The sequence below is a fragment of the Microbispora bryophytorum genome, from assembly GCF_043197435.1.
GTDB lineage: Bacteria > Actinomycetota > Actinomycetes > Streptosporangiales > Streptosporangiaceae > Microbispora > Microbispora bryophytorum.
Window position 1 is genome coordinate 111,666 of the sequence record NZ_JBICTF010000005.1, and the last position, 57,671, is coordinate 169,336.

General features: G+C 72.4%; 46 protein-coding genes (2 of these 46 cut by a window edge). 27 read left to right on the forward strand and 19 right to left on the reverse strand.

Going from position 1 to position 57,671, the window contains the following annotated elements:
* The 3 genes from ACGFIB_RS17895 to ACGFIB_RS17905 all read right to left on the reverse strand — a co-directional run.
* Window positions 1-2,209, reverse strand: the 5' portion of a protein-coding gene (locus tag ACGFIB_RS17895; protein WP_393373040.1) for a Tex family protein. Its footprint begins 209 nt before the window's first position; only the first 2,209 of its 2,418 coding nucleotides appear in the window; its start codon is at window positions 2,207-2,209; the stop codon falls past the left edge of the window.
* A gap of 143 nt (window positions 2,210-2,352) precedes the next feature.
* Window positions 2,353-2,778 (reverse strand): hypothetical protein, encoded by a 426-nt coding sequence (locus ACGFIB_RS17900; RefSeq protein ID WP_393373043.1) that lies wholly within the window; start codon window positions 2,776-2,778, stop codon window positions 2,353-2,355.
* 125 nt (window positions 2,779-2,903) lie between these two features.
* A complete protein-coding gene (locus ACGFIB_RS17905) occupies window positions 2,904-4,652 on the reverse strand; it encodes a RecQ family ATP-dependent DNA helicase (RefSeq protein WP_393373046.1) in 1,749 nt (582 codons plus the stop codon).
* Window positions 4,653-4,746: 94 nt separating this feature from the next.
* Between ACGFIB_RS17905 and ACGFIB_RS17910 the strand changes: the two genes are divergently transcribed.
* From ACGFIB_RS17910 to ACGFIB_RS17920, 3 genes are all read left to right on the forward strand, one after another.
* Entirely contained in the window at window positions 4,747-5,760 is a 1,014-nt protein-coding gene (locus ACGFIB_RS17910; protein ID WP_393373049.1) for an NADPH:quinone reductase, read from the forward strand.
* A 66-nt stretch (window positions 5,761-5,826) separates the two neighbouring features.
* Window positions 5,827-6,786 (forward strand): Ppx/GppA phosphatase family protein, encoded by a 960-nt coding sequence (locus ACGFIB_RS17915; RefSeq protein WP_357247130.1) that lies wholly within the window; start codon window positions 5,827-5,829, stop codon window positions 6,784-6,786.
* A 119-nt stretch (window positions 6,787-6,905) separates the two neighbouring features.
* Window positions 6,906-7,238, forward strand: coding sequence for a hypothetical protein (locus ACGFIB_RS17920; protein WP_393373052.1), 333 nt, complete (start codon window positions 6,906-6,908; stop codon window positions 7,236-7,238).
* A 91-nt stretch (window positions 7,239-7,329) separates the two neighbouring features.
* On the opposite strand, the gene ACGFIB_RS17925 is transcribed toward ACGFIB_RS17920, so the two are convergent.
* Entirely contained in the window at window positions 7,330-7,470 is a 141-nt protein-coding gene (locus ACGFIB_RS17925) for a hypothetical protein (protein WP_167748385.1), read from the reverse strand.
* Window positions 7,471-7,600: 130 nt separating this feature from the next.
* Here ACGFIB_RS17925 and ACGFIB_RS17930 point away from each other — a divergent pair, with 130 nt between their 5' ends.
* Complete coding sequence (locus tag ACGFIB_RS17930) at window positions 7,601-8,101, forward strand: metallophosphoesterase family protein (protein ID WP_393373055.1); 501 nt, start codon at window positions 7,601-7,603, stop codon at window positions 8,099-8,101.
* Window positions 8,102-8,129: 28 nt separating this feature from the next.
* Window positions 8,130-8,522 (forward strand): DUF5709 domain-containing protein, encoded by a 393-nt coding sequence (locus tag ACGFIB_RS17935; protein WP_393373058.1) that lies wholly within the window; start codon window positions 8,130-8,132, stop codon window positions 8,520-8,522.
* A 306-nt stretch (window positions 8,523-8,828) separates the two neighbouring features.
* Here the strand turns inward: ACGFIB_RS17935 and ACGFIB_RS17940 are convergent, their stop codons facing one another.
* Together ACGFIB_RS17940 and ACGFIB_RS17945 are read right to left on the reverse strand one after the other, a co-directional pair.
* Window positions 8,829-9,488, reverse strand: a complete 660-nt coding sequence (locus tag ACGFIB_RS17940) for a dihydrofolate reductase family protein (RefSeq protein ID WP_357247137.1) — start codon at window positions 9,486-9,488, stop codon at window positions 8,829-8,831.
* A 59-nt stretch (window positions 9,489-9,547) separates the two neighbouring features.
* Entirely contained in the window at window positions 9,548-10,276 is a 729-nt protein-coding gene (locus tag ACGFIB_RS17945; RefSeq protein ID WP_393373062.1) for a helix-turn-helix domain-containing protein, read from the reverse strand.
* Between the two features lie 292 nt (window positions 10,277-10,568).
* On the opposite strand from ACGFIB_RS17945, the gene ACGFIB_RS17950 reads away from it, so the two are divergent.
* Window positions 10,569-10,982, forward strand: coding sequence for a PH domain-containing protein (locus ACGFIB_RS17950; protein ID WP_357247142.1), 414 nt, complete (start codon window positions 10,569-10,571; stop codon window positions 10,980-10,982).
* Between the two features lie 66 nt (window positions 10,983-11,048).
* Window positions 11,049-11,465, forward strand: coding sequence for a DUF3592 domain-containing protein (locus ACGFIB_RS17955; RefSeq protein ID WP_167748386.1), 417 nt, complete (start codon window positions 11,049-11,051; stop codon window positions 11,463-11,465).
* A 37-nt stretch (window positions 11,466-11,502) separates the two neighbouring features.
* Here ACGFIB_RS17955 and ACGFIB_RS17960 read toward each other — a convergent pair whose 3' ends face one another.
* The gene (locus tag ACGFIB_RS17960) at window positions 11,503-13,866 is read right to left on the reverse strand and encodes a glycoside hydrolase family 3 N-terminal domain-containing protein (protein ID WP_393373066.1); all 2,364 of its coding nucleotides are present in this window, start codon (window positions 13,864-13,866) and stop codon (window positions 11,503-11,505) included.
* Window positions 13,867-14,059: 193 nt separating this feature from the next.
* Between ACGFIB_RS17960 and ACGFIB_RS17965 the strand changes: the two genes are divergently transcribed.
* The 5 genes from ACGFIB_RS17965 (at window position 14,060) to ACGFIB_RS17985 (ending at window position 21,698) form a co-directional block, all read left to right on the forward strand.
* Window positions 14,060-14,767: an MBL fold metallo-hydrolase gene (locus ACGFIB_RS17965; protein ID WP_393373069.1), complete on the forward strand. Its 708-nt coding sequence runs from the start codon at window positions 14,060-14,062 to the stop codon at window positions 14,765-14,767.
* Window positions 14,764-14,916, forward strand: coding sequence for a hypothetical protein (locus ACGFIB_RS17970; protein WP_393373072.1), 153 nt, complete (start codon window positions 14,764-14,766; stop codon window positions 14,914-14,916). Before ACGFIB_RS17965 ends, ACGFIB_RS17970 begins: the two co-directional genes overlap by 4 nt.
* An 80-nt stretch (window positions 14,917-14,996) precedes the next feature.
* The gene (locus ACGFIB_RS17975; RefSeq protein ID WP_393373075.1) at window positions 14,997-19,385 is read left to right on the forward strand and encodes a glycoside hydrolase family 38 N-terminal domain-containing protein; all 4,389 of its coding nucleotides are present in this window, start codon (window positions 14,997-14,999) and stop codon (window positions 19,383-19,385) included.
* A 98-nt stretch (window positions 19,386-19,483) separates the two neighbouring features.
* On the forward strand, window positions 19,484-20,263 hold the full coding sequence (locus tag ACGFIB_RS17980; protein WP_393373077.1) for a peptidylprolyl isomerase: 780 nt from the start codon (window positions 19,484-19,486) through the stop codon (window positions 20,261-20,263).
* Window positions 20,264-20,429: 166 nt separating this feature from the next.
* Window positions 20,430-21,698 carry an IS4 family transposase gene (locus ACGFIB_RS17985; RefSeq protein ID WP_393373080.1) on the forward strand — a complete coding sequence of 423 codons (1,269 nt, stop codon included), beginning with the start codon at window positions 20,430-20,432 and terminating at the stop codon, window positions 21,696-21,698.
* 311 nt (window positions 21,699-22,009) lie between these two features.
* Here the strand turns inward: ACGFIB_RS17985 and ACGFIB_RS17990 are convergent, their stop codons facing one another.
* Entirely contained in the window at window positions 22,010-22,540 is a 531-nt protein-coding gene (locus ACGFIB_RS17990) for a hypothetical protein (protein WP_393373083.1), read from the reverse strand.
* Between the two features lie 496 nt (window positions 22,541-23,036).
* Here ACGFIB_RS17990 and ACGFIB_RS17995 point away from each other — a divergent pair, with 496 nt between their 5' ends.
* Window positions 23,037-24,743 carry a WS/DGAT/MGAT family O-acyltransferase gene (locus ACGFIB_RS17995; RefSeq protein WP_393373086.1) on the forward strand — a complete coding sequence of 569 codons (1,707 nt, stop codon included), beginning with the start codon at window positions 23,037-23,039 and terminating at the stop codon, window positions 24,741-24,743.
* A 44-nt stretch (window positions 24,744-24,787) separates the two neighbouring features.
* Here ACGFIB_RS17995 and ACGFIB_RS18000 read toward each other — a convergent pair whose 3' ends face one another.
* A complete protein-coding gene (locus tag ACGFIB_RS18000; RefSeq protein ID WP_393373089.1) occupies window positions 24,788-26,008 on the reverse strand; it encodes a serine/threonine-protein kinase in 1,221 nt (406 codons plus the stop codon).
* Between the two features lie 143 nt (window positions 26,009-26,151).
* Here ACGFIB_RS18000 and ACGFIB_RS18005 point away from each other — a divergent pair, with 143 nt between their 5' ends.
* Both ACGFIB_RS18005 and ACGFIB_RS18010 read left to right on the forward strand, forming a co-directional pair.
* On the forward strand, window positions 26,152-26,796 hold the full coding sequence (locus ACGFIB_RS18005; RefSeq protein WP_393373091.1) for a TetR family transcriptional regulator: 645 nt from the start codon (window positions 26,152-26,154) through the stop codon (window positions 26,794-26,796).
* Between the two features lie 207 nt (window positions 26,797-27,003).
* Entirely contained in the window at window positions 27,004-28,833 is a 1,830-nt protein-coding gene (locus tag ACGFIB_RS18010; RefSeq protein WP_229689597.1) for an MFS transporter, read from the forward strand.
* A gap of 127 nt (window positions 28,834-28,960) precedes the next feature.
* On the opposite strand, the gene ACGFIB_RS18015 is transcribed toward ACGFIB_RS18010, so the two are convergent.
* From ACGFIB_RS18015 to ACGFIB_RS18035, 5 genes are all read right to left on the reverse strand, one after another.
* Complete coding sequence (locus ACGFIB_RS18015) at window positions 28,961-29,608, reverse strand: hemerythrin domain-containing protein (protein ID WP_357247164.1); 648 nt, start codon at window positions 29,606-29,608, stop codon at window positions 28,961-28,963.
* Window positions 29,609-29,722: 114 nt separating this feature from the next.
* A complete protein-coding gene (locus ACGFIB_RS18020; RefSeq protein ID WP_393373095.1) occupies window positions 29,723-33,076 on the reverse strand; it encodes a BTAD domain-containing putative transcriptional regulator in 3,354 nt (1,117 codons plus the stop codon).
* Between the two features lie 237 nt (window positions 33,077-33,313).
* On the reverse strand, window positions 33,314-34,633 hold the full coding sequence (locus tag ACGFIB_RS18025) for an amidohydrolase family protein (RefSeq protein ID WP_393373098.1): 1,320 nt from the start codon (window positions 34,631-34,633) through the stop codon (window positions 33,314-33,316).
* A 116-nt stretch (window positions 34,634-34,749) separates the two neighbouring features.
* Window positions 34,750-36,342, reverse strand: coding sequence for a monocarboxylate uptake permease MctP (gene mctP / locus ACGFIB_RS18030; RefSeq protein ID WP_357026151.1), 1,593 nt, complete (start codon window positions 36,340-36,342; stop codon window positions 34,750-34,752).
* On the reverse strand, window positions 36,339-36,560 hold the full coding sequence (locus ACGFIB_RS18035) for a DUF3311 domain-containing protein (protein ID WP_357026149.1): 222 nt from the start codon (window positions 36,558-36,560) through the stop codon (window positions 36,339-36,341). The genes mctP and ACGFIB_RS18035 overlap by 4 nt, the downstream gene beginning before the upstream one ends.
* A 250-nt stretch (window positions 36,561-36,810) precedes the next feature.
* Here ACGFIB_RS18035 and ACGFIB_RS18040 point away from each other — a divergent pair, with 250 nt between their 5' ends.
* From ACGFIB_RS18040 to ACGFIB_RS18050, 3 genes are all read left to right on the forward strand, one after another.
* Window positions 36,811-37,338, forward strand: coding sequence for a DUF1697 domain-containing protein (locus tag ACGFIB_RS18040; RefSeq protein ID WP_393373101.1), 528 nt, complete (start codon window positions 36,811-36,813; stop codon window positions 37,336-37,338).
* Between the two features lie 41 nt (window positions 37,339-37,379).
* Window positions 37,380-39,008 carry an ABC-F family ATP-binding cassette domain-containing protein gene (locus ACGFIB_RS18045; protein WP_393373103.1) on the forward strand — a complete coding sequence of 543 codons (1,629 nt, stop codon included), beginning with the start codon at window positions 37,380-37,382 and terminating at the stop codon, window positions 39,006-39,008.
* A gap of 65 nt (window positions 39,009-39,073) precedes the next feature.
* Window positions 39,074-41,281, forward strand: coding sequence for an NACHT domain-containing protein (locus tag ACGFIB_RS18050; protein ID WP_393373106.1), 2,208 nt, complete (start codon window positions 39,074-39,076; stop codon window positions 41,279-41,281).
* Window positions 41,282-41,287: 6 nt separating this feature from the next.
* Here the strand turns inward: ACGFIB_RS18050 and ACGFIB_RS18055 are convergent, their stop codons facing one another.
* Window positions 41,288-42,961 (reverse strand): CocE/NonD family hydrolase, encoded by a 1,674-nt coding sequence (locus tag ACGFIB_RS18055; protein ID WP_357247179.1) that lies wholly within the window; start codon window positions 42,959-42,961, stop codon window positions 41,288-41,290.
* Window positions 42,962-43,243: 282 nt separating this feature from the next.
* On the opposite strand from ACGFIB_RS18055, the gene ACGFIB_RS18060 reads away from it, so the two are divergent.
* From ACGFIB_RS18060 to thyX, 3 genes are all read left to right on the forward strand, one after another.
* Window positions 43,244-45,379 carry an anthranilate synthase component I gene (locus tag ACGFIB_RS18060; protein WP_393373110.1) on the forward strand — a complete coding sequence of 712 codons (2,136 nt, stop codon included), beginning with the start codon at window positions 43,244-43,246 and terminating at the stop codon, window positions 45,377-45,379.
* Between the two features lie 58 nt (window positions 45,380-45,437).
* On the forward strand, window positions 45,438-46,649 hold the full coding sequence (locus tag ACGFIB_RS18065) for an amidohydrolase family protein (protein WP_393373113.1): 1,212 nt from the start codon (window positions 45,438-45,440) through the stop codon (window positions 46,647-46,649).
* A gap of 146 nt (window positions 46,650-46,795) precedes the next feature.
* Window positions 46,796-47,578, forward strand: a complete 783-nt coding sequence (gene thyX / locus ACGFIB_RS18070; RefSeq protein WP_357247188.1) for an FAD-dependent thymidylate synthase — start codon at window positions 46,796-46,798, stop codon at window positions 47,576-47,578.
* Window positions 47,579-47,643: 65 nt separating this feature from the next.
* On the opposite strand, the gene ACGFIB_RS18075 is transcribed toward thyX, so the two are convergent.
* Entirely contained in the window at window positions 47,644-48,720 is a 1,077-nt protein-coding gene (locus ACGFIB_RS18075; protein WP_142574239.1) for a WD40/YVTN/BNR-like repeat-containing protein, read from the reverse strand.
* A gap of 24 nt (window positions 48,721-48,744) precedes the next feature.
* Window positions 48,745-49,941 carry a globin domain-containing protein gene (locus tag ACGFIB_RS18080; protein WP_393373117.1) on the reverse strand — a complete coding sequence of 399 codons (1,197 nt, stop codon included), beginning with the start codon at window positions 49,939-49,941 and terminating at the stop codon, window positions 48,745-48,747.
* Between the two features lie 296 nt (window positions 49,942-50,237).
* On the opposite strand from ACGFIB_RS18080, the gene ACGFIB_RS18085 reads away from it, so the two are divergent.
* Both ACGFIB_RS18085 and ACGFIB_RS18090 read left to right on the forward strand, forming a co-directional pair.
* Window positions 50,238-50,936: a gamma-glutamyl-gamma-aminobutyrate hydrolase family protein gene (locus ACGFIB_RS18085; protein ID WP_142574243.1), complete on the forward strand. Its 699-nt coding sequence runs from the start codon at window positions 50,238-50,240 to the stop codon at window positions 50,934-50,936.
* 73 nt (window positions 50,937-51,009) lie between these two features.
* Entirely contained in the window at window positions 51,010-51,939 is a 930-nt protein-coding gene (locus ACGFIB_RS18090) for an alpha/beta hydrolase (RefSeq protein WP_393373121.1), read from the forward strand.
* 43 nt (window positions 51,940-51,982) lie between these two features.
* Here ACGFIB_RS18090 and ACGFIB_RS18095 read toward each other — a convergent pair whose 3' ends face one another.
* Both ACGFIB_RS18095 and ACGFIB_RS18100 read right to left on the reverse strand, forming a co-directional pair.
* Window positions 51,983-53,164 carry an acyl-CoA dehydrogenase family protein gene (locus ACGFIB_RS18095; RefSeq protein ID WP_357247197.1) on the reverse strand — a complete coding sequence of 394 codons (1,182 nt, stop codon included), beginning with the start codon at window positions 53,162-53,164 and terminating at the stop codon, window positions 51,983-51,985.
* A 38-nt stretch (window positions 53,165-53,202) separates the two neighbouring features.
* Window positions 53,203-53,793, reverse strand: a complete 591-nt coding sequence (locus ACGFIB_RS18100) for a class I SAM-dependent methyltransferase (RefSeq protein ID WP_142574249.1) — start codon at window positions 53,791-53,793, stop codon at window positions 53,203-53,205.
* 174 nt (window positions 53,794-53,967) lie between these two features.
* Between ACGFIB_RS18100 and ACGFIB_RS18105 the strand changes: the two genes are divergently transcribed.
* The 4 genes in view from ACGFIB_RS18105 to ACGFIB_RS18120 are tightly spaced (at most 10 nt apart) and all read left to right on the forward strand, a layout consistent with a single transcriptional unit that may run on beyond the window.
* Complete coding sequence (locus ACGFIB_RS18105; RefSeq protein WP_393373125.1) at window positions 53,968-55,662, forward strand: ATP-binding protein; 1,695 nt, start codon at window positions 53,968-53,970, stop codon at window positions 55,660-55,662.
* Window positions 55,659-56,348: a response regulator transcription factor gene (locus ACGFIB_RS18110; RefSeq protein ID WP_357247203.1), complete on the forward strand. Its 690-nt coding sequence runs from the start codon at window positions 55,659-55,661 to the stop codon at window positions 56,346-56,348. The genes ACGFIB_RS18105 and ACGFIB_RS18110 overlap by 4 nt, the downstream gene beginning before the upstream one ends.
* 10 nt (window positions 56,349-56,358) lie before the next feature.
* A complete protein-coding gene (locus ACGFIB_RS18115; RefSeq protein WP_182902288.1) occupies window positions 56,359-56,925 on the forward strand; it encodes a CDP-alcohol phosphatidyltransferase family protein in 567 nt (188 codons plus the stop codon).
* Between the two features lie 3 nt (window positions 56,926-56,928).
* Window positions 56,929-57,671, forward strand: the 5' end (the start) of a protein-coding gene (locus ACGFIB_RS18120; protein WP_142574254.1) for a mannose-1-phosphate guanyltransferase. It continues 1,762 nt past the right edge of the window; 743 of the gene's 2,505 nt are visible here — the first part of the coding sequence; it begins with the start codon at window positions 56,929-56,931; the stop codon falls past the right edge of the window.

Sequence of the window (57,671 nt, forward strand, 5' to 3'; positions counted from 1 at the left end):
CCTGCCGGTCGTCACGGGCCGCGCCGTCCGGCCCGCCCTTGCGGCCGCTGTTGCCCGCCGTCTCGGTGTCCAGACGTAGCGTGAGCGAGATGCGCTTGCGCTGGAGGTCCACGTCGAGCACCTTGACCCGGACGACGTCGCCGGACTTGACCACCTCGCGGGGGTCCTTCACGAAGGAGTTGGACATCGCGGAAACGTGGACCAGGCCGTCCTGGTGCACGCCGACGTCGACGAACGCCCCGAACGCGGCGACGTTGGTGACGACGCCCTCCAGGATCATTCCGGGCGACAGGTCGGACGGCTTCTCGACGCCCTCCTTGAAGGTGGCGGTCTTGAACGCCGGGCGGGGGTCGCGGCCCGGCTTCTCCAGTTCCCCGAGGATGTCGGTGACGGTCGGCAGGCCGAAGGTGTCGTCGACGAACTGCGACGGCTTCAGCGAGCGGAGCGCCGAGGTGTTGCCGATCAGCGTGCGCAGGTCGCCCTTGGTGAAGTCGAGGATGCGGCGCACCACCGGGTAGGCCTCCGGGTGCACGCTGGAGGCGTCGAGCGGGTCGTCGCCGCCCGGGATCCGCAGGAAGCCCGCGCACTGCTCGAACGCCTTCGGGCCGAGCCGCGGCACATCTTTCAGCCCCGTGCGTGAGCGGAACGGGCCGTTGGCGTCGCGGTGCGCGACGATGTTCTCCGCCAGCCCGGCGCTGATGCCGGAGACCCGGGTCAGCAGCGGAGGGGAGGCGGTGTTGACGTCCACACCCACCGCGTTCACGCAGTCCTCCACCACCGCGTCGAGCGAGCGCGACAGCTTCACCTCGGACATGTCGTGCTGGTACTGGCCGACGCCGATGGACTTCGGGTCGATCTTGACCAGTTCGGCCAGCGGGTCCTGCAGGCGCCGGGCGATCGACACCGCGCCGCGCAGCGAGACGTCCAGGCCGGGCAGCTCCTGCGAGGCGTAGGCCGACGCGGAGTACACCGAGGCCCCGGCCTCCGAGACAACGATCTTGGTCAGGTGCGGCATGTGCTTGACCAGCTCACCGGCGAGCTTGTCGGTCTCCCGCGACGCGGTGCCGTTGCCGATGGCGATCAACTCCACGTCGTGCGCGGTCGCCAGCCGGGCCAGCACCGCGAGCGACTGGTCCCACTGCCGCCTGGGCTCGTGCGGATAGATCGTCTCGGTCGCCACGACCTTGCCGGTGCCGTCCACGACCGCGACCTTGACGCCGGTGCGCAGCCCCGGGTCGAGACCCATGGTCGGCCTCGTCCCGGCGGGGGCGGCCAGCAGCAGGTCGCGCAGGTTGGTCGCGAACACGCGCACGGCCTCCTCCTCGGCCGCCTGCCACAACCGGGTGCGCAGGTCGATGCCCAGGTGCACGAGAACGCGGGTCCGCCAGGCCCAGCGGACGGTGTCGAGCAGCCACCTGTCGGCCGGACGGCCGAGGTCGGCGACGCCGAAGCGCCGCGCGATCCGCGCCTCGTAGTCGTTCGGCTCCTCGGCCTCCGGGTCGAGGGTGAGCGTGAGCACCTCCTCCTTCTCGCCCCGGAACATCGCGAGGATGCGGTGCGAGGGCAGGCGGGTGAAGGGCTCGGAGAAGTCGAAGTAGTCGGAGAACTTGGCCCCGGACTCCTGCTTGTCCTCCCGCACCTGGGAGATCAGCCGCCCGCGGGACCACATCCGCTCCCGCAGGTCGCCGATGAGGTCGGCGTCCTCGGCGAAACGCTCGACCAGAATGGCCCTGGCGCCCTCCAGCGCGGCGGCGGCGTCGGCCACGCCCTCGCGCACGTATCCCTCGGCGGTCGCCTGGGGGTCCAGCGACGGGTCGGCGAGCAGCGCGTCCGCCAGCGGCTCCAGCCCCAGCTCCCTGGCGATCTGCGCCTTCGTGCGGCGCTTGGGCTTGAAGGGCAGGTAGATGTCCTCCAGCCGTGCCTTCGAGTCGGCCTCCATGATCCGCGCTTCCAGGGCCTCGTCGAGCTTGCCCTGCGAGCGGATCGAGTCGAGGATGGCGGCCCGCCGCTCCTCCAGCTCGCGCAGGTAGCGCAGCCGCTCCTCCAGCGTGCGCAGCTGGGCGTCGTCGAGCGCGCCCGTGGCCTCCTTGCGGTAGCGGGCGATGAACGGCACCGTCGACCCGCCGTCGAGCAGGTCGACGGCCGCGGTGACCTGACTCTCGCGCACGCCGAGTTCTTCGGCGATCCGCTGCTGAATGGACGTCGTCACGATCCTGATCCGCCTTCTTCCGAGTCCGGCCTCTCCGGGGGCCGCCCTCTCCGGGGGCTCTCATTCTGCCGGATCCGCCGGGCCCCCTCACTCGGCCTGTGGACAACCGGTGCGCGAGCCCGAGGCCGGCCGCCACCGCCATCTCAGCGGACGTGGAGCTGCTCGTACAGGCCGGCGCCGGCCAGCAGCAGGAGCGCGAGGGTGAGCAGCGCGGGTGACGCGAACGGCGCGCCCCGTGCGGGCACCTCGCCGGCCGGGGCGTTCAGCGGGGCGTCGAGCGGGGCGTCGAGCGGTGTGTCGAGCGGTGTGTCCAGCGGGGGCCGGCCCAGCGTGATCTTCGGACGGTGGGCCAGGTAGCCGGTGGAGAACGTGGTCACGGTGCCGCAGCCGCATGCAGGGCAGGTCATCCCGGACCAGGGTGGCTGGACGGCCACGTCGTCCCGGGTCCACATCACGACGTCGACGCCCTGCTCGTCGCGCGCACGGTGGACGACGTACTCCTCCTCCCAGACGCGCAGGCAGTGCAGGCACTCGAACGGCCAGGCCTCCCTGCTGATTGTCTCCCGCACCGATATCACCCCCGAACTCACGACCTCCGCCTATGAGTCTCAACGCGGGATGAAACTACTGCAAGTGGTGCTAAGGACACGATCGGTAATTATTGCCCAGCGGGTCGGGTGCTTCTCATGCTCCGTCAGACCACTTCGAGCAGCTCGCCGACCACGCCGAGCGCCAGCGTCTTGTAGCCCACGGAGTCGAACAGCACCGTGATGCGGTCCTGTTCGCGGCTCATCACGATCCCGTGCCCCCACTCGGTGTGCCGTACGTCCGCGTGCATGGGGAACCGCTCGTCACCGGTCTCCGGCGGGGTCGCCATACCCGAGCGGCAGGTGTCGCAGTCGCCGCACGACCGCTCGTACGGCTCGCCGAAATACTCCAGCAGGAAGCGGCGCCGGCAGCCGGTCGTCTCCGCGTAGCCGCGCATCATCTCCAGCCGGGAGTCCTCTATCCGGTGCCGGAGATCGTCGATCTCCACGGCGCGGGCGGCGGCCTCGTCCGGCGGCGGGCCGTCCGGCGCGTAACGCAGGGCGCCGCCGTGGGTCACCTCGACCGCGCCCGCCCGTTCGAGCAGGTTGACATGCGAGGTCAGCCTGGTGGCGCCGATGTCGAGGAGCTCGCGCAGGTCGGCGGCGGCCACCTCCCCGCCGTGCTCGTGGACCAGCGTCGCGACCCGCCGCATCAGGGCCTCGTCCGCGCGGCCCGCGGCGAAGAACCTGCGCAGCCCCAGATCCTCGGGCCGGTAGAACAGCACGGTGTCGGCAGGGTTGCCGTCCCGGCCCGCCCGGCCGATCTCCTGGTAGTACGCGTCGAGCGACTCGGGGGGCGTGGCGTGCAGCACGTAGCGCACGTCGTGCTTGTCGATGCCCATCCCGAAGGCCGAGGTCGCCACGACGGTGTCGAGGTCGTCGTCCTGGAACCGCTCGTGGATGTGGCGGCGTTCCTTCGCCTTCATCCCCGCGTGGTACGCCTCGGCCCGGCGGCCGCGCTCCTTCAGCAGGCCGGCGTACTCCTCGGCCTGGCGCCGCGTCGCCACGTAGATCAGCCCGACGCCGTCGAGCCCCGCGGCGTGGTCGGCCAGGGCCCTGCGCTTGTCGTCGTCGCTCGTGAACCGGTGGACCTCGAGATGGAGGTTGGGCCGGTCGAATCCCCGCACGATCTGCTGGGCCCCGATCAGGCCGAGCGACTCGACGATCTCCTCGCGCACGGTCGGCGCGGCCGTGGCCGTCATCGCGATCACCGGGGGATGGCCCAGACGCTCGATGACCTTGCCGAGCCGCAGGTACTCCGGCCGGAAGTCGTGACCCCAGGCGGACACGCAGTGCGCCTCGTCCACGGCGATCAGGGAGGGCCGGGCCTGGGCCAGCCGCTCGACCACCTCGGGCTTGGCGAGCTGCTCCGGCGACAGGAACACGTACTCGGCGTCGCCCGCCGTGACCTGGTCGAGCCCCGCCTCGACCGAGCCGGCCGAGTTGACCGCCACCGCGCCTGCGGCCCCCGCCTTCAGCAGGCCCATGACCTGGTCGCGCTGCAGGGCGATGAGCGGCGAGACGACGACCGTCGGGCCCTCCAAGAGCAACCCGGGCACCTGGTAGACGGCCGACTTGCCGCCGCCGGTCGGCATCACCAGCAGCACGTCGCGCCCCGCGAGCAGGAGCTCCATCGCCTCCTGCTGGCCCGGGCGCAGCTGCTGCCAGCCGAAGGCCTCCCTGGCCGTGGCCCGCAGGCGCCTGCCTCTGCGTCCGAAACGCCGGCCGAAACGGCCCCCCGCCCAGCCACTGGCCCAGCTTCCCGACCAGTCCCTCGACCAGCCGCCTCCCGTACCGCCGAGCCTGTCACCGGCCCTTCCGCCGGACAGGCCTCCGTACCTCTGCCTGACGCTCATTCCACCGCACCCCCTCGCCCGATCGGCCTGCAACTACCCGAGCGAAAAGAGCCGAACCGGAATAGTGTCACGGGCCCGGCGGCTTGCAGCCGGTATGAGAGCGATCGTGTATTCCGAGACCGGTGACAGCGGCGTCCTGCGCCTGACCGACCGGCCGGTGCCCGAGCCGGGGCCCGGAGAGGTACGCGTGCGGGTGGTGCGCTCGGGCGTCAACCCGACCGACTGGAAGTCGCGGCGCGGCGCGTTGAGCCATCCGGAGGCCGTGCCCAACCAGGACGGCGCCGGAATCGTGGACGCCGCCGGGCCCGGCGTGACAGGAGTGGCCGCGGGAGACCGGGTGTGGCTGTGGGAGGCCGCCTGGGGGCGGCCGGACGGCACCGCCCAGGAGTATGTCGTCCTGCCCGAGCGGCAGGTCGTGCCGCTGCCGCACGGAGCCTCCCTCGACCTCGGCGCGAGCCTCGGCATCCCCGCGCTGACCGCGCATCGCTGCCTGACCGTGGCCGGGGGCGGGCCGGACCGGCTCGCCCCCGGGGCCCTCGACGGCAGGACCGTCCTGGTCGCGGGCGGCGCCGGGGCCGTGGGCAACGCAGCGATCCAGCTCGCCCGCTGGGCCGGGGCGGCCGTGGTGGCCACGGTCAGCGGGCCGGAGAAGGCGGCGCTGGCCCGGGCCGCGGGGGCGCACCACGTGGTGAACTACCGCACCGGGGATCCGGCGGCGCAGATCCGCGCCGTGGCCCCGGAGGGCGCCGACATCGTGGTGGAGGTCGCGCCGGGGCCCAACGCCGTCCTGGACAGGGCGGTCACCGCGCCGCAGGGAGTCGTCGCGGTGTACGCGAACAACGGGGGAGACGACGTCGCGCTGTCGGTGCGGGAGCTGTTCACCCGCAACATCCGCTACCAATTCGTGCTCGTCTACACGGTTCCCGAGGCCGTGAAGGACGCCGCGGTCGCCGACGTGCGCGCGGCGGTCGCGGCGGGGGCGCTGCGGGTGGGGGAGGAGGCCGGGCTGCCCCTCCACCACTTCCCGCTGGAGCGTACGGCGGACGCCCACGACGCGGTCGAGTCGGGTGCGGTCGGCAAGGTGCTCGTGGACGTCGCACCCGAGTGAGCCCCCTGCGAGTCCGGGGGTCGAGAGACGATGGAACCTTTCCCCGCGGGCGGTAGCGTCGGGGGCATGCGACTCGGAGTCCTGGACGTCGGTTCCAACACGGTGCACCTGCTGGTGATGGACGCGCATCAGGGTGCCCGGCCTCTGCCCGCCTACTCCCACAAGGAGGAGCTGCGGCTGGCCGAGCATCTCGTCGACGGCGACAGGCTCGGCGAGGAGGGCGCGGCCCGGCTCGGCGCCTTCGTGCGCGAAGCGGCCCGCATCGCCGAGGACAAGGGCGTGGAGGACCTGATCGCCTTCGCCACCTCGGCGGTCCGCGACGCGGTCAACGGAGAGGACGTGCTGGCCCAGATCAAGGCCGACACCCGGGTCGACATCCAGGTGCTGTCGGGGGACGACGAGGCCAGGCTGACATTCCTGGCCGTCCGCCGCTGGTTCGGCTGGTCCTCGGGGCGGCTCCTGGTGGCCGACATCGGGGGCGGGTCGCTGGAGATCGCCTCCGGCATCGACGAGGAGCCCGACGTCGCCGTCTCCCTCCCGCTCGGCGCCGGACGGCTCACCCGCGACTGGTTCACCGCCGACCCGCCCGATCCCGAAGAGGTCCGCGCGCTGCGAAGGCACGTACGCACCGAGATCGCGCGGACGGTCGGGACGATCGCCAGGTACGGCAGGCAGGACCACGCGGTCGCCACGTCCAAGACCTTCCGCCAGCTCGCGCGCATCGCGGGGGCGGCGTCGTCCGACGAGGGCCCGTACGTCAGGCGGGTGCTGACGCACGAGGACGTGGTCGAGTGGACGGCCCGGCTGGCCACGATGCCGGCGGCCCGCCGGGCGGAGCTTCCCGGCGTGTCCGCGGGGCGGGCCGCGCAGCTTCTCGCCGGCGCGGTCGTCGCGGACGCCGCGATGGACCTGTTCGAGCTGCCGGTGCTGGAGATCTGCCCGTGGGCGCTGCGGGAGGGCGTGATCCTGCGCAGGCTCGACGGCCTGCCCATGGGTCGGTCCCGCTGGCCAATCAGTAAGGTATGAAGGTCATCCAAACGGGGCAAGGCACCAACAACCGGCAATTTTCGTTCCTCTACGTGGCAGGTGATCTTCCGCCGGCCACCGGAGTGCCGTAATCGGGGTCGACCTCTGGAGGAATCTCAATGGTGGAGCTGCTGGGAGCCGTGGTCTCCCTGGCGGCGGTGGCGGCGCTGGTGCTCGGAGCCGTGGTGGTCATCGCGATCGCCACCCTCATCTGGCTGGGTGCGATGGCGGTGGGCACCGGGCGCGAGTCCTACGGGCGGGTGGCACCCGTCCCGGCGGGCGCGGACGCTTCCGGGAAAGAACCCGTCAGTGCGTCCGGCAGAGCGCCCGTCAGCGGTTCCGGGAGACCGTCCGTCAACGCGTCCGGCAACGGACACGTGAGCGGGCGCACCGCGGGCCGGGGCGTGGACCGGCAGGTCCGGACCATCGCCGCCTCCGCGCGTCGCGCGTAGCGAGGCCCACGCCGCCGTCAGCGTCCCCGTCAGGTCCTTCCTGGCGGGGACACCGTCGGTCCGGGGCGCGTCGCCCCCGGCCGGGCCGCCGTCAGCGGCTCTCCCTGCTCTGGCCGGACAGCGTCTTGACCAGCTCGGTCAGGTGGGCGACCTGAGTCTCCAGCCCGCGTACGCGTGCCTCGAGCTGGGACAGGGTGAGGGCCTGGTAGCCGTCGGCGATCTGCCTGCTCATCGTTCCTCCCGAGCGGGACCGGCCGGGGGAGGCCGGTTAGGGGTGCAGGGCATGGGGGTGGTGCGGGCCCTGAATCCCTATTCCCCGAATATGTGATTTGGCACCTGTCTTTCGCGGGGAAGATGGGACGGTGAAGGTCGTCGTGCTCGCGGACACCCACGCCCCCCGGCGCTGGAAGTCCTGCCCGCCCGCGGTCGCCGAGCACCTGCGGGGGGCGGACCTGATCCTGCACGTCGGCGACGTCTGCACCGCCGACGTGCTGGTGGAGCTGTCCGCGTACGCTCCGGTCCACGCGGTGCTCGGCAACAACGACGGCCCGGACGTCGCGGCCTGGGGCGCCCCCGAGACGCTCGAACTCGACCTCGGCGGGCTCCGGGTGGCGATGATCCACGACAGCGGACAGGCCGCCGGACGGACCGCGCGGATGCGGCGCCGCTTTCCCGAGGCCGGCCTGGTCGTCTTCGGCCACTCGCACATTCCCATGGATCTGACCGGCGACGGGGTGCGGGTGTTCAACCCCGGCTCGCCCACCGACCGCCGCCGCCAGCCGTACGGCACCATCGGAATACTCGACGTCGAGCGCGGCGTGCTGCGGCGAGCCGAGATCGTCCCCGTCACCCGGCCTGCCTAAGGGTCGTGCGGCGGGGCATGGGGCCGGTATGCGACAGAACAGACCAGAGCCCGACCCACGTTCTCGGTTCGAGGACGAGGGCATTCCGGACCTGCAGGAAGGCACGCCCGAGCAGCAGTGGGCCGAGGACCCGCAGGAGATGCCGCTGCCCGGCGACCGGCCCCTGGGCCTCGACGAGTACGGCACCACGCCCAACGAGATGCGCGAGGGCGAGTCCCTCGGCCGTCGCCTGTCCCGCGAGGTCCCCGAGGAGGACGTCCGGTCCGGCACGGAGGCCGACCGGGCCGGCCGGCTCGTCGATCCGGACGGCGGCATGGGCGTGGACACCGAAAAGGACATGATCGCCGAGGATGTGGGGCCGGACCTCGGCGGCTACACGGCGGAAGAGCAGGCGATGCACGTGGAGGACGAGACGCCCTAGGACGACCCCTCTTGATCACGACCACATCAGCTCTATGGCCCATACGGAGTCGAGATCAGAGGGATCCGGCTACACAGTGGTTCCGGTCCTGGTAGGCCATCGCCATGGCCCGCTCAGGGCTCAGCTGTACCACGCGGTCGAGCAGGCGGACGCCGTGCCGCACGGACGGGAAGGTGGTCCAGGACTCTCGCCGACGCCGGATACGGACGGCTCTCCCCGATCCGACCCACCGGGGCTCCGCCGTACGGCGGAGCCCCTTCGCTCTGGCCGGCGATCACCATCCCGAAGCCCGGTCGGACACCGGTGTCAGCCGAGGACCGTCGCCGAGCGCCCCTCGTCCACGGTGTACGCACCCGCGGAGATCGCGCCGAGACTCGCAGGGGTGAGGGTCAGTGAGACGACGCCGCCGGGCAGTACGCGGGAGTTCTCGTCCACGGTCGTGAACGTCGCGGGGGTCGATCCGCCCGGGAACAGGCGCTTGCCCGTCCCGACGACGACTGGGTACTGGAGCAGCCGGTAGAGGTCGACAAGTCCTGCCTGATGCAGTGTCTGCACCAGCTTCCAGCTTCCGTGAACCTGGAGTTCCCTGCCGCGAAGCTCCTTGAGCCGGCGTACCTCGTCGACCAGTTCACCGCGCAGGACGGTCGTCGGGCTCCAGTCGGCTTCCTCGTCGGTCAGCGTGGAGCTGACGACATACTTCGGCAGCGTGTTGAGCTTGGTGGCGATCAGATCGTCTGGTTCGGTGACCTTCGGCCAATACCCACCGAGCAGATTGAAGCTCGTGCGGCCAAAGAGGAAGGCGTCGGCCTCACGGAACCAGCTCTCGACAACCTCGTTCGTGTGCGCCGAGGCGTGCGGAACGAGCCACCCGCCGCGGTCGAAGCCGTCGGAGCGGTCCTCGTCGGGGGCTCCTGGCCCTTGCATGACGCCGTCGAGACTGATGAAGATGTTGACGCTGAGCAGCACGATTCTCCCCCGGAAATCGGGTAGCGGACAGCCGGCCATGGCTGACCGGCAGGCAGACGCTAGCTTCCGGGCCCAGGGTGGGTCTTGTACAGGAACGACATCGAGGCTTGGTCGCCCTCCCGCAGTTCGCGCGCGGTGCGCCCTACGTAGCGACGTAGCGAACGTGCGAGGTGGGCCTGGTCGAAGTAGCCGAGCGCCTCGACGACCGCGCGCCAATCGTGGCCGTCGCGCAGCATCGTGGCCGCGGCGTTCGCGCGGTCGATCTGCGTCACGGCGGTCTGCGACAGTCCAGTGATCGCGCGGTATCGACGCTGAAGGGTACGCGGGGTCGGGCCGGCCTTGGCAGGCCCGGCGACGTGCTCCTCGTCCCGGAGGCGCGATCGCACCAGCAGATCCGCGTCCAGCAGTCGCCGGATGAAGCATTCGACGTTCTCGTACGTCGGCGCCTCCCAGTCCTCGCCGCCGATGACGACTCTGCCCGAGTCCGTCACGGGGAACGGCACGTACCCGTTGACGATCGAGGCTGCCGGATGCGGCCGAAGAGCCGCACCGAGCGTGAATCGGACCCCGAGGAACTCGGTGTACGGCGGGACCGGTGCGGTGGTCGCCCTCGTCTCCGGCCCGCGCAGGCTGGCGAGCAGGCATTCCTGCGTCCGTGAAAGGATCAGCTGCCAGCAGGTACGCGCTGCGGACGTCATCGTGTCATCGGCGCCGCTGCGGGTGCGCCACACGCGGTCGACGATGCTCACGTCGATCTCGGTGTCGCGATGCTCGAACCGCAGGGCCATGGTCTTCTCGGCTTCAGAGTCTGCTCAGGGTGCCGCTCAAGGATAAAGACCCTCGTCAGAGATCTGAATCGAGGGCCCTTCGAGGATCGCCCGGGCCCACAGCACGTGCGGTCGGCGGCAAGGTGGATCTTGCCGGCGGGACGCCACGGGACGGGACGATACGGGACGCGACGCCACTGACGCGACGCCACGGGGAACGGCGGCGGCGGCCGTGCGGCCGGGCCGCCGCCGCCCGGCGTGGGGGGCCGGGAAAGAAGCCGCGAGAGGTCCTCGCATTCGTTACGCTGCCCCGATGGCGGAAGTTGAGGAGCCGCGGCACGAATGGCGGGTGCCGCGCAGGATCGTTGCGCTGAAGGCCGCCGGCACGATGCTGTGCGGTGTGCTGGCGATCGCCGGTGACGGCCCACAGCTCTTCCTCGCCGGCGTGGCCACCGTGGGCTTCGGCCTGCTGACCGGCCGCGACCTGGTCGCGCCGGTGCGGCTCGCGGCGGGGCAGGACGGGCTCGTCGTCACCGGGTTCTCCGGCCGGGAACGCATCTCCTGGAACGACGTGGACCGCATCCGGGTGGACTCCCATCGCCGCTATGGCCTGACGACCGAGCTGCTGGAGATCGACGCCGGCGAGCAGATCCACCTGTTCAGCCGTTTCGACCTCGGCGAGCCGGTCGTCGACGTGGCCGAGATGCTCATGCGGATGCGCCCCTGATCCGTGCGCGTCGCGGTTCGGGAACGATGCAAGCCGATCGCAAGCGCGGGGCCCTAGGGTCCGATCGTGTCACAAACCGCTCTCATCACACTGATCCTCTCGGGTCTCGGGCTGGTCTTCGGCCTCATCGGCGGCGGCATCACCATGAACGCCCGGGAGTTCCGGCGCAGGGCGCAGCGCACCCGCGGCCTGGTCGTCGGGCTGCGGGCGAGCCGGTCCGACGACGGGACCTCTTACTACCCGACCATTCGTTTCACGACCGTGTACGGCCAGCAGGTCGAGGCCGAGACCACCTACGGGAGCAATCCGCCGCCCGCGCGGCCGGGTGAGGAGGTCGCGGTGCTGTACGACCCGGCCAGGCCGACGCGTATCCGCCTCGACAGCGCGGCCGGGAGCGGCGCGCTTCTCGGCGGCATCTTCCTGGCGGTCGGCGTCGCCCTGTTCACCGCGGGGGCGGGGGTGGTGCTGGTCCAGACGTTCTGAGCCCAGACGTTCCGTCCCCGCCCCCTCGGGCGCGCGGTCATCCGGTCGCGCAGGCCGTTCCGTTCAGGGTGAACGCGGTGGGCGCGGCGTTGGCGCCGCTGTAGGACCCCTGGAAGCCGAAGCTCGCCGTGCCGCCGCCCGCGCCGATGGTCGCGTTCCAGGCGGCGTTGGACGCGCTGACCTCCCGGCCCGACTGCGTGATCGCCGAGTTCCAGTAGCCGGTGACCTTCTGGTCGCCGGCGTAGGTCCACTGGAGCCGCCAGCCGTTGACCGGGCTCGACGACCTGTTGGTGATCGTCACGTCGGCGGTGAACCCGCCGCCCCAGTCGTTCACCTTGTACGTCACCGCACACCCTCCGGCCGACGGCGACGGCGACGGCGAAGGCGACGGGCTGGCACTGGGCGATGGGCTGGGGGACGGAGAAGGCGACCGGGAAGGTGACGGAGAAGGTGACGGAGAAGGTGACGGAGACGGGGACGGAGAAGGTGACGGAGACGGGGACGGAGAGGGCGACGGGGACGGAGAGTGCGAGGGGGAAGGCGACGGGGACGGACTGGCGCCCGTGTAGGTCAGCCCGAACCCGTACTCGAACAGCGCCTGCTTGCCGTCCCCGGCGTTGATCGGCTGCTGGTCGGCGCTGCGCATCCAGGTCATCGGCAGCTTCGCCGTCGGAGCGTAGTCGCCGAACAGCACGTCGGCCACGCCGCGCCCCTCGGTTCCCGGCAGCCAGGCCGCCACCAGCGCGTTCCACTGGTCGAGCTGACCGGCGATGTCCAGCGGCCGGCCGGAGACGAGCACCACCACCAGCGGCACGCCGGACGCCTTAAGCCGCTGCAGCGTGGCCAGGTCGGTCGAGTCCAGGCCCATCGACCCGGTCCGGTCGCCCTGGCCCTCCGCGTACGGCGTCTCGCCCACGACGGCGATCGCGGCGCGGTAGGAGGAGTCGATGCCGCTGCCGTCGCGGTTGTAGGTGACCTGGGCACCCGAGCCGACGGCGTCGCGGATGCCCTGCAGGATCGTGGTGCCGGTGGTGATGTTGCCCGACGAGCCCTGCCAGCTGATCGTCCAGCCGCCGCTCTGGTTGCCGATGTCGTCGGCGCTCTTGCCCGCCACGAAGATCTTGCCGCCGCTCTTGCCGAGCGGGAGCACGTTGCCGGCGTTCTTCAGCAGCACCAGCGACTTGCGTACGGCCTCGCGGGCGATGGCGCGGTGCGCCGTGCTGCCCACGGTGGAGGTGTAGGACCGGTCGGTCAGCGGCCTCTCGAACAGTCCCAGCTCGAACTTCTTGGTCAGGATGCGCCGGTTGGCGTCGTCGATCCGCGACGTCGGGATCCGGCCCGCCTGGACCTCCGACTTCAGCAGCGAGATGAACCGCTTGTAGTCGTTCGGCACCATCACCATGTCGACGCCCGCGTTGATCGCCGTGGTGATCTCGCTCGCGGTGAAGCCGCTCTGGCCGTCGAGCTGGTCGATGCCCGCCCAGTCGGTGACCACGAAGCCCGTGAAGCCCAGCTCGCCCTTCAGCACGTCGGTGATCAGGTATTTGTTGCCGTGCATCTTCGCGCCGTTCCAGGAGCTGTAGGACACCATGACGGAACCCACGCCGCGCTGCACGGCGGCCTTGAACGGCGCGAGGTGGATCGCGCGCAGGTCGGCCTCGCTCAGCTCGGTGTTGCCCTGGTCCCTGCCGCCCGTGGTGCCGCCGTCGCCGACATAGTGCTTGGCGGTGGCGAGGATGGAGGCGTTCCCGGCCTTCTGGAAGCCGTCCACGATCGTCGTCATCTGGGAGACGAGTTGCGGGTCCTCGCCGAAGGACTCGTAGGTGCGGCCCCAGCGGTCGTTGCGGGCCACGCACAGGCAGGGCGCGAAGGTCCAGTCGATCCCGGTGCCCGCCACCTCCTCGGCCGTCGCCCGCCCGACGCGCTCCACCAGGTCGGGGTCGCGGGTCGCGCCGAGCCCGATGTTGTGCGGGAAGATCGTGGCGCCGACGACGTTGTTGTGCCCGTGCACCGCGTCGATCCCGTAGATCATCGGAATGCCGAGCGAGGTGGACAGCGCCTGCCGCTGGAAGTTGTCGTACATGTCGGCCCAGGACGACGGAGTGTTCGATGAGGGCGCCGAACCGCCGCCGGACAGGATGGAGCCCAGCCGGTACGTCGCCACGTCGGAGATCGTCGTCAGGGCCGACCGGTCGGCCTGGGTCATCTGCCCGACCTTGTCGTCGAGCGACATCCTGGACAGCAGGTCGTTCACCCGCGTCGCGACCGGAAGGCTCGGATCCTTGTAGGGGGCGTCCGCCGCCCGCGCGACCCCGCGGCCGGTGATGGAGACGGCGCCCAGCGCCACGGCGAGCAGCGCCACGAGCGCCGGTATCCAGACGGGTCTCAGCCGGGATGTCATCACGTCCTCCTAGGGGGTCCCGCCGACCGTAGGAATCGCCGGGAATTCGGGTCAAACGATGTGACTCCCGGACACTCGCCACCAGCCGGGGGAGAGGAAAGTTTCACGCACGCAGCCCGGCTTCCGCCCAGGGCGGATCCGCTGCCGGCGAAGGTCGTGCCGGTGGCCGGCCGGGCGACCCTAACCTCGCCACATGGATCTGGTCGAACTGCTCCCCAGCCTGTATTTCCTGCGGTTTCCCGTGGGGCACGTCTATCTGTGGCGCGACCGCGACGGGCTGACCCTGATCGACTCCGGGGTTCCCGGCTCCGCGCCGCTCATCGCGGACGCCGTCCGTTCGCTTGGGCACACGCCGTCCGACGTGCGGCGCCTGGTGCTGACGCACTTCCACGAGGACCACACCGGCTCGGCCGCCGACATCGCCACCTGGGGCGACGTCACCGTCTACGCCCACCGCGACGACGCGCCCTTCGTCCGTGGCGAGGCGGCCGGACCTCCGCCGGTCCTGTCCGCATGGGAGCAGGAGCTGTGGGACGCGGTCCACGTGGGCATGCCGCACGTGCCCGCGCCGCCCGTGCGGGTGGACCGCGAACTGGGCGACGGCGACACGCTGGACTTCGGCGGCGGGGCGCAGGTGCTGGCCGTGCCCGGTCACACTCCCGGCAGCCTCGCGGTGCACCTGCCCGGGCCGGGCGTGCTGTTCACCGGAGACACCGTCGCCCGCGCCCCCGACGGGCAGGTCATCCTCGGCGTGTTCAACGCCGACCCGGCCGGTGCGGTCGCCTCGCTGGCACGGCAGGCGGCGCTCGACGTCGAGATCGCCTGCTTCGGCCACGGCGAGCCCGTCACCGAAGGCGCCCGCGGCCTCATCAGGGACGCCGCGGCCCGCTTCGCCGGGTGAAGCCGGCCGGCTCCTCCGACCTCGGCCTGGGGCTCGGCGACGGGCGGCCGTCCGAACCGGCCCACGAACCCGAGACGTACGGCGCCGCGAAGCGGGGCTCGCGCACGGCGGTGCCGGAGCGGGACGGCCCGCCGAGATCGCAGGGGTGAGGCCGGCGCGCAGGGGGGATGTCTCGACCGTCACCTGTCCCCCCAGCGGCCGCCGTGGGGAGCCGCAGTTAGGGGTGCGCATGCGCATCACCGCCGTCGAATCCACCGAGCTGTTCGTCCGCACGGCCACCGGCGAGGGCCCGCGCCAGGTGGTCCGCGTCGTCCTCGACGAGGTGCCGGACGACGCGTCCCCGGTGGTCGAGGTCACCGGCCCCGGGGTGCGGGGCGAGCACACGGCCGACGGGCGGCCCTCCGGCACGATGCGGGTGGTGGTCGAGGTGCCCGTGGTCGTCGCGGCGGCGGTGGATGTCGAGACGCCCGTGGTTGTCGAGGTGCCCGTGGTTGTCGAGGTGCCCGTGGACGTCGAGGCGCCCGTGGAGGCGGCCGCGCCCGCCGCGGTCCCGGGCGCGCGCGTCCCGATCACCGTGCGGGCCGCCGCGGGCCGGGAGCGGTGCACGGCCGAGGACGAGCTGCTCGTTGCCGAGCCGGGGTGGACGGTCTGGATGATCCCCCACTTCCACTACGACCCGGTCTGGTGGAACACCCAGGCCGCCTACACCGCCACCTGGGACCACGCGGGAGGGCTGGCGCAGGCGAACCGGCAGGAGTTCCAGCACGCGGGATTCGACCTCGTCCGGCTCCACCTCGACACCGCCAGGAGGGAGCCCGAATACACGTTCGTGCTCGCGGAGGCCGACTACCTCAAGCCGTACTGGAACGCCCACCCCGAGGACCGGGCCTACCTACGCCGCCTGCTCGCCGAGGGCCGCTTGGAGCTCATGGGCGGCACGTACAACGAGCCGAACACCAACCTGACCGGGCCCGAGGCGACGATCCGCAACATCGTCCACGGAATCGGCTTCCAGCGCGACGTGCTCGGCGGCGACCCGGCGACGGCCTGGCAGCTCGACGCGTTCGGGCACGACCCCCAGTTCCCCGGGCTGGCCGCCGAGGCGGGGCTGACCTCCAGCTCGTGGGCGCGCGGGCCCTACCACCAGTGGGGCCCGATGCTCGCCGGCGGCGGCTGGGGCGACCCCTCGGTGATGCAGTTCCCCTCCGAGTTCGAGTGGGTGTCGCCGTCGGGGCGCGGGGTCACGACGCACTACATGCCGGCGCACTACAGCGCCGGATGGTGGATGGACTCCGCGCCCACTCTGGAGCGGGCCGAGGCCGCCGTCTACGAACTGTTCACGCTGCTCAAGAAGGTCGCCGCGACCCGCAACGTGCTGCTGCCCGTCGGCACCGACTACACCCCGCCCAACACGTGGGTCATGGAGATCCAGCGCGACTGGAACCGGCGCTACGTCTCGCCCCGGTTCGTCTGCGGGCTACCGAGGGACTTCTTCGCCGCCGTGCGGGACGAGGGCGTCCGCCTGACGGCGCAGACGCGGGACATGAACCCGATCTACACCGGCAAGGACGTGTCGTACATCGACACCAAACAGGCGCAGCGGCACGCCGAGACGCGGCTCGCCGACGCCGAGAAGTTCGCCGCCGTCGCCACCGCGACCCTCGGCGCGCCCTACCCGCACGCCGCCCTCGACAAGGCCTGGCGGCAGATCGCGTACGGCGCGCACCACGACGGCATCACCGGGTCGGAGTCCGACCAGGTCTACCTCGACCTGATGACGGGCTGGCGGGAGGCGTACGACCTGGGCGGGCGGGTCCTCGACGCGTCGCTGCGCCGCCTCGGCGCGGGCCTGACCGGCGTCGCCGTCTGGAATCCCTCCTCCTGGCCCAGGACCGACCTCGTCCGCGTGCGGCTGACGTTGCCCGAGCCGGGGGCGTACGGCGTCGCGCTCGACCCGCCCGCGCGCGGTCTGCTGCTCGAACATCCCGAGCGGCACCCCGACGGCAGCCTCGCGGCCGTGGACGCGGTCTTCGTCGCCGGCGACGTGCCCGCGCTCGGATACCGCACGTTCCGGGTGGTGCCCACCGCCGAGCCCGCCCCGATCGGCTGGGCCGTACGCGAGGGGAGCAGGATCGAGAACGCCACGCACACGGTGGAGGTCGACCCCGAGCGCGGCGGAACGGTGTCGAGCCTCACCGTCGAGGGCCGCGAGCTGCTGCAGCAGGACCGGGTGGGCAACGAACTGCTCGTCTACGACGAGCACCCGGCGCACCCCCGCTTCGGCGAGGGCCCCTGGCACCTGGTGCCGAGCGGCGGGGTCAGCGGCTCGGCCGGGGCCCCCGCGGAGGTCGCCGTCGCCGAGTGTCCGGCGGGCCGGCGGATCATCGTCGGCGGTCGGATCGGACCGGTCGTCTACACCCAGGAGATCACGCTCTGGGACGGGCTGGCGCGGGTGGACCTCACCACCCACGTGGACGAGTTCCACGGCTCCGATGTGCTGATCCGGCTGCGCTGGCCGGTGCGGGTGCCGGGGGCGCTGCCGGTCAGCGAGGTCGCCGGCGCCGTCGTCGGCCGCGGGTTCGGCCTGATCGACGTGGACGCCGCGGAGCACCCGTGGACGCTGGACAACCCCGCGCACCACTGGTTCGCGCTGTCGTCCACCGCCCGCGTCGCGCTGCGCTCGCCCGCCGGACGGCCCCTCGGCGCGCGGGCCGTCGGCATCGCCGAGATCATCGCGCCCGGGGACGAGGCCGCCGGCGACCTGAGGGACCTCGCGGTGGCGCTCGTACGGCAGGGGGTGACCTCGACGTGCTCCACCGGGTCCGGGCCCCGATACGGCGACCTCGCCGTGGACTCCAACCTCCCCGACGTGCGCATCGCGGTCGGCACGCCCGAGGAGAACCCGTTCGTCGCGGCGCTGCTGGACGACGCGGAGGCCGCGGAGCTGCGCGCGCGTCTCGACGCCGAGGGCCGGGCCCGCCTGTGGGTGCCCGCGGACGAGCCGCTGGAGAAGGTCTGGGTGCCGGGCGCGGATCTCACCGGCCTGCGCGACCTGCCGGTGCTCGTGGTCTGCGGGGAGGGCGCGGTCGGGGAGCTGATCGAGGACCTCGCCGACGCGGTCGTGGAGGTGGTGACGGACGCCGAGCCCGCGGACGCGGTCCTCGACGACTACACGATCGGGCTGGTGAACCGGGGCACCCCGGGCTTCGCGGTCGATCCGTCGGGGGCGCTGCATGTGTCGCTGATGCGGTCGTGCACCGGCTGGCCGTCCGGCGTGTGGATCGACCCGCCGCGCCGCACCGCGCCCGACGGCTCCGGCTTCCAGCTCCAGCACTGGACCCACTCGTTCGAGTGCTCCCTGGTGGCCGCTCCGGGTGACTGGCGCGCGGCCGATCTCGTCCGGCTCGGCCACGACGTCAACCACCCGCTGGCGGCGACCGTGGGCGGGGTCGGGCGGGTCGGGCGGGACGGGCAGGCGGGCGAGTCGCGGTCGTTCCTGGAGACCGGGCCCGGCCTGGTCCTCACCGCGCTCAAGGCGGCGGGCAATCCGATCGCCTCGGGCCGGGCGCCCGGTCCGGTGACCGCGCTGACCGCCCGCGTGTACGAGGCCGGCGGCCGGACCGTCCCGTTGTCGATCACCACGACGCTGCCCCTGAGCACGGGCTCCGAGGGAACGGCGCCGTGGCGGCGGGCCGACCTCCTGGAGAACGTCACCGGGGACGCCCCCGGCACCCTCGACGGCATGGAGATCGTCACGCTGGTCGCTCCGCTCCGTCCCGGGCCTCCCCCAGATGTGGTGGGGGAGCGGGCGGCCGATCCGGTGACCGGTGGCGCGGCGACCGGTGGCAGGCCGGCGGCCGGCGGGACCGTGCCGGAGGTGCCGGAGACCGAGCCGCACCAGCCGGTCCACACGCGCTACTGGCTGAACAACACCGGGCCCGCGCCGATGGGCGACCTGCCGGTCGCCGTGCACCTGTCCCCGTCCGACCTGGACGTCGCGGGGCCGGCGGACCTCACCCTGACCGTCGCCTCCGGCCTCACGGAGGACCTGGCGCAGGGCGTGGTCACGCTCACCGCCCCCGACGGCTGGTCGGTGGCGCCCGCCGTCCGGCCGTACGTGCTGCGTCCCGGAGGCCACGCCACCGTGCCGGTTCGGCTCACGCCGCCCGCCGACGCCGAGACCGGCCTCCACCTGCTCACCGCGCGCATCGAGTCCGGCGGCCAGGCGTACGAGGACGTGACCCGGCTGCACGTGTTCCGGCCGGGGGAGAGCGGGCGGCGATCACCGGGGCTGGAGGTGACGCTGGAGGGGCTCGGCCACCCGCCACACCTGCGGCTGACGCCCGGCGGCCGGGCGGAGGTCGTGGTCCGGCTGCGGTCCGAGGCACGGTCGCCGGTCAGCGCGCAGGCGCAGCTCGTCAGCCCGTGGCAGACGTTCGAGATGTTCCCCGAGTGGAACAGCGGGGCGGTCGTGCCGCCCGAGGGTGAGGCGGAGGTGCGCTTTCCGGTACGCGTGCCGCCGGGCGCTCGCCCGGGCCGCTGGTGGGGGCTGGTGAAGATCGCCTGCGCCGGGTGGCTGCACTACACCGACACGATCGAGGTCGAGGTCGAGCGGTGAACGGCCCGGACGTTCCCCCGACCCGCGGCGCGCCGGCCGGTGCCGCGCCACGCTTCGCCGATGGACACCCCCTCGCGGGGGCGCCGGGAGCGGCGCGCGTGACCGGGGGCGTCTTCCCGCCGGAGGGCGTCCTCGCGGGCGACGGCGCGATCGCGGCGGTGGTGGGGGAGCAGGTGGTCACGGTCGCGGAGGTGGACCGGCGGCTACGCCTGCTGCGCGGCGGCCCCCTCGCGGCGCGGCTGCCGCGCCCGGAGTCCGCCGAGGGCCGCAACCTGCGCCGCTGGCTGGTGCAGGTCATGGTGGCCGAGGCGCTGGCCGAGCAGGAGGCGGCCCGCCTCGGCCTGGCGCCCGAGCACGCCGTCGCGCCCGGGGCCATGCTCACCCTGGCGGGCGCGCTGCGCACCGGAGGAGTCGCGGCGGCGGTGCTGGCGGCGTCACCGGCGGCGCGAGCGGTGTGCCGGGCGCTTTCCGCGGGCCGCGAGCCGTCCGAGGACGAGGTGCGCGACTACTACCGGCGCAACCTCGACCGTTTCACGACGCCCGAGACGCGCTGGGTCGTTCCGTTCGGGCCGGTCCGGCGAGGGCAGATCGCCGGGCCGATCGAGGACGCGGTCTTCGCCGCCCGCGAGGGTGAGACGGTCGGGCCCGTGCAGGGCCCCGGCGGCCCCTGGACCCTGGTGGTCGAGCGGATCGAGGCGGCGCGGCGAGAGCCGTACGCGGCCGTGCGGGAGCGGCTCCGCGCGGAGCTGGCGAAGGAGACCGGGGAGCGGGCCTTCGCCCGGTGGCTGGACCGCCGGCAGGCCGAGTCGGTGCTGCTCATGCCGGGATACGAGCACCCGGCCGATCCCGCGCAGCCCGACGCCGATCACCGGCACTGATCCGGCGCACCGGCCCCCCGGAACGGGCCGCCGTGTCCTGGACGCGGGCCGGTCTGCGGATCGCACCGCGTGATTTCTCACTCCGATGTCACGCGGTGCGCCGGACCGATCGGGCCGGGCCCAATGCCGTTAACTTAGATGATCGTGGTGCCGGTATGATCTCAGCGTGGCGAGGCCGGGACAGCGGGTAAAGGCAGGCCGGGAGCCGGGGCTACCGGACCGGATTGGGATCGGCGTGCTGACGGCGGCGTACCCGCCGGACATGGTGGACGCGGCGGTCGATACGTGCGACGCCCGCGAGCTGCGCAAACGTGACCTGCCCGCTCGGGTGGTCATGTACTACGCGATGGCGATGACGCTGTTTTTCGACTCCGGCTATGGCGAGGTCTGGAACAGGCTGCTGACCGGCCTGGCCTGGGCGCGGACATTCCGGCTGCGTCGCGACAACCGGATGCAGCCCTCGCCCGCGGCGATCAGCAAGGCCCGGGTCCGGCTCGGCTGGGAACCGCTCGCGGAATTGCTGGGCATGTCGATGGTGCCCGCGCAGAGCGGACCGCGGGAGGCGCCGTGGGCGTACTGGCGCGGGCTGCGTAAACTGGCGATCGACGGCTTCACCATGAACGTGCAGGCCGGCAAGGATAACGACGCCTTCTTCGGCCGCCCCTCCAATGAAAAGGGGGAGGGTGCCTTCCCGCAGGTCCGGACGGTTGCCCTGGCGGAGACGGGCAGCCGGGCCCTGCAAGGAGTGGAAGTCGGCCCGCTGAGGGCGGGCGAGCAGACGATGGCCCGCAGGCTGTGGCCGCTGCTCAAGCCGGGTGACCTGGTGGTCGGGGATCGGGGTTTCCTGTCGCATGAGGACCTGGCAGCGGTGATCGCCACCGGGGCGCACGCGATCTTCCGGGTCAAGGCGGGCGTCGACCTGCCGGTCCTCCAGGTCTTGCCCGACGGCAGCTACCTGTCCCGGATCGCCGACCCCGAACAGGCCGGGAAGCTACGGCGTAAGAAGGTCTCGCCCGCCGACATCCCCGGTATCGGTGTCCGCGTCATCGAGTACAGCCTGTCGCCCGAGGACGACGACGGTGTGTCCAGTGAACTGTTCTGCCTGGCCACCACGCTCCTCGATCACGAGGCGTATCCGATGGAGGAGTTCCCCGACCGGTATGCCGAACGCTGGGAACTGGAGACCGCGATCGGCGATGTGGAGACCCGGCTGCGTGGCGGACCCGAGGTGGTGCTGCGCTCCAAGTCCCCGGACATGGTCCGGCAGGAGGTATACGCCCTGCTCTGCGTCTATCAGGCGATTCGTCTCCTGATCGCCACCGCCGCCGAGGGCGTCCGGATCGACCCTGACAGGATCTCCTTCACCCGCGCCGTGCAGGCCGTCCGCCGCCACGTCTCCGACGAGGCGGCGCTTTCCCCCCTCTGCGCTTGCTGACCTGGTCGACGACGTCATCTAGAGATCACCGACCCACGCAACCTGCTTGATGAGACCCGGCGGGATCGGTCCTTCAAACGCGAGCAGCGCCGGTCCGGGCGACGCTTCCCCAAGCAACGCGACCCGGTCAAGAAACCCCTCCCTCCCCGCACGAAAATCACGTTCTGGGTGCTGGACCAGCCCCAACCCGCCCAACTCAACGCACCACCCCACCCGAACGTCCTGGCGATCCCCACCCGCAGTGCCAAGGCCGACAAGCTCGGCAAGGCCGCGTAATCAGCGGAGATGATCAAAGTTAACGGCATTGTGCCTCAGCCGATGACCGGGCTGCACGAGAACGGGCCGGCCTGCCGGGTGGTGAACGTCCTCGTGATGGTCAACGGCGTTCCCGACCGGAAGTCGACCGTGCCGGTGATCCGCCCCGAGTAGTAGCCCGGCGGGCATGAGGCGCCCTGGACGTACACCCCCGCCATCAGCGACGTCGTGGGATTGGTGAGCGTGGACACCGTCTTGCTCGCGACCACGCTGCCGGTGTCGCCTGTGACGCCGTTGTAGATGAGTTCGATTGTGAACTGGATTTTGCGGACCCCTCCGTCGCACTGGAATCCGTCGGTGTAGCTGACGTTGTAGGCGTCGTATTTGCGTGGCGCGTCGCTTCCGTTGGAGAACAACCAGCAGAGATGGCCGTCGGCAAGGGAGGCCAGCGATTGCGGCGACAGGGCGCCGGCCGCTCTGAAAGCGCCTGAGCTGCTCGTTACCAGTGCGTTCTGTACCGCCCCGGAAGCGGCGGGAGTCACCATGCCCGTCATGCCCGAAAGCATCACCGCGACGGCCGTCGCCAACGTCCACAGGCGAGAGCGGAGTTTCACAGTAACCGACGTCCCTTCTCGTGAGACGAATTTGTCCCGTGTGGCCCTGATGAAATTATGGCTTTGGGATTCCGTCAAGACCGGCAGGGGAAGGGGGCTGCGGCGCCAAGGTGCCCGGGCGGTGATACGCGGCCCGGCCGTGTGGTTTTCCACGCATCCGGAAGTGGCCCTTGACGTGTGCGGGCGATGTCCCGTCGCTTTTCGGTTGCTGTCGGCAGCCGATTATCGCCCACCCGTTGGAACGTCGCATGGCGGGGCGAGATTGGTTCGAAGGAGCGGCACCGCTCCTCCCGCCCGGCGCGCTCACCACGTGCGCACGAGTCGTCGACGGACGGCCTCCGCCGGCCAGGCCGCTGCCGCCGGTCACCGGGTGGCCATGAGCCGGCCGTGCGGCGGAGGGACCGGACGCGGGCCGCTCCCGAGGGGCGGGAGTGGTCCGACCACGGCGTTTCGGGGCACGTGAGTAGGCATGGCACAGCAAGTCAGCGCCTTCGACGCGCAGTTTCTCAACTTCGAGACGGGCACCAACCTCGCGCACATCGCGGCGCTCACGATTCTCGACCCCTCCGGCAGGCCCGGCGGCGCGCTGACCCGCGAGGACCTGATCGCGCTGCTCAAGCGGCGGCTCCATCTCGCGCCGCCGCTGCGCAGGCGGCTGGTCGAGGTGCCCTTCGGGCTCGACCACCCCTACTGGGCGGAGGATCGCGAGGTCGACTTCGACTACCACGTACGGGAGCTGGCGTTGCCGCCTCCCGGAGACGACCACAAGCTCGCCGAGCAGGTCGCCCGGCTGCACGGGGCACGGCTCGACCGGGGGCGGCCGTTGTGGGAGATCTACCTGATCCACGGCCTGGCCGGGGGCCGGGTGGCGATCTACACGAAGGTCCACCACGCCGCCGTCGACGGCGTCACCGGGGCCGAGGTGCTGGCCGCCGTGATGGACTTCGAGGCCGAGCCGGCCGCCGTGCCCCCGGAGGCCGCGGCCGAGCCGCAGCCGGCCCCCGACGTGGTGGAGATGGTGATCAGGGGCGTCGCCCGGGTGCTGGACAACCCGCTCGCCCTGCTGCGTTTCATCGCCGAGGCGGTGCCGCGGCTGGACGAGGTGCCGTTCGTGGCGCAGCTCCCGGGGGCGGGGCTGGTCTCGCGGTTCGTCCGCCGCATCGGCGGGGACGCCGAGCCGCTGCCCGAGCTGCCACGCATGGCGGTGCCGCGCACGCCGTTCTCCGGGCCGATCTCGCGGCACCGCCGCTTCGCGTTCGGCCAGCTGCCCCTGGAGGAGGTCAAGCGGATTAAGAACGCCTCCGGCGTCACGGTGAACGACGTCGTCATGGCGATGTGCGCCACGGCGCTGCGGCGCTGGCTGGCCAAGCGCGACGAGCTGCCCCGTCAGCCGCTCGTCGCCGGGATCCCGGTCTCCACCCGGGGACAGGCCGCGAACGGCTCGGCCGCCAACGAGGTCATGCTGACCATGACCTCCCTGCCGACGGACGTGGCCGATCCGCGCGACCGGCTCATGACGGTGAACCGCTCGACGCGGCTGCTGAAGGAACGCCTCGCCGCGGCGCCGGCGGCCTGGCTCCTGGAGTTCAGTCAGGCGATGCCGGCCGCGCTGAGCGCGCTGGCGGCCAGGTCCGCCTTCCGGATCGCCTCGCGTACGGGTTCCGCGATGAACCTCATGATCTCCAACGTGCCGGGGCCCCAGACGCCGCTCTACGTGTGCGGGGCGCGGGTCACCGCGCTCTACCCGATGTCGGTGATCACGGACGTCAGTGGGGGGATCAACATCACGGTGTTCTCCTACGACGGCAGGCTCGGCTTCGGGATCGTGACCGACCGCGACATGGTGCCCGACGTGTGGGACCTCATCGACTACCTGCGGGACTCACTGACCGAGTACGGCTCCCTGGTGGCCCCGCCCGCGCCGGGCGCGGCGGAGCCGGGAGAGCCCGCGGAGCCGGGAGAGCCCGCGGAGCCGGGAGAGCCCGCGGAGCCGGAAAGGCCCGGGAAGACCGGGAAGACCGCGAAGACCGGGAAGACCGCGAAGCCGCCGAGCACGGGGAAGACACGCGCGGCGGCGGCGCGCGGCACGCCGGTGGCCGACGGGCCGCGGCGGGAGCAGGGCGCGGCGCCGAAACCGAGGCGGGCGCGCAAGCCGCCGGAGCCGCCGCCCACGTGACGCGTCCGCCTCCTCGCCCGTGCCGGGCACCCGGGAGGCGGCGATCAGAAGAGTGCGTCCGTGGGGCCGGGTCTGGTGTGGTCCGCGCCGAGGCCGGGCGTGGAGCCGGGGACGGCGGGGAGCCGCGCCCCCCGGTCGCCGTCCCCCAGTGCCAGCGCCGCGATCCCGGCCGTGAGCAGCAGGGCGAAGACGGCGGCGATCACGGCGAACACGATCGACTGCCGGGACATGCCGGTGCGCGGCGGGGGCGGGGGAGCGGACCCTTGCCGGGGGCTCCGCGGCCGAGGCCCGCCTGGCCAGGGGCCCGGTGCCGCGTTCGGCGCGGTCGCCGCGCGGCGCAGGTCCTGACCGCTCGCGGGGACGCCGCCGGCCGGACCGGTGAGCGAGTGCCCCGGCGGGGCGGGATGCCGGTGATCCGCAGGGGCGGGGCCGTCGGGCGTCACGGCGGCGAGCGCGTCCCGCAGCCGGGCGGCCGTCGGGATCCGCTGGGCCGGATCGGTCTCCATGCCGTGGCGCAGGACGGCGGTGAGCGCGGCGGGCACACCGGGGATGTCGGGGATGGGCAGCCGGTGCAGCGCCATGATGGCCGCGATGTTGACCACGCCGCTGTCCGGGAACCGCGGCGGCCTGCCCTGGAGCAGGGCGTACAACGTGGCCGAGAGCGCGTACACGTCTCCGGCGGCCGTGGGTTCGGTGAGGTCGAACGCCTCCGGCGGCGCGTAGGCGGGCGTGAGCGACTCGCGGGTGACCGACACCTCGCCCGGCGCCGCGCCGCCCTGCCCCGGCATCGTGGCCAGCCCGAAGTCCGACAGGGCGACCATGCCGTACGAGTTGACCAGGATGTTGGCGGGCTTGACGTCGCGGTGGAGGACGCCCACGGCATGGGCGGCGGCCAGCGCGTCGGCGATCTTGACGCCGATGTCGCGCACCTCGCGGGGGGCGAGGGGCCCGGCCCTGCGCAGCCGGTCGGCCAGCGACCCGTTCGGGCACAGCTCCAGCACCATGTACGGCCGGCCGTCGGGCAGCACGCCCGCGTCGTAGACGTCGGCCACGTGCGGGTGGCCGGACAGGGCGCCGGCTGACGTCACCTCGCGCATTAACCTGCGCCGGTCGCGGTCGGAGACGAGCACACGGTTGTCGACCTTGAGCGCGACCTCGCGGCCCACCGCGAGCTGCCTGGCCCGGTAGACGACCCCGAAGCCTCCCTGGCCGAGGATCCCGAGCACCTCGTAGCCCGGCACCAGCGGTCCGCCCGCCTCGCCCACCCCACACCTCCGAAGGACCCGGCGGAGCCGTGACACCACAACAACCCGGACCAGAAACCCGCGTCCGGCACATTACCGGAGTGATCGCCCATAGAGCCCGGTCTTGATCCAGGAGACGCGGAATCGGCACCTATGCTGTGCTCATGACGGGGCTCACGACGGGCGGCGCGGCGGGAGGTACGGCGGGAGGTACGGCGGGAGGTACGACGGGTGGCGCGGCGGGCGGCCGGAGCCCGGAGCGGCGCAGGGACCTGCTCGACGCGGCCGACCGGGTGATCCGCAGACAGGGCCCGCAGGCGTCGATGGCCGCGATCGCGGCGGAGGCGGGGATCACCAAGCCGATCCTCTACCGCCATTTCGGCGACAAGAGCGGCCTCTACCAGGCGCTCGCGGAGCGCCACACGCGGGTCGTGGTCGACCTGCTGCGCCTGGAGATCGCCAGGCCCGTGGCCGACCCCCGGGTCCGCGCCCGGGGCGCCATCGAGGCCTACCTGGAGACCATCTCCGCCAACCCCAACCTCTACCGCTTCCTGTTTTACCGGGCCAGCGCCGAGGACAGCCGCACCCGCACGCGGATGGCCGCCATCGTGCGCGGCGTCGGCGAGGAGTTGGGCGCGTTGCTCGCCGAGGAGGGCGTCGCCGATCCGGTACGCGCCCGGGTGCTCGGCCACGCGTTCGTCGGCATGGTGCAGGCCATCGGCGACTGGTGGCTGGGGAACCCCGGGCTCGATCGCGACACGGTGGTGGACAGCCTTGCCGACGTGATCGCCGGGGCGCTCACGTCCTGACGCGGCCTCCTTCCGCCGTCCGGAATCAGGTCAGATAGCGCGCAAATCCGTTTAAGGGCCCCATGGTGGTCTTCGTGGGGCATGCCCCTGAAACATCGATGCCATCCGGTCGGGGTAACTTAGTTGCGCTAACTAACTGTCCGTCCGTCACGCACTGCGCGGAAACAGGCCGTGCGCTGTACGGACCAAGAGGAGGGGAACCACTCCGTGGCCGTAGCGAACCAGTCCCTGGCGGGGGCGTCACCGCAGTCGGCGCCGCCCTCGCGGTACAAATGGATCGCGCTGTCCAACACCACCCTCGGCGTTCTGATGGTGACGATCAACCAGTCCATCGTGCTGATCGCCCTTCCGGACGTCTTCCGCGGCATCCACCTCAACCCGCTCGACCCCGGCAACACGGGCTACCTGCTGTGGATGATGATGGGCTTCATGGTCGTCACGGCCGTGCTGGTGGTGATGTTCGGCCGCCTGGGCGACATGTTCGGCCGGGTCCGCATGTACAACCTCGGGTTCGCGGTCTTCAGCATCTGTTCGGTCATGCTGTCGCTGACCTGGATGGACGGCGACGCCGGGGCGATGTGGCTGATCGGATGGCGGATCGTGCAGGGCATCGGCGGCGCGCTGCTGTTCGCCAACTCCACCGCGATCCTGACCGACGCCTTCCCCGTCCGCCAGCGTGGCACCGCGCTCGGCATCAACTCGATCGCCGCCATCGCGGGCTCCTTCCTCGGCCTGGTCATCGGCGGCGTCCTGGCCCCGGTCGACTGGAAGGCGATCTTCCTGGTCTCCGTGCCGTTCGGCGTCTTCGGCACCATCTGGGCGTACGTCAAGCTCAAGGACAACGGCGTGCGGCGCCGGGCACGGATGGACTGGTGGGGCAACGCCACCTTCGCCGTCGGCCTCATCACGCTGCTGGTCGGCATCACCTACGGCATCCAGCCGTACGGGACCGGTGTGATGGGCTGGGGCAACCCCTGGGTGATCGCCGCGCTCGGCGGGGGCGTGCTGCTGCTCGCGCTGTTCGCCTGGATCGAGACCAGGGTGAACGAGCCGCTGTTCCGGCTCTCGCTGTTCCGCAGCCGCGCGTTCCTCGCGGGCAACGTCGCCAGCCTGCTGACCGCCCTCGGACGCGGCGGCCTGCAGTTCATGCTGATCATCTGGCTGCAGGGCATCTGGCTGCCGCTACACGGCTACAGCTTCGAGGAGACGCCCCTGTGGGCGGGCATCTACATGATCCCGCTGACCGTGGGCTTCCTGCTGTCGGCGCCGGTCTCCGGCTGGCTGTCGGACCGTTTCGGGCCGCGGATGTTCACGGTCGGCGGCGCCCTCGTCACCGCGGCCAGCTTCTACGCCCTGATGACCCTGCCCACGGACTTCGGCTACGGCGTCTTCGCGTTGCTCATCCTGATCAACGGCGTCGGGTCCGGCCTGTTCTCCTCGCCCAACCGGGCGGAGATCATGAACTCGGTCCCGGCGGAGTCGCGCGGCGTCGGCGCGGGCATGACCGCCACCTTCCAGAACTCCTCGATGGTCCTGTCCATCGGCGTGTTCTTCAGCCTGATGATCGCGGGCCTGTCGCAGTCGCTGCCGCACACCATGCACGACGAGCTGGTGGCCCAGGGCGTGCCCGCCGCGCAGGCCGAGGGCATCGCCCAGTTGCCGCCGATCGCCGTGCTGTTCGCGGCGTTCCTCGGTTACAACCCGTTCCGGCAGCTCCTCGGCGGCATCCTGGACCGGCTGCCCGACGGGGGAGCCCACCTGACGAGCAAGGAGTTCTTCCCGCACCTCATCGCGGGCCCCTTCCACCAGGGCCTGGTCATCGCCTTCTGGTTCGCCGTGGCCGCGTGCGTGGTGGCCGCCCTGGCGTCGCTGCTGACCGACCGCGTCGGCCGCGGTCACCGCGCCGCCGCCCACGAGTCGCTCGGCTCCGAGCTCGCGGCGGTCTCCGGCGAGGCCGGCCTGGCCGGCAACGAGCTGGTCATCCCGGACGAGGAGTTCGACGCCCGGCGCCCCGCGCCGGACGCGACGAAGCCCTGACGGCCCCGCCGCACGCCCGGCGGGCCCCCGCCGCGTCCTCCACCTCGTCCTCACGGGGCGGGGGCGCGGCGGGCCGGGCCGGGAACAGCCGGCGGGGTCACCCGTGCACCGGTCACCCGTGCACCGGTCACCCGTATACCTGGGAGACCCGGCGCTCGTAGGCGCGGCGCCAGGAGAGCCGGTAGAGGACCCGCATGACGGCCGGAGCGGAGCCGAAGATGTGGTCGCGGTCGGCGGGGGCGGCCACGTCGAGCAGCCAGGCGGCCAGCATCGGCAGGTCGCGGGCGTGGCTCTTGGTGACCTTCTTGCCCGACTCCTCCCACCAGGCCGCGCTGACGTGCTCCCTGATCAGCGGGACGACCTCGGACTCCTCCAGGTCGAGATGGGTGTTCAGCAGCCGGTCGAGCGAGCGCAGGTCGGCCGCGACCTCGCGGGCCGGCCGGCCGCCGCCGGACAGTCTGCCGATGACGGTGTCCATCTCCTGATGGTCGGCCTCCAGCCGGTCGAGCGTCGCGGCGGCCTCCGGGACGAGACCGCGCAGCAGTGGCCAGATCGCCTCGTCCTCCTCGGTGTGGTGGTGGTGCAGCGCGCGCAGCAGCAGTGCGAGGTGCTCGTCGACGACCGCGCGGCGCCGCTCGTCGCGGGGGTCGCAGCGGTCGAGGACCTCGGCCAGCCTGCCGAACTCGCGCCGCAGGCCGGCGTGGAAGACGAGGAACGTGACGAGGTCGGGGGCGGGGTCGCCCGGTCGGCGCCGGGTCTGCGTCGGTGTTGTCATGGCCCCACGATGGCCCCGCCGCCTTCACCGCCACTCAACGTCCACTTGCGGCCCACTCCCGGAGGCGTCCGCGTGTCACGAAGGGCAGGCCGGACGCGCCGGAAGGGCGACGGGTCAGGGCGCGATCCGGTCCCGCTCGCGGGCGATCCGGGCGGCCCACCAGGTCAGCCCGTTCGCCGCGCAGCGCTTCGCGGCCGTGTCCAGATGCGCCCGCGCCGTCTCCGGCCCGGCCGCCCGGCCCAGGTGGGCCATCCGGCCCAGGTAGTAGCCGACCGGCCCGGCGCAGAACGTCCCCGCCCCGAAGGCGATCCTGTCCTCGTACGGCAGGAGCCGGCGATAGGTCAGGGCGCACGCCTCGTGGTCGCCCGCGATGATCTGGGCCTCGCCCTGCAGGCACAGCCCCGGCAGCTCGCCGAAGTCGCGCGGCAGCGGATGCCAGCCCTGCTCGCGTGCCGCCTCGGCCGCCGTGCGGTCGCCCCGCCAGTCGCCGATGAGCACGCCTATCACCTGCCGGTGGGCGGGGAAGGGGGAGTAGTGCGTCATCAGCTCCTCGGCGCCGTCGTAGTCCCCCATCGCGAAGTGCCGGGTGAGCAGCGCCGAGGAGAGCGTGTTGCTCGTGTGCCACAGGTTGAGCCGCTCACCGGCCTCGGCCGCCGCGGCGTACGCGTTGCCCGCGCCGTCGAAGTCCCCGTCGAGCAGGCGCCGGGTCCCGGTCCAGATGAGGTGCTGGAACCGTGGCCAGGGCAGGTCGAGCCGCTCGACCAGCACCCCCGCCCGTTCGGCGGCGCGGTCGGCGCCCGCCATGTCGAACAGGTCGATCCGGGTCCGCTCTCTGATCATGTGGCCGAGCAGCTCGAACCCGGGCAGCCCGAGCCGGGTGAGCTCCTCGCCGATCGCGTCGAGCTCCGCCATGTGCTCGGGGAGCTGCACGCCCAGATACCGCGCGTTCAGGGTGATCGCCAGCAGTTCCGGACCGGCCTCCCCCGAAGCCGTCAGACGGCGGGCCATCGCCAGCGCCTCGGCCGTGGCGGTGTCGCAGCGGGGGTCGGCCGAGCCGTCGTAACGTTCCATTCCCAGGCAGCCGAGCAGCCTGCAGCGCAGTTCGGAGTCTCCCTCCGGCAGGGCGGTGAGGGCGTCCTCGATCCGCCGCACGGTGTGCAGCTCGACGTCGCCGTAGGTGTAGAACTTCCACAATCCCGGGGCGTCCAGGCTGGTCAAGGCCCGCGCGGCGAGCAGCGGGTCGCCGGACCTGTCGGCCGCGAGCACCGCCTCCGCCCGGGTCTGCCTGGCCGAGAAGCCGTGACCGGCCGCGAGCTGCGCGCGGACCAGCTGGAGCAGGAGCTCGACGTGCTCGCGGGGGTCGGCGCCGGGCAGCGTTCCGTGCGCCTCCGCCGCCCGGCGCCACCACTGCGCGGCGTCCTCGTACGCGTGCCGCCCGGCCGCCTGCCCCGCCGTGGCCGACGCCCAGCGCACCGCCTCCGCCGCGGCGGCGGGACCGGCGGCCAGCGCGTGCCTGGTGAGGACCGCGAGATCGGCCCCCGGCCGCAGTTCGAGCGCCCGGAGCGCGGCCAGGTGCAGCCCGGCCCGGCGGCGCGGCGGGATGTCGGCGTAGACCGTCTCCCGGACCAGATCGTGGGTGAAGCGCAGGTCCTCGTCCAGAACGCGGAGGGCGGTCGCGGCGTCGAGCGCCTCGTCCACGTCCGCGCCCGAGGCGTCCGCGACGACCTCGGCAAGCAGCCGCCGGTCCGCGCCGGTGCCGAGCACGGCCGCCGCGTCGATGGCGGGACGGTGCCGGGCGGGCAGGTCGAGCAGGCGGCGGCGCAGGACGTCGGCCAGCCCCTCGGGCACCCCGGTGAGCGCCCTGTCGATGCCCTGGTCCTCGGCCAGCCGGAGGGTCTCGCGGATGAACAGCGGATTGCCCCGGGTGCGCTCGGCGAGCGCCGCCACGCTCGCCGCGTCGCGCAGCCCCGACAGCTCGGCGACCGCGGCGGGGTCGAGCCCGGCCAGCGGCAGGCGGAGGGCGTCGTGCCGCCCCAGCAGGCCGAGCGTGTCGTGCACGGCGGCCGGGCCCTCGCCGGACCGCACGGTGATCACGATAGCGACCGCGCCGCGCAGCAGTAACGCGAGGTCGGACAGCAGGCCCAGCGACGCCGTGTCGGCCCACTGGAGATCGTCGATCGCCACGAGCAGCGGCCGGTCGGCCGCGACCGCCTCCAGGTACGCCGCGGTCGCCTGGTGCAGCCGGAACCGGGCCTCGCTCGCCTCGGCGGGCCGTCCGGCACCCGGAGCGGGGTCGTCCCCCGCGGCGGCGTCGCCGAGCAGCACCCGCAGGGCGGCGGCCTGCGCGGGGGAAGGGGGGACCCGGCCGGCGAGATCCCGCACGACCTGCTGCCACGGCCACAGCGCGGGCGCGCCGGAGGTCTCGTGACACCTGCCCCAGGCGACCAGCCAGCCCTCGGCGGCCCGCCGCTCCGCGAACGCCTCCGCCAGCCATGTCTTGCCGATCCCCGGCTCACCGGAGATCACCGCGATGCCCGGCCCGCGCTGTGCCACGCCCCGGGCCGCCTGGATCACGTCCCGCGCCAGCTCGTCGAGCCGGTCGCACTGCGTCCCCCGGCCGACGGCGCGCCGCTCCGGCCGGTCCGCCCGCGCCGTTTCGGCCCGTGCCGCTTCGGCCCGCACCGCTCCCGCCCGCGCCGCTTCGGCCCGTGCCGTTTCTATTGGCGCCGCCCGGCCCTGCCGTACGGGGGCGGGACCGTCGAGGGCCGGGTCCTGGGCGAGGATCGCCTGTTCCAGGCGTCGCAGCGCCGGTCCGGGGTCGAGGCCGAGCTCCTCGGCCAGGTGGCCCCGGGCCGTGCGCAGCGCCTCCAGGGCGTCCGCCTGCCGACCCAGGGCGTAGAGCGTGCGGGCGAGCAGCTCCCACAGCCCCTCGCGCAGGGGATGGGCGGCCACCAGGGCCTCCAGCTCGCCCACCACGTGCGGGTCGCCCACCCGCCCGGCCAGGAGCCGCTCCCGCGTCACCAGATGCGCCTCGGCGAGCCGTTCGATCTCCGGCCGCAGCCAGGGCACGTCGCCGAACTCCTCGTACGGCGTGCCGCGCCACAGGGCCAGGGCGCGTTCCGGCTCGCCGGCCTGGGCCAGGCGGACGAAGTCGTCGGCGTCCACCTCGTGCGCCCCGAGCGCATAGCCCGGAGGACGGCTGAGGAGCACGGACGAGGGCGTGCGCGGAGCGCGGCCGGGTTCGAGCACCCGGCGCAGGTTGGAGATGTAGCTGTGCAATGTGCTCTGGGCGCGCGGCGGCGGCGTGCCGTCGTACAGGTCGTCGAGGATCGCGTCCACCGACACGGTCGCGCCCCTGGCGATCAGCAGACGGGCGACCAGCAACCGGGGCCGCGGCCCGCCGAGGTCGACGGGAACGCCGTCGACGTACGCCTCGACCGGGCCGAGCACCCGGAACATGACCGCCATGCCGGGATTGTGCCACGATCATCGGCCGAGGCAGAGCTCTCAGGCCCACAGCGACGCGGTCTTAGGCCCACAGCGACGCAGTCTCAGGCCCACAGCGACGCGGTCTTAGGCCCACAGCGACGCAGTCTCAGGCCCACAGCGACGCGGTCTTAGGCACAGAGCAACGCGGTCTCAGGCCCACAGCGACGCGGTCTTAGGCCCAGAGCAACGCGGTCTCAGGCACAGAGCAACGCGGTCTCAGGCACAGAGCACGGCGGGCACGGCTTCGCGCAGGTGGGCGAGGCTCGCCGCCGCGGCGTCCATGGCCCGCCCGACCGGCCCGGTGAGCACGCCGTCCCGCTTCACGACCACGCCGTCGCAGACGACCGTGCGGACCAGCCCGGGGTGGCCGGCGAGGACGACGGCGGCGCGCGGGTCGAGCATCGGCGCCATGGCGGGGGTGTCGGCGTCGACCACGATCAGGTCGGCCCGCTTTCCGGGCGTGAGGCTGCCGGTGACGGCGGACAGCCCGGCGACCGCGGCGCCGTCGGCGGTGACCATCCGCAGCAGGCCGGCGGCGGTCAGCGGCGCCGGGTCCTGCGTGAACCGGTGGTGTGCCAGGGCGGCGCGCATCTGCGTGAACATGTCTCCCGAGGTGGCGACCTCGGTGTCGGTGCTGAGGCCGGTGACGAGGCCCGCTCGCAGGAGACGGCCGGTCGCGGGCGTGCCGAGCCCGGGCATGGTCATCTCGATGAACGGCGACACGCTCGCGGTGGCGCCGGCGCCGGCGGCGGCCTTCAGCTCGTCGTCGCCGGTCGCGCTCGCGTGCACCAGCGTGATCGTCTCGTCGAGCAGGCCCTCGTCGTGCAGCCATCCGACGCTGCCGGCCTTGTCGGCGGAGCCGACATGCATGGTGGCGCGCAGGCCGAGCTCCCGCGCGAGCAGCAGGTCGCGCCGGGCCGCGGCGGGGGCGGACATCTCGGGGCCGCGCGCCGCCAGGGCCATCGTCACGCGGGCGGTGTCGTCGCGGAGCACGTCCCTGACCCGGCGGACGTCGGCCGGAAGCTCCGCGTCGCTGTGGTCGCCCACCCAGCGGAGCGGGTCGACCTGGGGCCAGCCGTAGGCGAAGACCCCCCGGATCCCGCTGTCGCGCAACGCGGCCACGGCGGCGTCGCTGTGCTCGGGGGTGTTCTGGATGTGGGACCAGTCGACGAGCGTGGTGATCCCGGATTCCAGCGCGCCGAGCGCGCCGAGCAGGGTGCCGGCGTAGACGTCCTGCGGCCGGAAGTTCGGACCGAGCTGGAGGAACGCGGCCCCGAGGTAGTCCATCAGGCTCCAGTCCAGCCCGATGTGACGCAGCGCCGACTGCCAGGTGTGGCGGTGGGTGTCGACCAGGCCCGGCATCACCACGCAGCCCGAGGCGTCCACGACGTCCGCATCCGGGGACACTCCGGCGGCGGGGCCGACCGACACGATGACGCCGTCGCGGACCACGACGTCGGCGGGGCCGTCCGGCACCGACGGGTCCATGCCGATCACGTGGCCGCCGGTGATGATCAGATCGTTGCTGAGAGGCATCCTTGGCTCCTTCGTCGTTCGAGGTGATGCCTCTTTGTCCCACCGCGCACTTGTGGCCGGCTCCACGCGGAACGTCCCGCCGCGTCAAGCCGGCCACAAGTCGGCGTGGATCCCGATCAGGCGGCGGGCGCCGTGGTCTCCAGTTCGTGGACGCGCGGGTCGCCCTTGTCGGCGAAGTAGTCCTCCGGCCGGGTGCCGTCCGGGCCGTCGGCGCTCTTGAGCGCGCGGGCCACGACGGTTCCGAGCACGGCGACGACCAGGTTGACGATCAGCGCGAGGAACCCGGCGTACACCGTGATCTTGGTGTCGAACCCGAGCTGCGACAGGGGGAAGGCCGAGCCGCCGAAGTGGTCGTGGTTGGTGGCCGGGTTGGCGATGTTGTACAGCAACAGCATCCCGGCCGCCATGCCGGCGGCCCAGCCCGCGATCAGGCCGCCCCGGTGGAACCACCGGGTGTAGAGGCCGAGGCCCACCGACGGGAGCGTCTGCAGGATGATCACGCCGCCGATGAGCTGCAGGTCGATCGAGAACTGCGGATCGATGAGCAGGATGCACAGCACCGCGCCGACCTTCACGACCAGCGATGCGATCTTGCTGGCCGTGGCCTCCTGGGCCGCACTGGCGTTCCGGTTGAAGTACTCCCGGTAGATGTTGCGGGCGAAGAGGTTGGCCGCGGCGATCGACATGATCGCGGCGGGCACGAGCGCGCCGATGCCGACGGCCGCGAACGCCACTCCGGCGAACCAGTCGGGGAACATCTTGTCGAACAGCTGCGGCACGATCGTGTTGTTGTCCTTGCCGATCGGCGTGACCCCGGCCGCGATCGCCATGTAGCCGAGCAGCGCGATCAGGCCGAGCAGCAGGCTGTAGGCCGGCAGGGCCGACATGTTCCGCTTGATCACGTTCCGGTTGCGCGAGGCGAGGATGCCGGTGACGCTGTGCGGATACAGGAACAGCGCCAGCGCCGAGCCGAACGCGAGCGTGACGTACTGGAGCTGGTTGTTCGCGTTGAGCAGGGTGCCGTCGCCCGGAGCCGGGGTCGCGTCGAACTTCGCCTTCGCGGCGTCGAAGACCGAGCCCATGCCGCCGAGCTTGGCCGGGATGTAGATGATCGCGACCAGGATCACCAGGTAGATCAGCGAGTCCTTGACGAACGCGATCAGCGCGGGGGCGCGCAGCCCGGACTGGTAGGTGTAGGCCGCGAGGATCGCGAACGCGATGATCAGCGGCAGGTCGCCGGTCAGGCCCATCGTCTTCAGCACCGCCTCGATGCCGACGAGCTGCAACGCGATGTACGGCATGGTCGCGACGATGCCGGTGATCGCCACGAGCAGCGCCAGCGTGGGGGAGCCGAAGCGCACGCGGACGAAGTCGGCCGGCGTGACGAGGTTGTGCACGTGCGAGACCGACCACAGCCGGACCAGCACGAGCATCACCATCGGGTAGACGACCACCGTGTACGGCACGGCGTAGAAGCCCATGGCGCCCGCGCCGAAGATCAGGGCGGGCACGGCCACGAACGTGTAGGCCGTGTAGAGGTCGCCGCCGATCAGGAACCAGGTGATCCAGCTGCCGAAGCTGCGCCCGCCGAGACCCCACTCGTCCAGCGTGGCGAGATCCTTGGGACGGCGCCAGCGGGCGGCAACGAAGCCCATGCCGCTGACGACCAGGAACAGGAGCGTGAAGATGACGATCTCGGTGGTCTTCACCGGCTCCTCCTCGTCACGCGGTAGACGAGGGTGGTGGAGGTGACGCCGAGGATGATGAAGGCGAGTTGCAGCCAGTAGAACATCGGGATGCCGAACAGCCGCGGTTCGTCGGAGTTGAACAGGGGCGGGATGAGCGGGATCGCGATCGGCAGCAGGAGCAGCCAGTTCAGCGGGCTTCGGTCGGGGTTTCGGCCGCGGTCGGCGCGGGGGGTCGTCACACGTTCTCCAATCGGACACGGACCAGGCGTGCCCGGCCGATCCGCGTGACGGAGCCGTCGCGCGGGCCGGCGGGACGGTTACTCGGCGGCAGCGTAAGGACTCACGAGTCACAGGGAGATCACTAATCGCCGAACGGTCGTGTTGGCGCGCCCAGCGACGGTCGGTGGCCGCCGGTCAGACGACCGCCGATACCTGACGCGCGCTGACAGGAACGGGCGGTAGCCTCCGGCGGGAAGGAGGCGATGCGAGATGCGATACGTGGCGCTGCTGCGCGGCATCAACGTCAACCCCGCCACCGCGCTGGCGATGGCCGATCTCAGGGCACTGCTGGAACGGCTCGGATACGGGAACGTGCGCACGCACCTGCGCAGCGGTAACGCCCTGTTCACCGCGGACGGCGACGCCGGCTCGGTCGCCGCCGCGATCGAGCGCGGGCTCCGGGAGGAGCTCGGCCTGTCCGTCGCGGTGATCGTCCGTACGGCTGAGCAGCTTCGCGGCGTGGTGGAGCACAACCCCCTGGAGGTCCGGGACCCCGCCCGGTTCGCCGTGGTCTTCCTGTCCCGTCCCCCCGACCGGGAGGTGCTGGCGAGCATCGATCCGGCGGCGTACGCCCCGGAGGAGATGCGGGCAGGCGAGCGGGAGCTCTACGTCTACTTCCCCGACGGGCTGCGACGTCCCAAGTTGCCGCCTCTGCTGGACGGGCATTCGGCCGGCCCCGCGACCATGCGCAACTGGAACACCGTCACCCGCCTGCTCTCGCTCGCCGAGGACCTCTAGGAATACGTGGCGGCTCTGGACCCAGTAGGGTCGGTGTCCTGATGAGCGCCACTCTTGTCGCGAAGGAGCTCGCCGCCGGGCACGGCGACCGCGTCCTGTTCGCGGATCTCGATCTGGTCGTCGCGCCCGGAGACGTCGTGGGGCTGGTGGGGGCGAACGGCGCGGGCAAGTCGACGCTGCTGCGCCTGCTGGCCGGCCTCGACGCCCCCGAGCACGGCGGCGTACGGCTCAGCCCGCCCACCGCCAACGTCGGCCACCTGCCGCAGGAGCCCGAGCGGCGGCCCGGCGAGACCGTCGCCGCCTTCCTCGCGCGCCGCACCGGGGTCGCCGCCGCGCAGCAGGCTCTCGACGCGGCCACCGAGGCGCTCGTGAGCGGCGATCCCGGCGACGCGTACGCCGAGGCGCTCGACCGCTGGCTCGCCCTCGGCGGCGCCGACCTGGAGGAGCGGGCCGCGGAGGTGGCCGCCGACCTCGGGCTCACGGTCGGCCTCGACCAGGAGATGACGTCGCTTTCCGGCGGTCAGGCGGCCCGGGTGGGGCTGGCCTCGCTGCTGCTCAGCCGTTATGACGTGTTCCTGCTCGACGAGCCCACCAACGACCTCGACCTCGACGGCCTGGACCGGCTCGAACGCTTCGTGACGGGGCTGCGCGCCGGGACCGTGGTAGTCAGCCACGACCGCGAGTTCCTCGCCCGTACGGTCACCAGGGTGGTCGAGCTCGACCTGGCCCAGGGGCAGGTCCGCGCGTTCGGCGGCGGTTACGACGCCTACCTGGAGGAGCGCGAGGTCGCCCGCAGGCACGCACGCGAGCAGTACGAGGAGTACGCCGACACCAGGGCGTCCCTGGAGGCCCGCGCCCGGGCACAGCGCGCCTGGATGGAGAAGGGCGTCAAGAACGCGCGCCGCAAGGCCCCGGACGGCGACAAGCTCGGGCGCAAGTTCCGCACTGAAGCGACGGAGAAGCAGGCGGCCAAGGCCCGGCAGACCGAGAAGACGATCGAGCGGCTGGAGGTCGTCGAGGAGCCGCGCAAGGAGTGGGAGCTGCGCATGGAGATCGCCGCCGCACCCCGCTCCGGGGCCGTGGTGGCGACGCTGCGCGGCGCGCTCGCGCGACGTGGCGCCTTCACGCTCGGACCCGTCGACCTGCAGATCGACTGGGCGGACCGGGTCGCGATCACCGGCGCGAACGGCTCGGGCAAGAGCACCCTGCTCGGCGTGCTGCTCGGCCGGGTGCCCCTCGACGAGGGGACGGCGGCGCTCGGCCCCGGTGTGGTCGTGGGCGAGGTCGACCAGGCCCGCGCCCTCTTCGAGGGCGACGAGCCGCTGCTCGACGCGTTCGGCGCGCTCGTCGACCTGCCGCCCGCCGAGGTCCGCACGGTGCTGGCCAAGTTCGGCCTGCGCGCCGGCCACGTGCTCCGCCCGGCGGCCACGCTGTCGCCCGGCGAGCGCACGCGGGCGGCCCTCGCCCTCCTGCAGGCCCGTGGGGTCAACCTGCTCGTCCTGGACGAGCCCACCAACCATCTCGACCTCCCGGCGATCGAACAGCTGGAGTCCGCGCTCGACTCGTACACGGGGACCCTGCTGCTCGTCACCCACGACCGCCGCATGCTGAAGGCCGTCCAGACGACACGCCGCGTCGTCGTCGAGGCCGGCCGGATCCACGAAGCCTGAAGGCCCCGTCGCGTACGGCATATCGCGCTCTCGTCAGATAGATCGCGCGATGTCACCATGTGGGGATGAGAGGCTGGGCCGGTTGGCGTCGCGTCGTGCTCCCCGCCGCAGGGGTGGTCGCGGTCGCCGGGATCGGCTACGGGCTCACCACGCTCTCCGAGTCGGACGCGGCGGTCAACTGGGCACAGCTCGCCAGCGTGGCCCTCGGCGTTTTCGCACTCGTCCCTCCCCTGGTCGGCATCTGGCGGCGGCGGCAGACGGGCGGCACGAGCACAGTCGAGCAGATCGATCGCGCGGAGCGGGCGCTGCGGGCGCTCGTGCACGAGCAGTGGCGCGAGGAGATCGTGATGCGCGATCTCGACGAGCCGGCGCGGTTGCCGGTCCGCTGGAAGATCTCCGGTCTCGACGTGATGGACCAGGACGAGCGCGTCGACGGGTTGCGGCTGGTGCGCTCGTGGTTCGGCTTCGGGCGGGTGCGCTTCGACGGGCGCACCGACCGGATGCCGGAGATCGCCGATCGGTTTCGCAAGCTCGCCCGGCGCCGGCTGGTGATCCTCGGCGAGGCCGGCATGGGCAAGACGACGCTGGCCGTGCTCCTGCTGAGGGAACTGCTGATGGAGCCCCAGCCCGGCGATCCGGTGCCCGTGCTGCTGTCGATGTCCGGATGGGATCCGGCGGCCGAGCCCGTCCATCGGTGGCTGGGCAGGCGGTTACGGGAGAACTATCCGGCGCTGCGCGCCCCCGAGCTCGGTCCGGACGCGGCTCGCGGCCTGGTCACCTACCGGCGGATCCTGCCGGTCCTGGACGGCCTGGACGAGCTGCCCGACACCGTGCGGCCGAAGGTGATCAACGCGCTGAACGCCGCCTCGGCCGTCGAGTCGCTCATCCTCACCTGCCGCACGGCCGAGTACGTGACGGCCGTCAACCTCCGCGACGGCGCGGCGCTCGCCGGCGCGGCCGTCATCGAGCCCAGGCCCGTGAAGAGCTCGGACGTCATCGCGTATCTCCGCTACCGGCTCACTCCCGGGCAGCGAGCCGACTGGGCCGGTCTGCTGTCGGCGTTGAAGGCCGACCCGGACGGCCCGCTGTCCGAGGCCCTCTCCACGCCGCTCGTCGTGTGGCTGCTGCACAAGGTGTACGTCGAGACCCGCGCGAACCCCGCGCCGCTGTTCGACACCGATCGCTTCCCGACGGCGGCCGCCGTCACCGACCACCTGCTCGACAACCTCGTGCAGGCGAGCTTCGCGGCCACGCCGCCCGACGACGATCCGAGCGAACGGCACGAGCACGACCACCCGTTCCGTTCACAGCGGTCGTGGGATCCGGACGAGGCCCGCCGGTGGCTGTCGTTCGTCGCTCATCACATGTCGGCGATCGGCGCCAGGGACTTCCGCTGGTGGCGCCTCCATCGGGCGATCTCGCGACGCTGGAGCATTCTTGTCGGAGGCGTGACCGTCGGACTGTCCGTCGGCGTCACGGTGGGGCTGACCAGCGACGCCGTGGTGGCGCTGCGCAGCCCGCACGAAGGCAGCCTCCGGGACGCGCTCCTTTTCGGGCTCGCCGGTGGACCGGTGGGCGGGCTCGTCGGCGGTCTCACCGGCGGGCTCATCCTGGAGCGTTTGAAGGGCTACACGCTGGAGCCGGCGTATGCCAACCTGCGCTGGCGCGGCAACGTGCGCCGGTTCGTCGTGCAGCTCACGCTCGGGCTGGTCACGGTGCTCCCGGTCGGGATGATCGCGGCGTACGCGCTGTGGCGGGTCGCGGGGATATCCTCGCGGGCCGACGGCCTGATCCTTTACGCGCTCGTCATCGGCGCCATCGGCGGTGTCACCCTCGGATTCAACAGGTGGGTGACGACCCCGCTCACGAACGACCGGCCGCAGGGCCCGCTGATCACGCTGCGGCGGGACCTGCGGCTCGTGTACGGACGCTCCCTCACCTTCGGGCTGGCGCTGGGCCTCGCGTTCGGCTTCGCCGGGACGCTCGTGAACGGTTTCTCCGGGCTGCTGCGCGGCGCCGAGGCCGGGATCGCCTTCGGGCTCGCGGGCGGTGTCGTGTTCACGCTCACGTTCGGGTTCACGGGAGCCAGCTCCATCTACCTCGTCGCCGTCGCCATGCTCCGCGCCCGCGGACGGATCCCGTTACGGCTGATGAGCCTTCTGGAGGACGCCCATCGCGTCGGGCTGCTCCGCCAGGTGGGGCCGGTGTACCGGTTCCGGCACGAGAAGCTGCAGGACCGTCTCGCCCACCTTCACGCGCACAACGACTCCTGAGCCGGCTCAGGGGAGCGTGGGGAGGATCACGGCCGAGGGGTGGCGGGGGTCGTGCAGGATCTCCTGGTCGGAGGCGACCATCGGGGTGCCCGCCGTCAGCGGCGCGCCGGTGCCCGGGTTGCGCGCGATGCGCGGGTAGGCCCCGCTGGCCACCTGAACCCGGATGCGGTGTCCGCGGCGGAACCGGTGGCCCATCGGCCACAGGTCGACCTCCACCCGGCGCACGCCGTCCTCGTCGCCGCGGTCCGCCGGGGTCAGGCGGCGCACGCCCTCGCAGACGTTCATCGACGTGCCGTCGGGGTGCACGTCGCACACCCGTACGACGAAGTCGGTGTGCTCCCTGCCGGTGCGCACGAACAGTTCGGTGCTCACCGGGCCGATCATGTCGGTGTCCCGGTCGAGCACCTCGGAGCTGTAGACGAGCACGTCGCGCCGGGCCTCGAGACGCCGGTTGTCCCTCGGCTCGGAGTTGCCGATGAGCACCGGGCCGCCGATCACCGGGGTCGGGTGCTCGGGGTCGTAGCGGTAGCGGTCCGGCTCGCCGTCCGCCGGGTTGTCCGGCGACAGGGCGAAGCCCGGCTGCAGGTGCCAGCGCTCGCGCCGCATGCGGGGCGGCGGCCAGTCGGGTTCGTCCCGCCACTCGCCCGCGCCGGTGACGTACAGCCGGACGGGGGAGGGGCGCAGCCCCGACGGGTCGCCGAGCAGGTGGGCGCGGAACCAGGCCAGGGCGTCGGCGTTGGCGGCCCGCCCGTGGCGGATGTCGGCGTGATACCACGGGCCGATGGTCAGGTGCGGCTGCCGCCCGGCGGCCCGCAGCGCCGCGTAGTCCTTGAGCTGCCACGGCAGGAACACGTCGTACCAGCCGCCGGTCATCGTGATCTCCGCGCCGACCTGCCCCACCGACGCGGAAAAGTCTGCCTTGTCCCAGTACGTGCAGAGAGTCTCGCCGTGATGGGCCAGCAGTTCGCGGAAGAACGGCAGCGGCCTGCCCGCCGACAGCAGGTCGAGCTCGGGCAGCGGGCGGCCCGACAGCACGGCCCGCCGTGTGCGCCGGGGGGCGATGAACGCGGCCACGCCGCCCAGCCGGCCCTCCAGATGCGCGGTGAGCGTCGTCCAGATCAGCGTCGACTCCAGCGCGAACGACCCTCCGACGTACGCCGCGTCCCGGAAGCACGAGGCGGTCACCTGGACGGCCATCGCCCGCAGGTCGGGAGTCTCCGCCGCGATCGCCCACTGGGTGTAGCCGAGGTAGGAGGGCCCGTGCATGGCGAAGCTGCCGCCGTACCACGACTGCGCCCGCATCCACTCGACCGTCGCGAGGCCGTCCGCCTGCTCGTGGACCAGCGGATCGAGCCGTCCGCCGGAGCCGAAGCCGCCCCGGCAGCTCTGCAGCAGCACCTGGAAGCCGTGCCGGGCGAAGGTCCAGCCGTACATCCAGCCGACCACTCCGCCCCTGCCGTACGGCGTGCGGATCAGGATCGTCGGGGGCCGGTCGGCGCCGACGGGAGCGTAGTGATCGGCCAGGAGCGTCACGCCGTCCGGCATCGGCACGGGCACGTCACGGCGGACCCGGACCCGGCGGCCCTGCGGCCCGCCCGGATGCCCGACCGCACCCCTCGGCCCGCCCAGCCCATGCGGGCCGTGGCGGTGCACGGGCAAGTGGGCCGGCACGCGGACCATGCCCCCTCCTTTCCCGGCTTCGGGCTGATCGCCCCGCGCCGAGAGTGAGGTTTCCCGACCAGTAACAGAATATCTATCCGCTGTTCGCCCTTCCAGTCATGCCGCGTTGCATGATCGCGCTTGTCGCCGCTACCCTTGGCTCATGCGAACTCATGCACCTTCCCAGTGGTGGCGCCGCTGACAGGCGGCGTTTTCGCATTCGCGTCGAAGAGACCGGCCGCCCCATGAGTGGCGGCCTTCTGTGTGTCCGCCCCGGGGCATACGAATAAAGGGGCGTGGACAGTGGAGATCAGCGGATTTACCACGGCCGGCGGCATCGCGGTCGAGCGCCGGGTGCGCGAGGTGGCCGAGGAGGCGCTGGAGGAGATCGTCACGTCGCTGGGGGAGCGGCGCGGCGGGGCCTTCTCGTCCGGCATGGACTACCCGGGCCGGTACAGCAGGTGGGCGTTCGGCTACGTCGATCCCTGCCTTGAGATCGTGGCGCGGGGGCGGACCATCTCCGCCCGCGCGCTCAACGAGCGGGGACAGGTCGTGCTGCCCGTCGTCGCCTCCTGCCTGCTGGCGGCCGGCAAGCCGGTGGCCGAGCCGGCTCACGGCTACGTCGAGGTGCACGTCCCCGAGTCCGAGGACCTGCTGCCCGAGGAGATGCGCAGCCGCAGGCCCACCGTCTTCACCGCCATCCGCGAGATCATCGCGGCCTTCCGGTCCGACGACCCGCACCTCGGCCTGTACGGCGCCTTCGGCTACGACCTGGCCTTCCAGTTCGAGCCGATCCGCTACCGCCTGACCCGCCCCGGCGACCAGCGCGACCTGGTGCTGCACCTGCCCGACCGGCTCGTCGTGATCGACCGGGTCCGCGAGACCAGCGTCGAGCACTGCTACGAGTTCACCGTGGACGGCGTCTCCACCAGCGGCCTGGCGCGCACCGGCGAGACGATCCCCCCGGTCGCGCCCCGCGAGATCCCGCCGAACCCGGTGCGGGGGACCTACGCCGAGGTCGTCGCCAAGGCCAAGGAGAAGTTCCAGCGCGGCGACCTGTTCGAGGTCGTCCCCGGCCAGGTCTTCCACGGCGCCTGCACCGACCCGTCCGCCTTCTACCGCTCGCTGCGCACGGAGAACCCGGCGCCGTACGAGTTCCTGCTCAACCTCGGCGACGGCGAGCACCTGGTCGGCGCCTCGCCCGAGATGTACGTCCGGGTGAGCGGCGATCGGGTCGAGACCTGCCCGATCTCCGGCACCATCGCCCGCGGGGCCAACCCCGTCGAGGACGCCGAGGCGATCCGCACGCTCCTGTCCAGCGTGAAGGAGGAGTCGGAGCTGACCATGTGCACGGACGTGGACCGCAACGACAAGTCGCGGATCTGCGTGCCGGGCAGCGTCCGGGTGATCGGCCGCCGTCAGATCGAGATGTACTCCCGGCTGATCCACACCGTCGACCACATCGAGGGGCGGCTGCGCCCCGAGTTCGACGCCCTCGACGCGTTCCTCACCCACATGTGGGCCGTCACCGTCACCGGCGCTCCCAAGACGTGGGCCATGCAGTTCGTCGAGGACCACGAGGAGACCACCCGGCGCTGGTACGGCGGCGCGGTCGGCTTCATCGGCTTCGACGGCTCGATGAACACCGGCCTGACCCTGCGCACCGCCCAGATCCGCGACGGCGTCGCCACCGTGCGCGCCGGGGCCACGCTGCTGTACGACTCCGACCCCGAGGCCGAGGAGCGGGAGACCGAGCTGAAGGCCAGCGCCCTCCTCGGCGCGCTCGCCGCGTCCGCCCGTCCCCGGGAGGAGGCGCGGGCGGAGCCCCGCGCCGACCTGCCGGGCGAGGGCCACCGCGTGCTGCTGGTGGACCACGAGGACTCCTTCGTCAACACGCTCGCCGACTACTTCCGCCAGCAGGGCGCGTCCGTGGTCACGCTGCGGCACGGGTTCCCGCTGGAGAAGCTGGACGAGATCGCGCCCACGCTCGTCGTGCTGTCGCCCGGACCCGGCTGGCCGTCCGACTTCGGCTGCTCGGCGCTGATCGAGGCGCTGTACGCCCGCAGGTTCCCCGTGTTCGGGGTGTGCCTGGGGCTGCAGGCCATGGTCGAGCAGGCGGGCGGCACGCTCGAACTGCTGCCCTACCCGGAGCACGGCAAGCGCGGCCGGGTCCGCCGCGAGGGTGACAGCGCGCTGCTCGACGGCCTGCCCGGCGAGTTCGTCGCGGCCCGCTACCACTCCGTGCACGCCAAGGAGCCGGGAGTCAAGGGCTTCCGGGTCACCGCGTACACGCCGGACGGCGCGGCCATGGCGATCGAGGACGCCGAGAACCTGCGCTTCGGCGTGCAGTTCCACCCCGAGTCGATCCTGACCACGCAGGGCGGGGCCGGGGCGCGGATCATCGCCAACGTCCTGCGGCTCTGCACACGCCATGGCTGAGTAAAGGGGCCGTTTAGGGCGGTGCCGGCGCGGCGGGGGAGCCGTAGAGTCCACTGCCGTGCCGGAGCCGAGATCCCATGACATGCTGCCCGCGACCCTTCCCGACGCGGTGCGGGCCGCCCTGCTCGCGCCCATGGTCGACCAGCACTGCTGCGGTGTGCGCCGTGACGACACCACCAGGTCGGGATTCGAGCAGCTCATCGGCGAGGGCGGCACGCCGGCGCCGCCCGGGACCACGCACTTCGACACCCCGGCCGGCGCCGCCATCCGCCGTTGGTGCGCGCCGGTTCTCGGCCTGGAGCCGCACGCCTCGCCCACCGTCTACCTGTCACGCCGCGCCGAACTCGGCGCGGGCGAGGTCAACCGGCGGCTGCTGCGCGGCGCCGGGGTGTCGGCCTTCCTGGTCGACAGCGGGCTCGACGTCCCCGCGCTGCTCTCGCCCGCCGAGATGGGACGTCTCGGCTCGGCCGCCGCCGACGAGATCGTCCGGCTGGAGCAGGCCGAGCAGGACGTCGCCGAGGCCGGGCTGCCCGCCGCCGACTACGCCGGGATGCTGCGGGACGAGCTGGCGGTCCGCGCGGCCCGCGCCGCCGCGCTCAAGTCGGTCGCGGCCCACCACTGCGGCCTCGGCTTCGACCCCTCCCGGCCCTCGCGCGGCAGCGTGATCGCGGCGGCCGGGCGCAGGCTCGCCGACCCCAAGTCGCGCCTGGACGACCCCGTCCTCGTACGGCACCTGCTCTGGGCGGCGGTCGACGTCGCCAGAGAGCGGGGTCTGCCGCTGCAGTTCCACTGTGGTCTTTCCGGATGGGGCCTTTCCGGATGGGGCGTGTCCGGATGGGGCCTGTCCGGCGCCGCGGCCGGCCACCTGACCGATCCCGCACTGCTGACCGGGTTCGTCCGCGCCCTCGCCCCGCTCGGGGTGCCGGTCGTCCTGCTGAACTGCTACCCCTACCACCGTCAGGCGGCCCACCTCGCGGGCGTCTTCCCGCACGTGTACGTGGACGCCGGGCCCGCCGTCGCCCACGCCGCCGCCGGCTCCGGCCACGTCCTGCGCGAGTTGCTCGAACTCGTCCCGTTCCACAAGCAGATGTACGGCTCCGGCTGCCACGGCGCCGCCGAGCTGTGTTTCCTGGCCGCGCTCAACCATCGCCGCGGCCTGGCCCGCGTGCTCGCCGACCGGATCGACGAGGGCGAGTGGAGCCCCGCCGACGCCGCCCGGATCGCCCACATGATCGGCTCGGGCAACGCCCGCCGCGTTTACCGCCTCTGAAGCGGTGGAGTCGGGGGAGCGCGTACGGTGAGTGCCGGCCGCCGTCGCCTGCGGTGGGTCATGTCAGGGGGGCCGGGTCGCGATCGTGAGGCCGAGCTGGTTTGCTTGGACGGTCATCCATCGGCACCACTTCACGGGGAATGTGAATGCGCAGCGTCGAGCCCGAGGTCTTCCTCGTCGCCAAACCGTCCGTCGACTACGACGAGCTGGCCCGCTACCTCCACGAGATCGGCGGGGAGAGCTGGCTTGAGCGGCTGGAGCGGGGCGAGTTCGACGCCCAGAACCTTGCCGAGTTCGCCGGCCGGCTGTGCTACCGGTCGTTCGAGCCGGGCCTGAATCCGAACGTCACGAGGGTGCGCACCGACCAGGAGGCGTACCTGCGCAACATCCTGGCCAGCGCGCACGGCAGCGTCCTGGAGCACCTCAGCTTCAGCTTCGTGCTGCACAACGTCTCGCGGGTGCTCACCCACGAGCTGGTGCGGCACCGGCCCGGAGTGGCGATCTCGCAGGAGTCGCTGCGGTTCGTCCGGCTGAACGACATCCCGTTCTGGTTCCCGGAGTGGGCGCGCGAGGACGCCGAGCTGATGAAGCGGGCGACCGAGATGCTCGACCGGATGGAGGAGTTCCAGAACTGGATGGCGGTCCACTTCGGGCTGGACGAGGAGGGTGTGCCGTTCGCGGAGAAGAAGCACCGCACCTCGTTCATGCGCCGCTTCGCGCCCGAGGGCGTCGGGACCGGCCTGGTCTGGACGGCCAACGTGCGCACCCTGCGGCACACGATCGAGGCCCGTACGGCCGCGGGAGCCGAGGAGGAGATCCGCCTCGTCTTCGACCGCATCGGGACGATCATGCAGGAGGAGGCCCCGGCCCTGTTCGGCGACTACGTCGTCGAGGACGGCGCCTGGGTTCCCGGCTATCGCAAGGTCTGAGCCGCTGTGAACCGCGGCCCCGCGGTCGCCCGGAAGGGCGCCGCGGGACCCCGCGCGGCGGCTGCTCAGAGGACGGCCGCCCGCACACACAGCACGTCGGGCAGGTGACGGGCGATCAGCGACCAGGTCTCGCCCGCGTCGGCCGAGCCGTACACCTCGCCGTCCCGGGTGCCGAAGAACACGCCGGCGGGCCCGGCGGACATCGCGTCCCTGAGCACCGAGGCGTGCACCGGGCCCTCGGGCAGCCCGGCGGAGTGTCCGTGCCACGTGCCCCCGGCGTCGTCGCTGCGGAACACCTGGTATCGGTAACCGAGCGGCGTCCGGTCGACGTCACCGTGCAGCGGCAGGACGAACAGCCTGTCCGGATCGTCCAGGTCGACCGTGATCGGGAACCCGAAGTCGGAGGGCAGGCCGGACCCGATATCGGTCCAGGAGTCGCCGAAGTCGTCGGACCGGTAGACCCCGAAGTGGTGCTGCAGATAGAGCCGCTCGGGCGTCGCGGGATGCTGCGCCACCTTGTGCACGCACTGGCCGAACTCGGGATACTGCGCGCCCTCGGGCAGGAAGGGCGCGCGAATGTTCTTGTTGGACGGCCGCCAGGTGGCTCCCGCGTCGTCGCTGCGGAAGAACCCCACGGCGGAGGCGGCGACCCCGATGCGCCGCGGGTCGGACGGGTGCGGGATCACGGTGTGGAGGCACAGGCCGCCGCCGCCGGGCTGCCACTGGGGCCGGGTGGGGTGGTCCCACAGGCCGTCGACCATGGTGTAGGTGGCCCCGCGGTCCTCCGATCGGAACAGCGCGGCGGGCTCGGCGCCCGCCCAGACCACGTCGGGCTCGGACGGCGACGGCTGCAGTTGCCAGACCCGGGCCAGCGCGGTCGCGGTGCGCTCGGGGAAGGCGACCGGCGGGGTCGTCGCCTCCTCCCAGGTCTCGCCGAGGTCGTCGGACCACATCACCGACGGGCCGAAGTGGCCGTACTCGATGCCGGCGAGCAGGCGGGGCGTGCTCCCGCGCGTGTCGATCGCGACCGAGTGGATCCCGATCGAGGAGAACCGCACGGGCTCGACCTCGAACGAGCCGCCGTCCGAGGAGCGCGCGAGGAACAATCCTTTGCGAGTGCCGATCGCGAGCAGTGCGGTCATATGTCCTCCCTGTGCTGATTTCGATTATGTTTTCGATTCGAATCCTGCCAGGAAACCATCCACGTCGCGCGCCGTTCCGGTCAAGCCTCGCTCCTCACCGTGTGGTTCTGCTGTCGGGTCGCTCTGCATCGGGTCGCGGTGGATGCGCGCGAGCGGCACCCCCGACAACTGCAGGCGCCGTACCGTCTCGTCGACCATCGCGGGCGGTCCGCAGACGTACGCCTCGTGGTCGGCCCAGGAGTGGAACCTCCCGACCACGTCGGGGAGCCGGCCGCGCATCCCGTCGTAGCCCGGGTCGTCGGACACCACCGGCACGACCCGCAGCCAGGGGAAGGCGGCCTCCATCCTCACCAGGTCCGGCATGTCGTACAGATCGGACGCGCGCCGGACGCCGAACAGCAGGTGGATGTTCGGGCGGTCGCCGGAGGCGATGACGTGCTCGATGACGGCCTTGAGCGGCGCGAGGCCGGTGCCGCCGGCGACGCAGAGGAGGTCGCGGTCCGACTCGGGCGGCGTCATCGTCCCCACCGGCGGGCCGAGCAGGAGCTGGTCGCCGATGCGGGTGTGGCGGACCAGCGCCGTGCTCACCCAGCCGCCCGGCACGGCGCGCACGTGCAGGCGGAGCGTGCCGTCCAGGCGGGGCGCGTTGGCGATGGAGAACCGCCGCCACACCCGTGGCCACCTGGCCGTCTGGACCGTGACGTACTGCCCGGCGACGAAGTCCATGCGCTCCGAGGGCCGCAGCGTGAGCACCGAGATGTCCCGGGTGCGCGGCTCGTGGTCGATCACCTCCGCCAGCCACCAGGCGGGCGTGGTCTCCCCGGCGGCGGCGTCGATCATTATCTGCGCCGCCATGGCGTACGCCTCGGTCCAGGCGGCCTCGATCTCGTCGGTCCAGATCTCGGCGGCGAAATGCCGGATCGTGGCGAGAAGAGCGCTCCCCACGGCTCTGTAGTGGTCGGGGGACACGCCGTACTTGCGATGGTCCCGCCCGAGCTGGGCGAGATAGGACTCCAGCCCCTCAGGGCTGTCGAGCATCCAGACGACCCTCGTGAGCGCGGTGAAGAGCCGGTCGCGCTGCACCTCCATGCCCGGCGGGAACATGCCCCGCAGGTGCGGGCAGTGCGTGAACAGTCGTCCGTAGAAGTACCCGGCGGCCTTCGCCGCGACGGGCTCGACGGCCGAGAAGCTCTCCTTGACGAGGCGTGGATTCAGCGGCATCAGTTGTGTCCCACCCTAGGGACCGGAAACGTGCTCCGGTCTGTCGATCCACCTCCCTGACGGCTCCGGGTGACGAGCGCCGGCGGCCCCGGCTCGACCGATCGCTCAACCGGGAGTGTTCCACTCGCTCTCGGGCGTCACAACCGATTCCCCACAAGGCAACCGACTGTGAACACTTCGTTATTTTTCGTGACCCTCATCTCTGTGACTGGTGTGACTGATGTGAAAACTGACAAAAAGGAAATAGATCTGCGCCATGATGGGCCTGCCTGCTCGCACACCCCCAGGAGATGGCAATGGCGCGTCCCATCGTCGGCATCACCACCTATCTCGAGGCTGCGCGCTGGGGCACATGGGTCCGTGAGGCGGCGCTCTCGCCCCAGGCGTACGCGCGGGCGGTGGAGAAGGCGGGCGGGGCGCCCGTCCTGCTGCCGCCGCTGAGCCCCGTCTCCGCCGGCGACTACGTGCGGCGCCTGGACGCGGTCATCCTCGCCGGGGGCGTGGAGGTCGATCCGGTGCTGTACGGCGAGGTCGCGGCGGGGGAGCCGGACGACGACGGGCTCGGCGGGCCGCAGCCCCAGCGCGACCGGTTCGAGACCGCGCTGGCGCAGGCGGCGGTGGAGGCGGAGGTGCCTCTGCTGGCGATCTCGCGCGGCATGCACGTGCTCAACGTCGCCCAGGGAGGCACGCTGATCACATCGTTGCGGGAGGCCGTCGGCCACGACCGTCACGAGACGGCCGCGCACGTGGTCACCGTCAGCGTGTCGAGCAAGGTCGGCAAGGCCGTGGGCGACCGCGCGGAGGTGACCGGCGCGCACCGCCGGGCCGTCCGGCGGCTCGGCAGCGGCCTGATCGCGGTGGCGTGGGCCGACGACCAGATCGTCGAGGCCGTCGAGCTCCAGGGGCACCGGTTCGCGGTCGGCGTCCAGTGGCACCCCGAGCGCGGCGCGGACAACCGCCTGGTCGAGGCCCTGGTGGACGCGGCCCGTCCCTGAGCCGTACCGGCGGGGAGAGCGCGCCGCGGCCGCTTCGGCGGTTGTGTCGGCGGGCGCTGTTACTGTGCCGGGCATGGCGTTGCATCCCCAGGCGGAGGCCTATCTCAAGCTCTTCCCCTCAGATCTCGGCATGGACCTCGCCTCCCTCACCCGTGAGCAGATCGCCCGGCTGCGGTCCCTCGACGGGGTGATGGAGCAGCGCGGGTCGCGGATCGACCTGCCGGTGGTCAGGGACGAGACGGCGGCCGGGGTGCCGGTCCGGATCTACCGCCCGGAGCCTGGTGAGCATCCGCTGCCGGTGCTCGTCTACTTCCACGGCGGCGGCTGGGTCTTCGGCAGCGTCGAGCGCAACGACGCCCTCGGCCGCGACTTCGCCCGCAGGACCGGAGCGGTCGTGGTCTCGGTGGACTACCGCCTCGCGCCCGAGCACCCGTTCCCCGCGGCCGCCGAGGACGCCTTCGCAGTGGTCCGCGACGTCCACGCCCGCCCCGCCTTCTACGGCGCGGACGCGCGCAGGGTGGCGGTCGTCGGCGACAGCGCCGGGGGCAACCTCGCGGCGGTGACGGCTTGGCTGGCGAGAGACGCCGGGCTCCGCCTCGCCCACCAGGCGCTGATCTGTCCCGTCATCGACGTCGCGGCCGACACCCCCAGCTACCGGACGTACGGGAAGGGGTTCGGGCTCGACGCGGCGGAGATGAGGTGGTTCATCGAGCAGTACGCGGGCGGCGCCGACCCCCGCGACCCCCGTCTCGCGCCGATCCACCTGCCGGACAAGTCGGGCCTGGCGCCCGCGACGGTGATCACCGCGCAGTGCGACCCGCTGTGCGACGAGGGAGTGGCCTACGCGCGGGCGCTGGCCGAGGCGGGCGTCCCCGTGGAGCAGCGCTGCTTCGAGGGCGCGCTCCACGGCTTCCTCGGCCTGCCCGGGTTCTTCGACCAGGCGCTGGAGGGCCGCGACTTCCTCGCCGCCAGGATCAGGGAATCCCTGGCCGCGGCGCCGTGAGGGAATGCGCGACGCCGAAATTCGGCGGGGGCATCGGCGGCGGTCAGAAGCTCCTGGGCAGGCCGAGCACCTGGGTGGCCAGGTGGTTGAGCAGCAGTTCCTCGGTGACCGGCGCGATCCGGCCGATCCTGGCGTCGGCCAGCAGGCGTGCGACGGGGTATTCCAGCGAGTACGCCATGCCCCCGTGGGTCTGGAACGCGGCGTCGGCGGCCTCCCACGCGGCCTGCGAGGCCGTCAGCTTGGCGATGTTCGCCTCCGTGCCGCAGGGCAGGCGGTTGTCGAACGACCAGGCCGCCTTGTACAGCATCAGCCTGGCCAGCTCGATCTTGGCCTTGACCTGCGCCAGCGGGAACGCGATGGCCTGGTTGGCCCCGATGGGCCGGCCGAAGACCTCTCGCTGCTTCGCGTAGTCCACGCCCACCCGCAGCGCCACCTCGGCTCCGCCGAGCGCGCTGGCCGCCAGCAGGATCCGCTCGGGATTGAGCACGTCCCACAGCACGGCCGCCCCCCGGTCCACCTCGCCGAGGACGCTGGAGGCGGGCAGTCGCAGGTCGTCGATGAAGACCATGTTGGACGGCGTGGTGTTGGCGCCCATCTTGGGGATCGGCCGGTAGGACAGCCGCCCCGCCGCCACCGCCTCCGGCACGTTCACCAGGAACACCGTCAGCCCGTCACTGCGCGGCCTGGCCTGCGCCGCCGGGATCGTCCGGGTGACGAGCAGCATCCAGGTGGCCCGCTGGACTCCGGTGATCCAGATCTTCTGGCCGTTGACGACGAAGTCGTCGCCGTCCCTGCGGGCGAAGGTCGAGATCGCCAGGGAGTTGGACCCGGCGTCGGGCTCGGTCAGCGCGAAGCAGGTCTCGATCTGTCCGGTCGCCAGCTTCGGCAGCAGCGCGGCCCTCTGCTCGGCCGAGCCGTGCCTGGCCAGCGTGAGCGCCCCGAACCCCGGCGTCAGCACGTACATGAACGCCGAACCGCCGGCGGAGCCGGAGGCCGACAGGGTCTCGGTGGCCACGGCCAGCTCCAGCAGGCCCTGGCCGGCTCCGCCGTGCTCCTCGGGCACGGCCAGGCCGAGCCAGCCGCCCTTGGCGAGTTCGGCCCACACCTCCTCGGGCCAGCGTTTGTCCGATTCGCAGCGCTGCCAGTAGTCGATGTCGTACCGCGAGCAGATGTCCGCGATGCCCCGGCGCACCGCCTGCGCGCTCTCCGGCAGCGTGAAGTCCATGCCCGCCACTCTAGAACGCCGTTCGGCGGGCTGCGAGATCACCGGCGGGGGCGGCGCGCGTGGTAGACGAAGGCGGGCGGCAGGTTCCGCCACACTGTGCGCCCGGCCACCACCTCCTCGAACGCCTCGCCCAGCCTGCGGCGGAACCGCAGGGCCGCGGGCAGGGCGCGGGCGTGGACGTAGGAGAACGTCGTGAACGCGCCCTCCGGGGCGAGTGAGGCGACCACGGCCCGCAGCAGGTCCGCCTGGTGGGCGGGAGGAAACGCCGCCCAGGGCAGCCCGCTCACGATCACGTCGGCGGCGGCCACGCCCCGGCCGGCGAGGAGCTCGGGCAGCCGCGCCGCGTTGTCGACCACGAGCTCCACCCCCGGATAGCGGGCGCCGAGGTGGCCGGCCAACCGCGGATTGATCTCCACAGCCAGGTGCCGCCCCCGCCCGCCGATGCGGCGCTGGATCTCGGCGGTGAAGGGGCCCGTGCCCGGACCCAGCTCGACCACGACGGGGTCGCCGCGCTCCGGCACCGGCACGCACACCGCCTCCGACAACCGCCGTGAGCTGGGCGCGACCGCTCCGGTGACGGCGGGGGAGCGCAGGAACTGCCCGAAGAAGATCGTTGTCTCTCCTGTCATGGGGCCGAGGCTAGGGCCACGCCACCGCTCGGTTCGCCCGCCGTCCGGACCGACCTGGTGGCCGGATGGTTCAGCGCGTACGGCCACTTGGCGGGCGAAAGCGGCCAGAAGGAGGAGAAGGCGTCCTCCCGGCGGAGGATCGGCTCTCACGCGGGCGGGCGGTAGCGTTCCCGTATGCGGTGGCCATCGACGCGCCGGCTCGTTCCCCAGCGTCCCCTCACTGGCGGGCCCTTCGCGCTCTCGCGCGGCACGGCCCTCGACATCGGCCTGGCGGTGGGCGGGACCGGGCTCGACGTGCTCGTCAGCGCCGGTTCCTGGAGCGGCGGGAGCGGCCCGGCCCCGGCGTGGGTCGGAACGGGCTTCGCCCTGCTGGCCGGGCTGCCGATGGGCCTGGTGCGCCGATGGCCCGGCCCTGTGGCCGTCTACCTGTCCGTGCTGCTAATGGTGTGCGACCAGATCGGCGCGTTCACCGTCAACACCCTCCAGGTCCTGCTGCCGATCTCGGTGGGCGTGCTGGCCAGGTCGCGCGGCTGGGGCTGGACGGCGCCGGTCGCCGTGCTCGCCTCCGCTGCGACCGCCGTGAACCTCGCCGATCCCGGCATCGCCCTCACGAGCAACACCTGGTTCTACTCCGTCGGACTGATCGCGGCCCCGGTGCTGATCGGCCGCTACCTGCGCGGTCAGGAGGGGCGCCGCAAGGAGGATCCCGCGCCGCTGCTCGACCTGCTGCTCGCCGGCGGCGGGGTGGCGCTGTCGGTGCTGACCACCTGGCCGTACTGGCACGGCGGCGAGCCGCCCGTGTGGGCGGTCGCGCTCGGGGTGATGCTCGCGGGGCTCGCTCTGGGCGTCGTGCGGCACCTGCCCGGCGCGGTGCTGCTGCTGGAGAGCCTCGCGCTGGTCGTGGCCGACCACTACGTCCCGAGGGCCGGCAACAGCCTGCAACTGCTCGCCCTGGTGGCCCTCGGCGTGTTCGCGACCCGCGCCGCCTGGCCCTGGGTCGCCGCGGCGTACGCCCTGACCTGCTCGGTCGCCGCGATCGTGGTCGTGGACGACCCCGGCGACATCACCCTGTTCCGGGTGGTGGCGCTGATGACGATGGTGACCGCGCCCGTGGCGATCGGCCGGTACGTCGGCGTGCGGCAGGCCCAGGCCAGGCACGCCGCCGAACTGGCCGCGGAGCGGGACAGGGCCGGCCGGCTCGCCGAGCGGGAGCGGATCGCCCGCGAGGTCCACGACATCGTGGCCCACCACGTGGGGGCGATGGTGCTGCGGGCGAGCGCGGCGCAGTACGCGGGAGCCGGCGGCCCGGCCGCCGAGGCGCTGGCCGACATCAGGGACACCGGCCACCGCGTGCTTGAGGACCTGCGCGGCCTGCTGGCCGTGCTGCGCGACCCGGACGAGGCGCTGGGCTCCGACCTCACGCTCGCGAACATGCTGGCCGACCCCGGCGACGTGCTGCGCGACGCCGTGTCCCGGATGTCGGCGGCCGGCCTGCGCGTGGACCTGCGTCTCGCGCCCGAGGTGGAACGGGCCCCGCTGGTGGTGCGGGCCTCGGCGGCGAGGATCGTCCAGGAGGGGCTGACGAACGTGCTCAAGCACGCCGGGCCGGGGGCCCGGGCGGAGGTCGACGTGGGGATACGCCCGGACGCGCTCACGGTCGAGGTGCGCAACGGCCCCGGCACGTCCCGTCCCCCGGACGTCCTGCCCTCCCACGGCCAGGGCATCGCGGGCATGCGGGAGCGGGCCCGCGCCTTCGGCGGGCACGTCACCGCGGGCCCGGCCGAGGGCGGCGGCTGGCGGCTGGCCGCCTCACTGCCGGTGCCGCGTGAGAGCCGGTCGGAGTGCCGCATGACGGGGAGGTTCGCGTGATCCGCGTCGTGGTCGCCGACGACCAGGCGCTGGTGCGGGCGGGCGTCCGGATGATGCTGGAGGCGGCCGGCGGCATCGAGGTGTGCGGGGAGGCCGCCGACGGGGCCGAGGCCGTACGGCTGGCCGAGCGGCACCGTCCCGATGTGGTGCTGATGGACCTGCGGATGCCGCGCGTCGACGGACTGGAGGCCACCCGCAGGATCCTCGCCGCCCAGCCGTCCGCCCGGATCGTCGTGCTCACCACCTTCTCCGAGGACGAGAACCTCTACGCGGCGCTGGGCGCGGGCGCGCTCGGGTTCCTGGTGAAGGACGACCCGCCCGCCCGGATGGTCGAGTCGGTGCGGCGGGCCGCGACGGGAGACCCTCCGCTCGCGCCGTCGGTGCTGCGGCGCGTCGTCGAACGGGCCCTCGCGGCCGAGCGGCAGGCGGCGCCGCTTCCGCCGGGCCTCACCGAGCGCGAGGCGCAGGTGCTCGCCCTGGTCGGGGTCGGCCTGTCCAACGCCGAGATCGCCGACCGGCTGCACGTGGGGGTCACGACGGTCAAGAGCCATGTCGCCGCGCTCATCGACAAGCTGAAGCTGCGCAACCGCACTCAGGCGGCGGTCATGGCGCATCGGTTCGGCTTGGTCGACACCGGGTTCAAGCCCGTGGCTCCTGCCCGGAGCGACCGTGAGGGCGGCATGTAGGGTCTGGGGCGTGAACGCTGCCGAGGACCGGATCTGGACGGTGCCCAACCTGCTGAGCGCCCTGCGGCTGCTCGGCGTCCCCGTCTTCCTCTGGCTGGTGCTCGGCCCTCACGCCGACGGGTGGGCCATCGCGCTGCTGGCGCTGGCCGGCTTCAGCGACTGGCTCGACGGCAAGCTCGCCCGCGCCTGGAACCAGATCAGCAGGCTGGGCCGGCTCATCGACCCGCTCGCCGACCGGCTCTACATCCTCGCCACCCTGGTCGGCCTGGTGCTGCGGGGCGCCGTCCCCTGGTGGCTGGCGCTCGCGGTGCCGCTGCGCGACGTGCTGCTGCTGTGGATGCCGCCCGTGCTGCGGCGGCACGGGTACGGCCCGGCGCTGCCCGTCCACTTCCTCGGCAAGGCCGGCACCGCCGCCCTGATGTACGCCTTCCCGCTGCTGTTCCTCGCCTCGCACGAGGGATGGTACGCCGAGATTGCCGCGATCTTCGGATGGGCCTTCGCCATCTGGGGAACTGGTCTGTATTGGTGGGCGGGGGTGTTGTATGTCGTACAGGTGCGCCAGCTAACGAAGGGGTGACCCGTGAAGGCCGTCGTCATGGCGGGCGGGGAGGGGACACGGCTGCGGCCGATGACCGCGAACCAGCCCAAGCCCCTGCTCCCCATCATCAATCGGCCGATCATGGAGCATGTGCTCCGGCTGCTCAAGCGGCACGGGTTCACCGAGACTGTGGTGACCGTGCAGTTCCTGGCCGCGCTGATCCGCAACTACTTCGGCGACGGCGACGAGCTGGGCATGACCCTCCACTACGCCACCGAGGAGATCCCCCTCGGCACGGCCGGCAGCGTGAAGAACGCCGCCGACAAGCTCCGCGACGACCGCTTCCTGGTCATCTCCGGAGACGCGCTCACCGACATCGACCTGACCGACATGCTCCGCTTCCACCGCGAGAACCGGGCGCTGGTCACCATCGGGCTCAAGCGCGTGCCCAACCCGCTGGAGTTCGGGATCATCATCGTGGACGACAACGGCCGCATCCAGCGCTTCCTGGAGAAGCCCACCTGGGGCCAGGTGTTCTCCGACACGGTCAACACCGGCATCTACATCATGGAGCCGTCGGTCCTCGACGAGATCGCCCCCGGCCAGTCGGTCGACTGGTCGTCCGACGTCTTCCCCGACATGCTCGAACGGGGCTGCCGGCTGTTCGGCTACGTGGCCGAGGGCTACTGGGAGGACGTCGGCACGCACGAGAGCTACCTCAAGGCCCAGGCCGACGTGCTTGAGGGCAAGGTCAAGGTCGACTTCGACGCGTTCGAGCTGGCTCC

Excerpts from the sequence above, each read along its gene's own strand:
- ACGFIB_RS18085 (WP_142574243.1), top strand. The coding sequence starts at position 50,238 with ATGGCGCGTCCCATCGTCGGCATCACCACCTATCTCGAGGCTGCGCGC.
- ACGFIB_RS18050 (WP_393373106.1), top strand. The coding sequence starts at position 39,074 with ATGAGAGGCTGGGCCGGTTGGCGTCGCGTCGTGCTCCCCGCCGCAGGG.
- ACGFIB_RS18015 (WP_357247164.1), bottom strand. The coding sequence starts at position 29,608 with ATGACAACACCGACGCAGACCCGGCGCCGACCGGGCGACCCCGCCCCC.
- ACGFIB_RS18080 (WP_393373117.1), bottom strand. The coding sequence starts at position 49,941 with ATGCCGCTGAATCCACGCCTCGTCAAGGAGAGCTTCTCGGCCGTCGAG.
- ACGFIB_RS18040 (WP_393373101.1), top strand. The coding sequence starts at position 36,811 with ATGCGATACGTGGCGCTGCTGCGCGGCATCAACGTCAACCCCGCCACC.
- ACGFIB_RS18075 (WP_142574239.1), bottom strand. The coding sequence starts at position 48,720 with ATGACCGCACTGCTCGCGATCGGCACTCGCAAAGGATTGTTCCTCGCG.
- ACGFIB_RS17925 (WP_167748385.1), bottom strand. The coding sequence starts at position 7,470 with ATGAGCAGGCAGATCGCCGACGGCTACCAGGCCCTCACCCTGTCCCAG.
- ACGFIB_RS18090 (WP_393373121.1), top strand. The coding sequence starts at position 51,010 with ATGGCGTTGCATCCCCAGGCGGAGGCCTATCTCAAGCTCTTCCCCTCA.
- ACGFIB_RS17905 (WP_393373046.1), bottom strand. The coding sequence starts at position 4,652 with ATGAGCGTCAGGCAGAGGTACGGAGGCCTGTCCGGCGGAAGGGCCGGT.
- ACGFIB_RS17995 (WP_393373086.1), top strand. The coding sequence starts at position 23,037 with ATGGCACAGCAAGTCAGCGCCTTCGACGCGCAGTTTCTCAACTTCGAG.
- ACGFIB_RS17945 (WP_393373062.1), bottom strand. The coding sequence starts at position 10,276 with ATGGCCCTGCGGTTCGAGCATCGCGACACCGAGATCGACGTGAGCATC.
- ACGFIB_RS17910 (WP_393373049.1), top strand. The coding sequence starts at position 4,747 with ATGAGAGCGATCGTGTATTCCGAGACCGGTGACAGCGGCGTCCTGCGC.
- ACGFIB_RS18055 (WP_357247179.1), bottom strand. The coding sequence starts at position 42,961 with ATGGTCCGCGTGCCGGCCCACTTGCCCGTGCACCGCCACGGCCCGCAT.
- ACGFIB_RS18105 (WP_393373125.1), top strand. The coding sequence starts at position 53,968 with ATGCGGTGGCCATCGACGCGCCGGCTCGTTCCCCAGCGTCCCCTCACT.
- ACGFIB_RS18020 (WP_393373095.1), bottom strand. The coding sequence starts at position 33,076 with ATGGCGGTCATGTTCCGGGTGCTCGGCCCGGTCGAGGCGTACGTCGAC.
- ACGFIB_RS17965 (WP_393373069.1), top strand. The coding sequence starts at position 14,060 with ATGGATCTGGTCGAACTGCTCCCCAGCCTGTATTTCCTGCGGTTTCCC.
- ACGFIB_RS18025 (WP_393373098.1), bottom strand. The coding sequence starts at position 34,633 with ATGCCTCTCAGCAACGATCTGATCATCACCGGCGGCCACGTGATCGGC.
- ACGFIB_RS17920 (WP_393373052.1), top strand. The coding sequence starts at position 6,906 with ATGGTGGAGCTGCTGGGAGCCGTGGTCTCCCTGGCGGCGGTGGCGGCG.
- ACGFIB_RS18095 (WP_357247197.1), bottom strand. The coding sequence starts at position 53,164 with ATGGACTTCACGCTGCCGGAGAGCGCGCAGGCGGTGCGCCGGGGCATC.
- thyX (WP_357247188.1), top strand. The coding sequence starts at position 46,796 with ATGCGCAGCGTCGAGCCCGAGGTCTTCCTCGTCGCCAAACCGTCCGTC.
- ACGFIB_RS17915 (WP_357247130.1), top strand. The coding sequence starts at position 5,827 with ATGCGACTCGGAGTCCTGGACGTCGGTTCCAACACGGTGCACCTGCTG.
- ACGFIB_RS18100 (WP_142574249.1), bottom strand. The coding sequence starts at position 53,793 with ATGACAGGAGAGACAACGATCTTCTTCGGGCAGTTCCTGCGCTCCCCC.
- ACGFIB_RS17960 (WP_393373066.1), bottom strand. The coding sequence starts at position 13,866 with ATGACATCCCGGCTGAGACCCGTCTGGATACCGGCGCTCGTGGCGCTG.
- ACGFIB_RS17935 (WP_393373058.1), top strand. The coding sequence starts at position 8,130 with ATGCGACAGAACAGACCAGAGCCCGACCCACGTTCTCGGTTCGAGGAC.
- ACGFIB_RS17950 (WP_357247142.1), top strand. The coding sequence starts at position 10,569 with ATGGCGGAAGTTGAGGAGCCGCGGCACGAATGGCGGGTGCCGCGCAGG.
- ACGFIB_RS18045 (WP_393373103.1), top strand. The coding sequence starts at position 37,380 with ATGAGCGCCACTCTTGTCGCGAAGGAGCTCGCCGCCGGGCACGGCGAC.
- ACGFIB_RS17975 (WP_393373075.1), top strand. The coding sequence starts at position 14,997 with ATGCGCATCACCGCCGTCGAATCCACCGAGCTGTTCGTCCGCACGGCC.
- ACGFIB_RS18005 (WP_393373091.1), top strand. The coding sequence starts at position 26,152 with ATGACGGGGCTCACGACGGGCGGCGCGGCGGGAGGTACGGCGGGAGGT.